Origin of the sequence: Gayadomonas joobiniege G7, assembly GCF_000300815.1 — a bacterium.
GTDB classification, from domain to species: domain Bacteria; phylum Pseudomonadota; class Gammaproteobacteria; order Enterobacterales; family Alteromonadaceae; genus Catenovulum; species Catenovulum joobiniege.
Genome location: NZ_AMRX01000003.1, coordinates 519,041 through 576,711, shown reverse-complemented (window position 1 = coordinate 576,711; position 57,671 = coordinate 519,041). Strand labels below are relative to the sequence as shown.

Here is a 57,671-nt window from a genome sequence, read left to right as displayed (position 1 = left end):
TAAGACTCGCTTTCGCTACGGCTTCCCTATTCGGTTAACCTCGCTACAAAATATAAGTCGCTGACCCATTATACAAAAGGTACGCAGTCACTCCGAAGAGCTCCCACTGCTTGTACGTACACGGTTTCAGGTTCTATTTCACTCCCCTCACAGGGGTTCTTTTCGCCTTTCCCTCACGGTACTGGTTCACTATCGGTCAATTGGGAGTATTTAGCCTTGGAGGATGGTCCCCCCATCTTCAGTCAGGATATCACGTGTCCCGACCTACTTAATATGTAAGCTTAAGTCTTTCGCATACAGGGCTGTCACCTGCTATGGCCAAACTTTCCAGAATGTTCTGCTGGACTTAATCTTATCGGCTGCACCGATTTCGCTCGCCGCTACTTTCGGTATCTCGGTTGATTTCTTTTCCTCGGGGTACTTAGATGTTTCAGTTCTCCCGGTTCGCTTCTTAATGCTATATATTCACATTAAGATACCCTAAAAGGGTGGGTTGCCCCATTCGGAAATCTATAACTCATGCGTCTTTTATCGACTCGTCATAGCTTATCGCAGATTAACACGTCCTTCATCGCCTCCAATTGCCAAGGCATCCACCGTGCACGCTTAGTCACTTAACCATACAACCCGAATGTTTATCAGGTTATACAATAAGCACCATCGTTTATTGAATACTTGGTCTTGCTTGATCAAACTCGTTTCAGTTTTAAATTGAACAAATTTAATTCTCTATTAGAGATATTTACTACAATCCAGATTGTTAAAGAGCAGGTGATTGATATCACTGCAAAATGATTAACATTCACTTTGCGCTGATATCAATAGCTTTATATTTAGTAACCCATTATTTATCTGTGTGAACACTCAGCACTTTAAATAGCATCGTTAAGGAGGTGATCCAGCCCCAGGTTCCCCTAGGGCTACCTTGTTACGACTTCACCCCAGTCATGAACCACAAAGTGGTAAGCGCCCAATGTTAAGCTACCTACTTCTTTTGCAGCCCACTCCCATGGTGTGACGGGCGGTGTGTACAAGGCCCGGGAACGTATTCACCGCAGCATTCTGATCTGCGATTACTAGCGATTCCGACTTCATGGAGTCGAGTTGCAGACTCCAATCCGGACTACGAACAGCTTTAAGGGATCCGCTTACTCTCGCAAGTTCGCTTCCCTCTGTACTGTCCATTGTAGCACGTGTGTAGCCCATCCCGTAAGGGCCATGATGACTTGACGTCGTCCCCACCTTCCTCCGGTTTATCACCGGCAGTCTCCTTAGAGTCCCCAACTAAATGCTGGCAACTAAGGATAAGGGTTGCGCTCGTTGCGGGACTTAACCCAACATTTCACAACACGAGCTGACGACAGCCATGCAGCACCTGTCTCACAGTTCCCGAAGGCACAAGCATATCTCTACGCTCTCCTGTGGATGTCAAGGGATGGTAAGGTTCTTCGCGTTGCATCGAATTAAACCACATGCTCCACCGCTTGTGCGGGCCCCCGTCAATTCATTTGAGTTTTAACCTTGCGGCCGTACTCCCCAGGCGGTCTACTTATCGCGTTAGCTGCGCTACGCACGTCTTAAAGACACACACAGCAAGTAGACATCGTTTACGGCGTGGACTACCAGGGTATCTAATCCTGTTCGCTACCCACGCTTTCGCACCTCAGTGTCAGTAATGGGCCAGGGGGCCGCCTTCGCCACCGGTATTCCTTCAGATCTCTACGCATTTCACCGCTACACCTGAAATTCTACCCCCCTCTCCCTTACTCTAGACAGACAGTTCTGGATGCACGGCCGGAGTTGAGCTCCGGTTTTTCACAACCAGCTTATCTATCCACCTACGTGCGCTTTACGCCCAGTAATTCCGATTAACGCTCGCACCCTCCGTATTACCGCGGCTGCTGGCACGGAGTTAGCCGGTGCTTCTTCTGCAGTTAACGTCACAGATGATGGGTATTAACCAACACCCTTTCCTCACTGCTGAAAGTGCTTTACAACCCGAAGGCCTTCTTCACACACGCGGCATGGCTGCATCAGGCTTGCGCCCATTGTGCAATATTCCCCACTGCTGCCTCCCGTAGGAGTCTGGACCGTGTCTCAGTTCCAGTGTGGCTGATCATCCTCTCAAACCAGCTAGAGATCGTCGCCTTGGTGAGCCATTACCTCACCAACTAGCTAATCTCACTTGGGTTCATCTCGTCGCAAGAGCCTAAGCCCTCTTTAACCCGTAGGTATTATGCGGTATTAGCCATCGTTTCCAATGGTTATCCCCCACAACGAGGCAGATCCCCAAGCATTACTCACCCGTCCGCCGCTCGACGCCGAATAGCAAGCTATTCTCGTTTCCGCTCGACTTGCATGTGTTAGGCCTGCCGCCAGCGTTCAATCTGAGCCATGATCAAACTCTTCAAAAAAAGTTTTAATCTTTGCTTCAATCGTACTGAATTGACTGTTTAGTCACTCAATCAACTGAATAATTTTTTGTCTATTCAAATGATGCGAGTGCCCACACAGATAAATAAGGTTACCAAATTTTTAAAGAACATTTTGCTTGAGCGTTTGTTTTAAACTGCTCAAGTGAGGCGCGCATTTTACGCTTCTCAAGTTGCTTGTCAAGCCTTTATTTTCAATCGTTTAAAACTTTTTAGTTTGAGCCGATTGGGCTTAACTTGCGTCGCTTTGCTTCCCGGCGTTTGTTGCCGTGTCGCTGCGTTGTGGGGGCGCATTATAGAGAGATATTAAGTGCCGTCAATGCTTTTTATTCGATTATTTTAAATTTAGGTTTGTTTGCGCAAATAACAAACAATAAGCGCATAAATCACTCTATTATGTCCCCCTTTAGATAAACTTTACTGCTTTATGATTGGTAAAAAGGCTTAAGCTTTGTAAAATCCCATTATGTTTTTATATATAAGGTATAGATATGAGTAAAGGAAGTGGCATATCCCGTTTGTTATCTGCTTTGTGGTCTACAATTAATTTCACCCGCAAACTGTTTTTAAATATTCTTTTTTTTGGTTTATTGATTATTGTATTAATTGCAGTAACCAAAGATAAAGAAACTTTTGTCCTGACCGAACCGAGCGCTTTGGTATTAAATCTATCCGGTCAATTGGTCGAAGAAAAAACATTTATCAATCCGGTTGATGCCGTAATGCAAGAATCGCTTGGTGGCGACAACCAGCAAGCGGAAATTTCAATACATGATATAAATAAGGTGCTCGAAGCCGCGGCAGAAGATGATAACATCCAAATTGTTGTATTAGAGCTTCAAAACTTGATTGGCGGCGGCCTAAATAAATTGGACTCGATCGGCGAGCGGCTTAATGCCATTAAAGCAAATGGTAAAACCGTTATTGCCAGTGGTGACTATTATACCCGCAGCCAATATTACCTTGCCAGTTATGCCGATAAAGTTGTCATGAACCCTATGGGTTTTGTACAGCTGGATGGATTTAGTGCTTACAATACCTATTTCAAAGATGCGTTAGACAAATTAAAAGTCAGTACTTATATCTTCCGAGTGGGAACTTATAAATCATTTGTTGAGCCTTTTATGCGCAATGATATGAGCGATGAAGCAAAAACAGCTAATCGCGCTTGGTTAACAGATCTGTGGCGCTATTATAAAAACCAAGTCGCCGAACGTCGTAACATTCCTACTAGTAATTTTGATGAACAGCTGACAATCTTCATGGAGAAGTTTGCCGAAGCAAACTATGACCATGCCCAATATGCACTCAATAATCAGTGGGTTGATGAATTAGCCACCCGCGAACAAGTAAAAAAAATGGTTGCTGAAAAAGTAGGTTGGTCTGATTCTAAACGCAGCTATCGCCATGTTGAATTCAATCAATACTTAAATTTAGTGAATCAATCTCAGTTTAACTTAAATCAAGATCAAAAAGTTGCTGTTGTTGTTGCACGAGGCACTATTTATGACGGAGAGCGGCGAGCTGGAGAAATCGGTGGAGACAGCACAGCGAGGTTATTAGAGCGTGCTCGTTTGGATGATTCAGTAAAAGCGGTGGTTTTACGTATAGATAGCCCAGGTGGCAGTGCCTTTGCGAGTGAGGTCATTCGTCGCGAAATCGATTTATTAAAAGCTGCAAATAAACCTGTAGTCGCCTCTATGTCGTCGACAGCTGCTTCAGGTGGTTACTGGATTGCAGCCAGTGCTGATCAAATTTGGGCACATCCAACTAGCATCACAGGTTCAATTGGTGTGTTCGGACTCGCAATGACATTTGAAAACTCGTTTAAAGAGATTGGCATTAATGCTGATGGGGTAAAAACGACAGAATGGCCAGTGATGCACCCTGCGGTCCCGTTATCAGAGCAGACCCAAAAAATATTGCAGAAAAGTACCGAAGCGGTTTATCAAAAATTTGTTAGCTTAGTCGCCAACAATCGTAATATGGCGTTTCAAAAAGCCGAACAAGCGGCACAAGGGCGAGTTTGGAGTGGCGCACAAGCACAAAAATTGGGTTTAGTAGACGAGTTAGGTAGCTTTGATGATGCGGTTCATTCGGCCGCTCAATTAGCAGACATTCAAGATTATTCTGTGCATTTTGTACAGCATGAATTGAGTCAACAAGAAGTTTTTATTAAAAACTTATTGCAGTCGGCTGATGCCTATTTAGATTTTAACTTATTTAGTCAGCCTCAGCTGCCGACCGAACTTGTTAAATTGTACCAACAGATTAAACAAATTAACGCATGGAACGATCCTCAGGGTTTATATGCACTTTGCATAGAGTGTCCTTAGTTTTGTAAGGCCCTATTGATGACTCACTTAAAAACAAAAAACCCTATCCAAGGATAGGGTTTTTTATTGCTGTGAATGCCCAAGTTACAGCAAGGGATCTTGATCTGCCCCTTCTTTTTCTACCACGGTTGGGATCATGTCTTCTCTACTTACACCCAATTTAAGTGCAGCAACACTGGCGACAAAAATCGATGAGTAAGTACCAATGACAACCCCCATTAACAACGCAGTTGCAAACGCATGAATCAATGCACCACCTTTAAAAAATAAAGCCAGCAACACCAAAATAGTGGTTACTGAGGTAATTGTCGTTCGACTTAAGGTTTGTGTTAGAGAGATATTAATAATCTCTGCCACATCATCAATTCTCAACTTGCGGAAGTTTTCACGAATACGGTCAAATACAACAATCGTATCGTTCAGTGAATAACCTATAACAGCTAAAATAGCCGCTAATACGGTTAGGTCAAACTCTAAACCCAAGATTGAAAACAAACCTAAGGTGATAACAACGTCATGCGTCAACGCAAGCACTGAGCCTACGGCAAAACGCCATTCAAAACGAAATGCAACATAGATCAAGATACAGATTAAAGTGATTAACATAGCTAAACCACCCTGCTCTTTTAATTCTTCACCTACGCTTGGACCAACAAATTCGATTCGACGCATCGTTGCTTCACCAGCACTCGTAGTAGAAACAACAGATAGCACCTGATTGCTCAAGGTTTCTGCTTTTACTGTGTCTCGCGGTGCTAATCGGATTAATACATCTGAGCTAGTACCAAAATGCTGTACCACAGCATCTTCAAAGCCACCCTCTTCTAATTGTTTGCGAATATCTGGTAAGTCGGCTGCACTATCGTAACCCACTTCAATCAGGGTACCACCAGTAAAATCCAATCCAAATTGCAAACCATTAATGGCCAATGAGCCAATGGAGCCAAGAAACAAGAAGGCGGAAAATGCAATTGCCAACTTCGCCTGCGACATAAAGTTCACAGTGTTTTTAAATCTAAACCACATATATTGCTCCTTATATCGACAGTTTGCTGACTTTACGACCACCAACAGCGGCATTAACAATCGCACGCGTCACTAAAATCGCCGTAAACATAGAGGTTAAAATACCTATCGCTAAGGTTACCGCAAAACCTTTAATAGGACCTGTGCCTGCCGCAAATAAAATAACAGCTGCAATAAAGGTCGTAATATTAGCATCAGCAATGGTTGAAAAGGCGCTTTCATAACCTTTATGGATAGCCTGTTGGGGCCCTCGACCATCAAGAATTTCTTCTCGAATACGCTCAAATATAAGTACATTGGCATCAACCGCCATACCCACAGTTAATACAATACCGGCCATGCCTGGTAGTGTAAGGGTGGCCCCTGGGATCATCGACATCACACCAACAATGAGTACCAAATTAACTGCCAAAGCAACATTTGCAACAATACCAAAACCTCGGTAATACAGGATCATAAAGGCCAATACTAAACAAAAGCCCCAGAGAATCGCTGTCATACCTAAATCGATATTCTCTTGGCCTAAACTAGGACCAACGGTTCGCTCTTCAACAATTTGAATAGGCGCAATCAAAGCACCTGCTCGTAATAAAAGTGCCAGATTTTGCGCTTCGGCTGCACTATCAATACCTGTGATACGGAAACTGCGAGCTAATCTAGCTTGAATTGTTGCTACGTTAATCACTTCTTTGATGGCTTCAAATTCAATGCTACCATCTGGTTTTTTACGGCCGGTCGGTTTGTACTCAACAAACAAGGTTGCCATAGGTTTACCAATATTATCTTTGGTAAAATGTGACATTTTAGTGCCACCCTGTGCATCTAAATCAATGTTAACTTGAGGACGTTGATACTCATCAAAGCTGGCGTTGGCCCCTGTAATATGGTTACCAGTTAAAATAACATCTTTTTTCAGCACTACTGGCTGGTTGTTGTTACGGTTGTAATAAACCTCAGAACCATAAGGTACTCGACCATTTGCCGCGCTGGCTGGATCAGCATCCTGATCAACTCTTCGGAATTCTAATGTGGCGGTGGCTCCTAAAATTTCTTTTGCCCGTGCCGTATCTTGAATACCAGGCAACTCAACCACGATACGCTCAGCCCCTTGGCGCATGACTAAAGGTTCAGCGACACCCAGTTGATTAACCCGGTTACGAATAATGGTAATATTCTGCTGCAATGCGTACTCTTTAACCTCTTGCACTCGCGCATCCGATAAAGTGGCAGTAATGGTATTTGAATCTTCATTACTTTGCGCAATGGTTAATTCACGAAAGTTCTTACTTAAATAATCTTCCGCTTTTTGAGTTTCTTCAGCATTTCGGAAACTGACTTTAACACCGTTACCAAAGGGCAAGAGATTCCGGTAGCGCAATCCTTCTTCACGCAAAGAGGTTTTAAAATCGGCTTGGATTTCTTCCTGCTTTTTTTGCATAGCGACACTCATGTCCACTTCCATTAAAAAGTGCACACCGCCTCGTAAATCTAAGCCTAACTTCATTGGGCTGCCGCCCAAATCCTCCAACCACTGAGGCTGAGCAGGCATTAAATTTAGCGCTACGATAAAGTCACTGCCCAGCGCTTGCATCGCAATGTCTCGCGCTTCTAACTGACTCTCTGTATCTTTAAAACGCGCTTGAATTTGATTGTTTTCAATCGCTAACGATTGATATTCAATGCCATTTTGCTGCAGAGCCTGCTTAACTTGCTCTAACTGGGCAACATCAACATCACCGCCTCTAGTCGCGGAAATTTGAACGGCCGGATCTTCTCCATACAAATTTGGTAGCGCATACAAAAAACCTGCTGCTACTATAAATAGTAGCAACAGGTATTTCCATACTGGATATTTGTTTAACACAATAGCATCCTATTAGATTGATTTAATGGTGCCTTTTGGCAATACTGCCGAAACCGAAGCTTTTTGAACGGCAACGTCAAACCCTTCGGCTAAAGTAACCATAATAAAGTCTTTATCTTCACTGACTTTAGCAACCTTGCCAACTAAACCACCCTGAGTCAGGATTTCGTCACCTTTACTGATTGAAGCAATCAGTGATTTATGCTCTTTAACACGTTTAGCTTGTGGGCGGTACAACATAAAATAAAAAATTAAACCAAATACCACCAACATAATGATCATTTGCAAACCACCACCTTGAGGTTGAGCGGCGCCCTCTGCGGCATGAGCACTAGAAATTAAAAAATCCATCATTTTTCCCCTTACTTTTTATTAGCTATTAATTTTTAATATTTAAAGGCGGCACAGGTAAATTTCTGGCCGCATAAAATTCTTCAACAAAGGTATCCAGTTTACCTAACGCAATGGCGTCACGTAAATCTTGCATTAATTTTTGGTAAAAACGTAAATTATGAATGGTATTTAAACGTGCTCCCAAAATCTCATTACACTTATCCAAATGATGTAAATAAGCCCGAGAATAGTTTTTACAAGTGTAACAGTCACAATTTTCATCTAAAGGCGAAGTATCAGTTTTATGGCGTGCGTTTCTTAGTTTAACCACCCCATCGCTAACAAAAATATGACCGTTGCGAGCATTCCGGGTTGGCATAACACAATCAAACATGTCTACGCCGCGGCGTACTGCTTCAACAATATCTTCTGGTTTGCCAACACCCATTAAATAGCGAGGTTTATCCGATGGCATTTTGTGGGCTAAATGATCCAGAATATTAATCATATCTTCTTTAGGTTCACCGACGGAAAGCCCACCAATTGCAAAACCATCAAAACCAATTTTTTCTAAACCCGATAAACTCTCGTCTCTTAAGTGTGGATACATGCCACCTTGCACTATACCAAATAGTGCTGATGGATTACCTTGATGAGCATCCTTAGAGCGTTTCGCCCAGCGCAATGATAACTCCATTGATGTTCTGGCTTCTTCTTCAGTGGCAGGATAAGGTGTACATTCATCAAAAATCATCACAATATCAGAACCAAGTTCTTTTTGGACTTTAATGGCTTTTTCGGGCGTTAACTCAATGCGTTCACCATTAATGGGTGAACGAAAAATAACCCCTTCTTCATTTATTTTACGCAGCTCACCTAGGCTAAAGACCTGAAAACCACCCGAATCCGTTAAAATAGGCTTTTGCCAATTCATAAAATCATGCAAATCACCATGTTGGCGAATGATTTCAGTCCCCGGCCTTAACATCAAATGAAAAGTATTGCCTAAACAGATATGAGCCCCCGTGTCCGCTAGCTCTTCTGGCGACATGCCTTTAACTGTGCCATAAGTACCAACTGGCATAAAAGCAGGTGTTTCCACAACGCCGCGGGCAAATGTAAGTCGGCCACGTCTGGCCTGACCATCTGTGGCGAGCTTTTCATACTTCATAAATTCGCTCATAAATAAACCTTAATCTAATTCTTTTTTGATCTGACGCGTTAAAAACATAGAGTCACCATAACTAAAAAAGCGATACTTGTTATCAATTGCCTCTTGGTAGGCTGCTAAAATATGACTTTTACCAGCAAATGCAGAAACCAACATAATAAGAGTCGACTCGGGCAAATGAAAATTGGTAAACATAGCGTCTACCACTTTAAATTGATAACCCGGGTAGATAAATATTTGTGTATCGCCTTGGTAAGACTTAATCAACTGGTCGCCAGCAAACTGAGCTGCACTCTCTAAGCTACGCACTGAGGTTGTGCCAACCGCAATCACTCGCCCACCTCGAGCTTTGCAATCATAAATCGCTTGCACAACATGTTCTGGTACATCGATATATTCTGCATGCATTTTGTGCTCTGTTACATTTTCGACCCGCACAGATTGAAAAGTACCTGCGCCAACATGCAAAGTAACAAATTCGGTTTGCACCCCTTTCGCGGCCAGTTTTTCAAGCAGCACTTCATCAAAATGTAAACCAGCCGTCGGTGCAGCAACTGCCCCTGGGTTTTTCCCATAAACGGTTTGGTAACGGGTTTTATCGGCCGATTCATCGGCACGGTCGATGTAAGGAGGCAAAGGCATATGGCCAAACTTTTCTAGTTGGTCAAGAACGGGTTCAGGGCTTAAAAACTTAAGCACAAAAAGATCCGCTTTGCGCTCGATCATTTCAGCCTCTAATTGGCCTTCTAAAATGATTTGAGTACCAGGTTTTAATGCCTTGTTGGCTTTAACATGAGCAAGAACATGATTGTTATCTAACAACCGCTCGACTAAGACCTCAACTTTACCACCGGTTTTTTTTTGCCCCAATAGCCTCGCTGGAATGACCCGGGTATCGTTAAAAATCAAAAGATCTTTGTCTGATACTAGATCGAGCATTTCTGAAAAGATTTTATGCTCTGTTTGGCCTGTATTGCCATCCACCACCAGCAGCCTGGATTGGCTCCGTTCTTCGGTTGGATAGCGGGCGATCAGTTCGTCGGGTAGATGGAAATAAAAATCGGATACTCGCATTATAAAATCACTTAGTTATTGAGCGCGTTAGTCTATTGCGAGCGGCGCTTAATAGCAAGTTTTTGGCCAATAATCAGGTGAATTAACAAGCATTTTAAAGATCCCAAACCTGTAATTTAATTACAAAATAATGGATAAAACTATGTTAAATATTCAATAACAACCTGTTAAACAACTGGTTTAAGCTAATTTTTATAAAAAACCTGTTGTAAAATTACAGATTAGGGTTATACTAAACACATCTTTGAAAAACACGGTTCATTTGTTTTTCTAGACATCCCTTTGTTAGTGCTTGAGTGCCTTTTAGGCATTTTTTAACGCCCGGTCCCCCAACTGGGCGTTTTTTTTATCTATTGCTTAACTTACAGCACCTCAAATTTGCCTGTTTCATTAAACTCATGCATTATCCTAGTCACTATTTTTAGGAGACAACTATGGCAAAACAAATCGTTATTGTGGGTGGCGGAGCCGGCGGCCTTGAACTCGCAACAAAGCTTGGCAACAAGTTCAAAAATACGGCTTCAGTTGACGTTCTGCTGTTAGACAAATATCCCTATCATATTTGGAAACCTTTGTTTCACGAAGTAGCCGCTGGATCATTGGATGTCGATATGGATGGTGTTGACTTTAGAGCGCACGCAACCAACAACCATTTTGAATTTCAAAAAGGTGAGGTGTATCAGCTTGACCGTGAAAACCAAGAAATTTTAATAAAAGCAATTTGTGACGAGCACGGCGAGCAATTGGTACCGCCCCGTCGAGTCAGATACGATACCCTCGTGTTTGCAATTGGTTCAATCACTAATGACTTCAATACAGCCGGTGTTAAAACGCATTGTTTGACATTAGATACCACAAAACAGGCTGAGCAATTCCATAGCAAGATTTTAAACGAGTTTTTAAAACTAAAAGCCAACGACAGTCAGACCTCATTAAAAATTAATATCATTGGTGCCGGTGCAACCGGTGTTGAACTGGCGGCAGAACTATATAAATTAACTGATTTAGTTTCTGTTTATGGCTTTGATAAAATCACACGCAACTCAGTCGAAATTACATTAATAGAAGCAGCCCCAAGAATTTTATCTGCTTTGCCTGAACGCATCTCAGACTCTGCTCTAAAAGTATTAAAAGAGCTTGGTGTTATAGTACGCACTGGTACTATGGTGAAAGAGGCACATGAAAAAGGCGTTGAAACGACAACAGGCGAACTCATCAACTCGAATATAAATGTCTGGTGTGCAGGGGTCAAAGTACCTGAGTTCATGAATAATATTGGTGGCCTCGCAACCAATAAAATCAATCAATTGGTCATCACCGAGACCTTGCAATCCGAGTCAGATGAAAATATTTTTGCAATTGGCGATTGTGCGAGTCTGCAGCAAAAAGATGGTAGCTACGTGCCGCCAAGAGCTCAATCGGCGCATCAAATGGCCGATCAGTGTTATAAAAATATTTGTGCGCAGCTTGATGGGCACGCTTTGTCCGCATTTGAATATAAAGACAAAGGCTCGTTAATATCCTTTGCCGAATATACGTCAGTTGGTTTTTTGTCCAGCGTAACCAATAAAAAGGTTTTTATAGAAGGCAGTATCGCCCGTAAGCTCTATGTCTCTTTATATCGCTTACACCAAGCCGCTTTGCATGGATATGGAAAAATGCTGTTGTTAATGTTAGTTGGCCGTATCAACCGAAGATTACGGCCAAAGCTAAAATTACACTGATTCAGGAATCGCAAGCGCCAATTGCTGCTGAGCCAAAGCACGATTAACTCCACTTAAGAGTGCTTTCACGGCAGCTTGGCTGATACTGGTATCCTGCCCTACACCAAAACAATAATGTTGTTTATCGATTTTTAATTCAACATAACAAACGGCTTCCGTCTGAGAACCTTCACCAATTGAGTGCTCATGATAGCCAGTAACTTCTAACGCTTGGGTGGTTAATGCTGCTAACGCATCAACAGTTGCATCAATTGGTCCATTACCCCCACCTGACAAATTAACCCTCTGCTCGCCAATGACCAATTGAAGCCGCATCACATGTTGATCGCTTTCTTCATGCAATTGATAAGCAGTCAATTGAATATTTTTTTCTGCATCAAAGTAAGTCTGTTTAAACAGTTCCAGGATCTCAGCAGCTTTCATTTCTATGCCTTTAGTATCGTTGACTGCTTGTACAACTTTGCTAAATTCCATTTGCAATTTGCGAGGCAGCTCGTAACCACCATGCTGTTCAAGCAAGAAACTCACCCCCCCTTTTCCCGATTGGCTATTCACCCGAACCACTGCATCATAACTACGATTTAGGTCAGCGGGATCGATCGGCAAATAAGGGACCCGCCAATATTGATCGGTTTTTTGTAATGCCATACCTTTTTTAATCGCATCTTGGTGTGAACCCGAAAATGCGGTAAATACTAATTCACCTGCATAGGGGTGACGCGGATGAACTGGCAATTTATTGCATTCTTCAACAAGTGCAATCACTTGATCCATATCAGAAAAATCTAATTCAGGTGACACTCCTTGCGAATAAAGGTTTAGCGCTAACGTCACTAGGTCTACGTTGCCTGTGCGTTCACCATTGCCAAACAGACACCCCTCTACGCGGTCAGCACCAGCCATCACCGCCAACTCTGCCGCAGCGACCGCTGTCCCGCGGTCATTATGTGGATGAACACTGATGATAATGGCATCACGTTGGTTGATATTTTTATGCATCCATTCAATTTGATCGGCATACACATTGGGTGTGCTCATCTCTACGGTTGCCGGTAAATTCAAAATCATTTTATTTGCCGGTGTCGGCTGCCAAATAGCTGACACTGCGTCGCAGACTTCTTTTGCATAATCCAGCTCAGTGCTAGAAAAAGCTTCAGGTGAGTATTGATATACCCAGTTGACCTCTGGTGCTGTCGCAGTGAGTTCTTTAACCCAACGGGTACCTTGTTCCGCAATTTGTTTAATGCCCGCTTTATCTTTGCGATAAACAATTTCTCTAAAATCCGGTGCTAATGGGTTATACATATGCAAAATAACTTGCTTGGCACCTCGAACACTTTCAACCGTTCGTTCAATTAATTCATATCTGGCCTGTACTAAAACTTCGATAGTCACATCGTCAGGGATATGATTTTTTTCTATTAACAAACGCACAAAATCAAAGTCGATCTGTGACGCCGACGGAAAGCCCACTTCAATTTCTTTAAAACCCATTTTTACCAAAGCTTTAAAAAATTTAAGTTTAGTTTCAATTGACATAGGGTCGATCAAAGCTTGGTTACCGTCTCGTAAATCTGTACTCATCCAGATTGGGGCTTTTTTAATTTGTTTATTTGGCCATTCACGATTTGGCAAATCAACTGGCTTAAACGAACGATATTTTTGTGCGGGGTTTGCTAACATAATATGGCTCCTAAAAAATTATGCTAACTATTATACCGATAAAAATACGAATTTAGATTGCGTATATATGGAGTCAAACCTAAAATAATGAAAATAAATTTCAAAAATTATTTAATTTTAGCAATTTAATTTCAGATAGAGAATTCAATGTGAAACTAGATAACTACGATAAGGCAATCCTTAAAATACTTCAAAGCGAAGGCCGGATCTCTAATCAAGAGTTAGCCGAACGGATTAATTTGTCACCAGCCCCCTGTTTACGACGCGTCAGGCAGTTAGAATCTGTAGGTTTAGTTGAGGCTTATGTGGCATTATTAGATGCTCGTAAGCTCGGCTTAACACTCTTATCTTTTATTCAAATTAGCATGGATAAACATACGCCAGAACGGTTTGCCGAATTTGAGCGTGAGATTGCAAGTTGCCCACAAGTACTAGAATGCCATCTAGTCACGGGTCAGGCTGCGGATTATCTATTAAAAGTGATTGTTAAGGACATGGATGACTTCCAGCAATTTCTGCTCAATCGGTTAACTAGGATAGCAGGTGTCAGTGGTGTACAGTCGTCTTTTGTTTTAAAGTCACCAGTAAAAAGCACCGCCCTCCCTTTGATCGATCATTAAATAAAGCAAAAAAGGTTAACATCCGTTAACCTTTTTTATCAAGCGCGCTTTACAACCACTCAGCTTAAGCTTGTGGTCGCATGTGAGGGAATAATATGACATCTTTAATGGTTGCACAGTCGGCAAATAACATCACCAACCGATCTATACCTATCCCTTCTCCGGCAGTTGGCGGCAGGCCATATTCTAGCGCCGTGATATAGTCAGCATCATAATGCATGGCTTCTTCATCCCCAGCATCTTTTTCTGCCACTTGTTTCATAAAACGTTCAGCCTGATCTTCAGCATCATTTAATTCCGAAAATCCATTCGCTAATTCACGACCACCGACAAAAAACTCAAATCTATCAGTCACAAATGAATTATTATCACTACGTCTGGCTAATGGTGATACTTCCCACGGATATTCAGTAATAAAGGTTGGCTGAATCAGTTTATGCTCAGCCACTGCCTCAAATATCTCTGTCAGATATTTACCAGCGCCCCAGATACCTTCTTGCTCTGGTTCTTTAATACCAAGCGATTTAGCAATATTTTGCAAACCGGCTAAATTGTTCTCTGCATCACGGATAACTTCAGCGTCTAGTTCTGGTGCATGGCGTAATATCGCTTCGGCCATAGTTAAACGTTCAAACGCTTGACCAAAGTCGTAACTGATACTTTCTATCACTTCACCTTCTTCGTTGCGTTTAGTATTTACAACTTCGGTAGTGCCCAGCACGTCTAACGCTAATGTACGCAACATCTGCTCAGTTAAGTCCATTAAATCGTTATAATCAGCATAAGCCTGATAAAACTCTATCATGGTAAACTCTGGATTGTGCCTTGTACTTAACCCTTCGTTGCGGAAGTTACGGTTTATTTCAAATACACGCTCAAAACCACCTACAACCAGACGTTTAAGATATAATTCAGGTGCAATACGCAAATACATATCTATGTCTAACGCATTATGGTGAGTAACAAAAGGTTTAGCCGATGCGCCACCAGGGATCACTTGCAGCATAGGGGTTTCAACTTCCATAAAACGACGCTCGCTTAAAAAGTTGCGAATACCGCTAATCACTTTTGAACGGATTGAAAATACATCACGAGTTTGTTGATTGATCATAAGATCAACATAGCGCTGACGATATTTGGTTTCTTGATCAGATAAACCATGGTATTTTTCTGGCAGCGGACGCAATGATTTGGTTAACAGAACATAGTTTTTCATGTGAACGTATAAGTCGCCTTTGCCAGACTTGTGCACAGGGCCGCTCACACCAATAATGTCACCAATATCCAACGCGCCATATTTTTCTTTTAAATCTTTCTGGACTTGTTTGTCAGCATAGGCCTGAATTCGGCCAGACATATCCTGCAGCGCTAAAAATGGCCCACGTTTTGCCATAATGCGACCAGCAACCGCAACCTGATTGTCTTCATCTTCCAAACCCGCTTTATCTTTTTCACCATGCTCTGCTTGCAAATCAGCAGCATAGTGAGTGCGGTTAAAATCATTTGGATGGCCATTGGCAGCACAGGCTTCACGAATGGCCGCAAGCTTGGCTTTACGCTCAGCAATCAGTTTGTTTTCTTCCTGCGTTTGTATATTTGTATCAGACATTCTTTTTTCCACTCGTGAGGTTAGATACCGGCTTTTAATGCCGCTTCAATAAATGGGTCTAACGCACCATCTAATACCGCTTGGGTATTGCGGTTTTCAACATTGGTGCGCAAATCTTTAATACGGGCGTCATCTAATACGTACGAACGTATTTGACTGCCCCAGCCAATGTCAGATTTACCATCTTCCATTACCTGTTTTTCGGCATTTTGTTTTTGCAGTTCCAACTCGTATAGTTTGGCTTTTAACTGCTTCATTGCCTGGTCTTTATTTTTGTGTTGAGAACGGTCGTTTTGACACTGAACCACTGTGTTGGTTGGCAGGTGGGTGATACGTACCGCAGAGTCTGTTCGGTTTACGTGCTGACCACCGGCACCTGATGCCCGGTAAGTATCAATGCGTAAATCGGCCGGATTGATTTCGATCTCGATATCATCATCCACTTCAGGATAAACAAACGCCGACGCAAACGAGGTATGGCGACGATTACCTGAATCAAACGGTGATTTACGCACTAAACGATGCACACCCGTTTCAGTTCGTAACCACCCAAATGCATATTCGCCACTAATCCGAATAGTTGCTGATTTAATGCCAGCAACATCTCCATCAGATACTTCAATCAGCTCTGTCTTAAATTCGTGTGATTCGGCCCAACGCAGATACATACGTAATAGCATGCTGCACCAATCTTGCGCTTCGGTGCCACCAGAACCTGATTGTAAATCTATATAACAATCCGAGCTATCGTGTGGCCCAGCAAACATACGGCGAAATTCTAAACCAATAATTTTGTCTTCAAGCTCAGCTAGCTCTTGCTGGGCTTCATTAAAGGTTTCTTCATCTTCTGCTTCAACGGCTAATTCAAGCAAACCTTCGACGTCTTCTAAACCTTGCTCGAGTTCATCAATGGTTTTAACCACTAACTCTAAGCTTGCTCTTTCTTTACCAAGTGATTGCGCCCGCTCTGGTTCGTTCCAGACTTCTGGAGATTCCAGTTCTCGGCTGACTTCCTCTAGCTGTTCCGCTTTGGCATCATAGTCAAAGATACCCCCTAAGCATCTGAGTGCGCTCTGCAATATCTTTTATTTTGTTCTGGACTGGATTAACTTCGAACATAGTCTCTCAACGATTAAAAATTCAGGCGCGGATTGTACCTTAAATAACGCGCCTTTGGGTAGTTCCGTCAGTCGTCTTCGTCGAAAATTTGTTCACTTGGCGTTATAAACCCTTCGCAAACTAACGCACTAAACAAATTCAAGTTCGCCGGCTGTTGACAATATGTTTTTAATTCGGCTGCGGTGAACTGTTTATTATCGGCCAACCATTGCGCAAACTGATACTGCTGTGCCGACAAAGATAAAGCCTCACCGTGCACAAATAAGCTGTCATGCAAAAACAAAAAACGCACACCTAAGGTTCGTTGCCAACCATCCAGTTGCTCAATCAATTCGACTAGGTATTCGCTGTCGGCAGCCTCTTCAAAGGTTGGCAGCTCATGTTCGTATTTAGGCTGAGTTAAAAATTGTCCTAGCCATTGATATGTTGCTGCTTTGTTACTTAAAGTTTGCTGTAATAATTTGATTAATTGATCCGCTTTGTCTGTGCTTATCTGGCCTGGTGTTTGGGTTTTTGAAAGTCCTGGATCTGTATATCTCTCAGTAAAACAACTTTCTTGCAATGCAAAATCTGCAAACGCAGATAACAACTCTGTTTGGTTATTGGCTCTAAACCCAACTGAATAATTGAGTGCAGGGGTTTGTGCATACCCCTCATGAGGGCATCCTGGCGGAATATACAAAACATCACCCGGCGCTAAAACTGCATCGATGCATGGCTCAAAACCAGTCACTTGTAATAAATCAGGATGCGGTAATGTTTGTGTCAGAGTTTGTCGCTCGCCCACTTTCCAATGCCGTGAGCCCTGGCCTTGAATAATAAACACATCGTACTGATCAACATGCGCCCCCACACCACCACCCGGTGTAGAAAAACTGACCATAAGATCATCAATGCGCCAGTCCGGTATAAAACGAAAACAATCCGTAAGCTCAGCCGCCTCTGGTACAAAATGATCTACGGCTTGCACTAACAAAGTCCAGTCTGTTCCACCAAAAGCCTGATAGTCAGTTAGTGGTCCATGAGTCACTTGCCATTGCTCTTTTGAACGATAGACAACTCTGCTCTCCACCTCGTTTTCCATGGCCAAACCAGCCAATTCGTCTGCCGACAGAGGATCATTAAAATCGGCAAACATACCACGAATTAAACACGGCTTTTTTTGCCAATAGTCTTGTAAAAATGCGTCTATATCAAATTTATTAAATTTATACATGGTGTTTTTTTTCCAGCAGGGCTTTAATCTGAGCCAGTTCAGCTTTTAAATCAGACAAAGTCGGTTCAGTTTCACCGCGTTCAGCCAGTTTATCAGCTCGTGCTTTCTGGTGCTCCTGCTCCATTACGTTAACCACTATACCTATAACCATGTTCAAAAACGCAAACGCAGACAAAAAGATAAAAGTTAAATAATATAACCAACTCAATGGATAAACCTCCATGGTCTCGTACATCACATCAGTCCAATCCTCAAAAGTCATTACCCTGAACAAGGTTAATAACGCAATCGTAATGTCTCCCCATAAGGTTTCATTAATACTGCTAAACAAGGTGCTACCGACTGCAGCGTAGATATAGAATATTATAAACATCAATAACATAACATAACCCAATTGAGGCAATGCTTTGACTAACGAAGTTAATAAAATTCTTAACTCTGGGATTATAGAAACCATACGTAAAACTCGAAAGACACGAATTAAACGGCCAATGACTGCCATTTCTGAATTATCAATCGGCACTAAACTAACGAGTACAATCAAACTGTCAAAACAGTTCCAAAAGGAATGAAAAAATCGTTTTTTATTGGGATCGGCAATAAAACGTATGCTGATTTCTGCTAAAAAGAAAACAGTAATAAAATAATCCATAATCAAAGTAGCTTGCTGAACTGAGGGGGCTAATGGATAAGTTTTTGCGCCAATAAGCAACGCTGAAATAACAATAATACTTATCACAAACAACTCAAAAGCTTTATTTGATTTTATTTTTTCAAACTTATATTGGATTTTTGCAAAACCAGAATCTGGCGTTTGATTCACAAATGACCTCGATATCATTAAGACAGTAAATTTGCGCGTTATTTTACGTGTTCCCGACACTAACTAGAAGCGAAATCATTTTGCCTATGGTAAAATTTGCGCCCTTAATTTTGCCTTGACTGTATAAACCTACTATGTTGTCGACTTCAGTTTTAACCTTTTTGGATTTTTTTGGCACCGCCGTTTTTGCTATTTCTGGCGCATTAACCGCAGGGCGCAAACAATTTGATATTTTTGGTGTGTTAGTTGTCGCTTTGATCACTGCGATAGGTGGTGGCACATTAAGGGACTTGGTTTTAAACGCCCACCCAATTGCGTGGGTCGAAAATACTGCCTACCTTTATGTGGGCATGGGCGCAGCCTTATCTGCGTTTTTAGTCATGCGCTTTTACCCCATTCCACAAAAAGCGTTAGATACTTGCGATGCAGTGGGACTTGCGTTTTTTGCGATGGCCGGCATTCAAAAAGCTCAAGCGCTTGGTCATGGCACCGAAATTTGTTTAATTATGGGCATAATGACAGGTGTCGCCGGTGGCGTCTTACGCGATATTATTTGCAACGACATCCCTTTGGTCATGCATAAAGAAGTCTACGCAGTGGCAGCACTCGCGGGCGGGGGGTTATACCTATTATTAGTCTACCTTGGTTTAAACGATGGTAGCGCTATGATTATTGGCATGTTAGCGATCTTAGTGTTACGTTTGATAGGCATTTATAAAGGCCTGTCTATTCCTGTGTTGTCGGTTCGAGATTAGTCGCCAACGACTGGTTTTAGCGCGTTTGCGATACTGACCGCAGGCGTACTTAACACTGTAATACCGGGTGATAATTTAAATTGTGCATCTAACCCAATGTCCACCTCGGTCTGAATTAAAAACGCTTTTAACGATCCTTTTTTAAGCATTGCATTCGTCAACCGAGTCGCCGCTTCGCATAGTGGCTCTTTCGGTTTTTGAACCCGTACTAATACAGGGGTATTTTGATAGGGTTCGGCTAAAATAGCGTCTATGCCTTTATTGCGAGTAACCGCATGATATGCAACCCCTTGCAATAAATTAAGCGCCTGCTGATCTGCTTTTGGAAACGCACCACGCCCTTGTTTAAGCACTTTAGATTCACTTTTAATTGGCTGATCTAGGCGGCCACGGGCCAAAGAAACTGCAGCCACTGATTCATCAATGCCAATGTAACGACGCCCGTTAAGGTGTGCTGCGACACAAGTCGTGCCACTACCGCAGAATGGGTCTAATACGAGATCGCCTTCGTCTGTTGATAATTCAATAATCCGCTCTAATAATGACAGAGGCTTTTGCGTGGGATAGCCAACTCTTTCTTTTGCTTTTGGATTCAATGTTGGTATGTCCCAAACATCACTAAGGGGCACACCTTTTTTGGCTTTACCCAGTTCAGATAAACCCTCATCATTTCGGCAATAAACGGATTTATTAAATTTATCCCGTGTGCGTTTGTATAACAGTTGATCAATATTCGTGGTTTCAGAATACCCCGTGTACAAGGTATTAAATTTATACTGATCACTTTTTGAGTAAAAATAAATATTTTGATGGCTCGCCAATAATCCGGTTTGAGCGTTTGACCAACGTTTATAGTGCCAAATGATTTCAGCACGAAATTGCTCACGTCCAAACAAGTTATCTAAAATTGAACGAAGGATATGCTGAGCATTTTTATCACAATGCACAAAGATAGAGCCGGTTTTTTTCAATAGAGGTTTCATCAGAGCCAACCTGGCTTGCATAAAATCGGCATAACCTTGCACACAGCCCCACCTATCATTAAAACTAAAACATTGGGCCTGCTCACGACTTTTTAAGGTATATTTTTTGTCGCTAAAAAAAGGGGGATCTAAATAGATTAAATCGACCGAAGTCTCCTCTATTTTTCTCAGCTGTTGTATGCAGTCGCCCTGCACAATGCTATTTATCACTTGATTTTACTTCTATATAAATTCTTGCTAATCATTAAACTCTGATTGCTGTAGGTAAAAATTCAACGGCTGTGGCCGACCATGGTAAAAACCTTGTTGAACTTGATAACCCAAATCACTTAAACGCTGCGCTTGCTCGTTTGTTTCTATCCCTTCGATCAAAACTTGCATACCCAAAGATTGAACCAACCTAAAAATGCATTCAAAAGTCACTTGGTTGTTATTGAGATCGTTTAAAAAGCATCGATCGACTTTCACTACAGAAGCTGGAAACCTATGTAAATGCGCTAACGACGAATAACCGGTACCAAAATCATCAATACTTAATCTGATCCCGGCTGCAATCAACTTATCAATAGCCCGATCATCTTGCATATTATTAAGGTCTTCCATTAAAACACTTTCGGTTAACTCTATCGTTAAATCTTTGGGTGTTAACCCCTGGGACTTAAGCTCCGTTAACATACGCGTTAATAATCCAGGATCAGTTAAATGCAGACCAGAAATATTGACTGCCATAGTGGTTTTGGCGCCAAACAAGCGCTTTAATTTAACAAGTGCGCTCATTGCTTGGGCAAGAACCCAATTTTCTATGTCGTGGATCAAACCAGTATTTTCGGCAATTTTTATTGTTTCTTCTGGGTCTATAACGCCAAACTGAGGGTTACGCCAACGTAATAATGCCTCAAATCCCAAAATTGTATTAATTTGCAAATTTTTTATTGGTTGGTAATAAACTTCTAATTCGTCATTTTTAATCGCAAATGACAATTTTTGCGCCAACATACTGCGATATTTTAACGTATTTTCCATGCCATGCTGATACCTCTGCCAACATTTTTTTCCTAATGTTTTAGCCCGATACATGGCCGCGTCACCACAGCCGATGAGTCCTTTTACATCATTCGCATCGTACGGAAAAACAGCAACACCTATGCTGGCGGACAGCGACAACCTGTGCTCATTAACGAGCTCATAACTCACAGATACAGACTCAATAATACGTTCAGATAAGGCTGCATAATCAGCTTCGCTTGTCGTTTGCTCGACTAACAATATAAATTCGTCCCCACCAAACCGAGATAAAGTATCACCGGCTCGACAGAATTGTTTTAGGCGTGCACTCACTTCAATCAACACTTCGTCACCAACCTGATGCCCAAGTGAATCATTGATCATCTTAAAGCCGTCTAAGTCTATGTATAAAAGTGCAAATGGATGTTTTTTGCCAACAATACGGTTTTCTAAAGCAGCGGCGATCCCTCTGCGGTTTACCAAACCGGTTAATGGATCAGAGATAGCTTGCTCACGTAAACTTTGCTCAGTTAATTTACGTTCGTGGATGTCAAATTGATGAAGCAAAATGCTACTTTGTCCCTCGTCTGCTGTCGACAAGCTTGCATTTACCCTGAACCAACGCTGGCCATTGACTGTGTATAACAAAATATCTTCTTCGAATGAACCTTTTAGTGTCACTTCGCTCATCAATTGCTGATAAATCCTTGGGTGGCAGAATAAATCACTCAATTGACAAACGTCTGCAGAAAAACTCTCAACAAACAGCTTATTCCCACTGATAAAAGCCCCATTTAATGCAAAGTTTGACAAAATAGCCGAACTTGTGAGAATTTGATTTGACTGCATTTTTACACTACTAGTGGCTTCAACCAACATAGCTAAACGGCCGTCATCTAAATAAATGCCAGAATATTGGCAAAAAGCTTCAATGGGTTTACCACGGGGATAAAAAGTCCAATTTAAATGAATATCGCCCCCACGGCTCAGTGTTTCTTTGTATTGCAAAAGCGTTTTTTTTAACGCCGATGACTGTTCAGAAATCAGATCGCGACTACTAAGCTCATCAAAAGACGGACTATCCCAAAGCTTAAGGGCCGAATCGTTTGCCCAAAGTATACGCCCATGTTCAAAGTCGTATACCCAAACGGCAGTATTTAATTGTTGTAAAGATACCTGCATCTCACTATTCCCTTATCTTCTGCCTTTTGCAGTATATAACAGGAATATCCTAGTGACCACAAAGCTCACCGCAGCGAGCTCGGGATCTAACACAGATTCTTGTGGACAGCATCATACCAATATTTCCCGTGTGACGCGCGAACACCAGATAAAAGACAACTGTCAACATTACACTCGTGTCAATTGATTGCTGAATTAACAATATTAATAAAACGTAAAATAAAATGGAGTCTGCATGAAAATAATAAAATTGGCGTCTACAATCGCAGCAAGCTTGTTTATGCTTGCTTGTAGCCAATCTACTTCAAATAATTACAGTGAATCGAACGCAAATCAAACTTTACCAGAGCTCAATGAAGTTAAACAAAAACCGAATATTCTTTGGATTATTACCGATGATCAAAGAGCTGATAGTATTGCCGCTTTTAACCTAAGCCAAACTGGCAGCAAAAATAGTCCATTAGGTTATGTTGAGTCGCCAAATATAGATGCTTTGGCGGCTGAAGGTACCATGTTCACTCATGCGTATAATCAATCACCGGGTTGTGCACCATCGCGTAGCTCCATGATCACAGGGTTATATCCCCATAAGAGTGGCCGATACGGGTTTGAGCGCACCCATGATCAAACCGATTTGTTTACCCCTCCCGTCCCTGTCGAGCTGCGCAAGCAGGGGTATCAAACCGCTTTGTTTGGGAAAAGTGGTGTCCGTATTTACGAATACAAAAACGGCACAACTTGGAATGATTTAGGTTTTTATGATCAATGGGTTGATTTTAAAAAAGACCTGGCTCATAACAATTTAACCGACTGGGTTAAAATAGAACACTATGACAAAAATTGGAAAAACTTAGGTAAATCAGAGCGCTTCGTTTTTCCAAACGGTCGTGTTGAAGAATACCGAGTAGACAGAGACTTTAATCCAGCAAATAAGCCGCTTGAACAAGAACTAGAGATCTTGCGGGCCCATACCCGAGCTTCAAATACGCTAATTATCGGTGGCCAAAGCCCACAACCGGCCGGCGAAACATTAGACGGCCATATAGTTAAATCATTTAAAAATTTTTTAAATAACCCTGACCGCCCTTATCGAACTCAATTTAATAAAACTTATCAGGGTGTTAAAACAAATCAACCTTTGATGACCAGTTTAAATTTTCATTTCCCACATACCCCAGTACTGCCCCCTAAATCTTTCCGTGATCGTTTTAAAAACAAAGGGTATCAGGTCCCTGAATTTTCTAAAGCAGAAGTTGAAAAACTACCGCCACAATTACAACGATTATATAAAGTCATGAAGATTGATGGTTTAAGTGCGGCAGAAAAACAACAAGCCATTGCTGATTATTATGCGTTTTGTGCATATGGTGATCATTTAATTGGTGAAGCGGTAAACGCCTTTAAAGAATACAGTCGCCAAAATAATCAAGAATACATCATAATGATGACGGTGGGCGATCATGGCTGGCAATTAGGCGAACAAGGCATAGAAGCTAAATTTGGTCCCTATAACACGTCTAACCAAGGTATTATCATTGCAGTTGACTCGCAGCAAAAACGCTTTCCTGCAGGTAAAGTTGTCAATGACTTTGTTGAATACGTTGATCTAGCGCCCAGCATACTCGCCGCCGCAGGCATGGATGTAGCCAAAGAAGCCCCGCATCTAAGTGGGTTTGATTTAGCTAAAGTCATCCGCTCAAAACAATACCACAGAGACTATGTTTTGGCTGAAGTTAACTTTGTCATGGGCCCACGAGCCTATCTACGCAGTGAAACTTTTGCTTTTTCAATGCGAACTCGACCAACTAATGGCCAGCCTGGCAAGAGTTTTGCGCCTGGCGATAGAGTTAAATGGGCGTTAAATGCATCAGATAAAGCCGTAGAAATGGCGCTGTTTGATTTACGCTGCGATCCAGCCGAGCGGAATAACCTTGCTTATCATCCTGCCTATCAAGAAGTTGCCAGCACACTAAGAGACAAGCTCGCACGAATTGTATTAGGCGATGGGCGAGTTGAAGTTGATTGGGAAAAACCTAATAGCTATCACATCAGTAATTTTGCCAAAGGTGCGCATGACCGCAAACTCACTGCGCTAAAAAATTTGCAGTTACCAAACTGTCAAGCAGCCAACTTTTAAGTTAATGAGGTCGGTAGCGAGCTATTGTTTGGCCTGGTGTTTCGCCAAATAGGCGCTTATAGTCTTGGCCAAACTGACCTAGATGAAAATATCCATGTTCAAATGCAAGCTCAGAGATATTTTTACTTTCATCAGGATCAAGAAAGCGCCGTCGGATCTGGTTCAACCTTAACAGGCTAATATATTGTTTTGGACTTAAACCTAAACAGGATTGCATACAATACTGTAAGGTTCGACGGCTTACAAAAGCCACCTCTATTAACGCACCAACCGTCACAGGTTTTTTTAACTTCTCATCATTTAAATACTCATTAACCCGCTTAACCACTCGATAACGCTGCGATGAGTTCAAACCTTCTTGGTTTTCTATTTGATCGGCTTGCAAAATATCCGCAATTGAGTCCAATAAAAGATCGTCACAAGAAGCAGGTAGAAAATTACCTGACATTAAATGTTCAACATAATACTTTACCTGAGCCACTGTAGTGGGTGCGGCCTTGGCCAGTTGTAGGCTGTGGAGATCAGTTTGCTGCGTTTGCAGTAATGACTCAACCACCTGCGTTGGCATCACTAGGCTATAGATACTAAAGTGTTCTGGTGTGACTAATTCAAAATCAGCTAAACCAGAACAATAATACATCTGGTCGCGTTTTCCTGTGCGCCCGTTTATCTTAAAGTCTGCACTGTCACTGAACCCTAACCATAACCCAGCTTCACCTGCTGAACATTGCTGTTTTAACGCACGACTACTTTGCTCAGCAAAAAGTTTTATTTTAGGCAGTGACAAATGTTTAATAGAGCCATAAAAAGCCCCCTCACTGATCTGATCATATTTCTGCTGCCACTCGCCCATGTTGTTTGCTTGAATATTTGCATCAAAATGATCCTGAATATCTAGTTCTGGTGCATTCATTTGTTTATTCATTTTTTTTACCCAAACTTAAAAAACATAACCGATTGATTTAATTAACCTTTAAAACTTGCCATTTTTTGATAAAGGCATGGAATAGAGTTCGCTTCCGTTAAAACCAAGTGGATTCAAACACTAAGCAAAATCCAGCCCAACCTAAATAAACTAGGAGCTTTTATGTATTCAGAGAAATTTATTAAAGAATTGCAGTTGGCATTGGCCCACATTGCGGCCAACTGGCACCTGGCCGAAGTAAAAAACGTAGAATTGTTAACGGTATCGGAAAACGCAACCTTTAAAGTAACCTACCAAGACAATAATCAATTGGCATTTAGGATCAGTCGAGAAGGTTATAATAGCCAAAATGCCCTCCTCTCAGAGCTAGATTGGATTCGAGCACTTATATCTGAAAATACCCTTTACACAGCCGCGCCTATCGCAGATAAAAATGGCCAATTGATTGGTACGCTGACATTAACCAACAAAAGTCTCACTGTAATCGCTTTTAAATTTTTAGCTGGCGCTGAACCAACAATAAACGACGACATTGAGCCTTGGTTTGAGCGGCTAGGTGGGTTAACAGCCAAATTGCACCAGCATAGTCAAAGTTGGCAGCCACCAAAGTATTTTGAGCGTAAGATTTGGAACTATGACACCATGATTGGTCCACAAGGCCATTGGGGAGATTGGCAGGCGGATAAGTCTCTAAAAAACAATGAATTAAAGATTATTAAACAAGCGCTATCGGTCGCCAAAACGATGCTTAACTGTTATACCAATAAGCAAAATTATGGTCTTATTCATGCTGATTTACGCCTCTCTAATTTACTTGTGCTGGATGATCAAATTGCAGTGATCGATTTTGATGACTGCGGTTATTGTTGGTATATGTACGATTTTGCAGCAACGATTAGCTTTTACGAACTAGAGAATAATGTTGAGCAACTTAAGCAGGCTTGGTTGAAAGGATACCAGAATATCCGCCCCTTAAACCAAGCTGATATCAAGGCGATAGACACCTTTATATTTTTGCGCCGAGTATTGTTAACCGCTTGGCTAGCTGGCCATCCAGAAACGCCGACTGCGAGCGAATTTAGTCAAGGTTTTGCAAGTGGCACTGCCCTGCTAGCAGAGAGATATTTAAATCAACATAAAACTTTAGGACTGGAGCACAATTATGTTGCCTAACAATACCGTCAAAAACTTCTCTATATTAGAGCAGAACGCTTTTTCTGATCAGAAAATTTTAACTGATCCCTACCTTAAAAAACTAATCACTGAGCGCCAGCAAAGCACGGGCCCTATGTCTGTTTTATTTTATCAACAGCCATTAAACTTAGTCCGTGGTGAAGGCGTTTGGTTGTTTGATCACCAAGGTAAAAAATATCTAGACGTATACAATAATGTGCAATCTGTTGGTCACGCTAATACCAAGGTCGCTGATGCGATTCATCAGCAATTTTTACAAATTAACTGCCATAGTCGTTATTTAAATAAAGGGCTCCATGAATATTCGAACCGTTTGTTAGCCACCTTACCCGGCACAATTGACCGTTTAGTAATGACTTGCACAGGGAGTGAAGCAAACGACTTAGCACTCCGTTTAGCAAAAGATTTTACGGGTCATCAGGGTATCATTGTTACTAAGTGCGCATACCATGGCAATACCCAAGCCGTTTCGGCTGTTTCACCCTCATCTATGCGATCAAGCCACCTCGATGAATCAGTACAGACTATCAATATCGCACAAATTGCAGCGGCCTCTGATCCTGCTGACGCATTTTTACAACAAATAAAACAAGCTAAACAACGACTTCAAGCTTCTGGATATGGTTGTGCTGCTTTGTTAATTGATAGTATTTTTTCAAGTGATGGGGTGTATGCTGAGCCAGCGGGTTTTATAAAAGCCGGTATTGATTACCTGCAAAATGCGGGCACCCTTTTTATCGCTGATGAAGTACAGCCTGGGTTTGGCCGTGTTGGCCATTCAATGTGGGGATTTAATATGCATCAAGTGATCCCTGATATAGTGACTATGGGTAAACCCATGGGCAATGGATACCCAGTGGCTGCCCTTGCGACTCGTGAGGAGTTATTACAAGGCTACAACAATAAACAAGGTTACTTTAATACCTTTGGTGGCTCGAACGCTGCCGTTGCGGCCGCCACTGCTGTCCTTGATGAAATAATAAATCGAGATTTGATAAACAATGCTAAAACTTTAGGATTCAAGTTAAAACAAACTTTAATAGAACGCCTAGCTGGTTATGCTTTTGTGAAAGAAATTAGAGGGGCTGGTTTTTTCTTGGGCATCGAAATCTGCCAGCCCAACAATGAAAACATAGCAGCGCCATCACTGGCGACCAAGATAGTCAATTTATTAAAAGAGGAGCAAGTGTTAATCGGCACCGCCGGGGATAATGGTAGCTCGTTAAAACTCAGGCCACAGCTTTGTTTTTCACCGGATCATGTGACATTTTTAGTCGCTAAAATGGAAGCCGTATTTGCACAGATTGCGGGCGAGCTTAAATAAAAAAAAACCAGTCAGCTTTTCGCTGACTGGTTTTTTCCTTAGCGGAGCGCTTTTTAGTTTTTCGCTATTGTTTTATTTATCCATATGCACAACAGAGCGAATGCTTTTACCTTCATGCATCAGGTCAAAAGCTTCATTAATTTCAGCGAGGCCCATGGTATGCGTAATAAACTCTTGCAGGCCAAATTCACCCGCTAAATAACGCTCTACAATATCTGGTAATTCTGAACGACCTTTTACACCGCCAAAGGCAGTTCCGCGCCATACGCGACCTGTAACTAACTGGAATGGACGCGTTGAAATCTCTTGACCAGCCCCTGCTACCCCAATAATGACGGATTCGCCCCACCCTTTGTGGCAGCATTCTAATGCTTGACGCATCACATTAACATTACCGATACACTCAAACGAAAAATCAACACCACCATCCGTCATTTCCACAATAACTTCTTGAATCGGTTTATCAAAATTCTGAGGATTAATAACATCCGTTGCCCCAAGTTGCTTGGCCAGATCGAATTTACTTTCGTTGATGTCGATCCCTATGATACGGCTGGCTCCGGCCATACGTGCACCAATAATAGCTGACAGCCCAATACCACCTAAACCAAAAATGGCTACTGTATCGCCTTTTTGCACTTTGGCGGTATTTAATACAGCGCCCATGCCAGTGGTGACACCACAACCCAATAAACAGACCTCTTCTAATGGGGCCGATTTATTGACTTTGGCTAATGAGATTTCAGGCAATACAGTATATTCAGAAAAAGTTGAACAGCCCATATAATGATAAATAGGTTCACCATTTAACGAAAAACGTGACGTACCATCTGGCATCACCCCTTGTCCCTGAGTCGCACGAACCGCCTGACACAAGTTCGTTTTGCCGGAAGTACAAAACTTACATTTTCCACATTCAGCTGTGTATAAAGGAATAACATGATCCCCTACTTCGACACTGGTGACACCTTCGCCAACCATCTCAACAATACCACCACCTTCATGGCCTAAAATAGAGGGGAAAATACCTTCTGGATCTTCACCAGATAAAGTAAAGGCATCAGTGTGGCAAACCCCAGTGGCAACGATACGAACAAGTACTTCGCCTTTTTTAGGCAGTTCAACATCCACTTCTTCCATCTTTAATGGTTCGCCAGCTGCCCAGGCAACCGCTGCTTTTGATTTAATATGAGTTTGACCTGGTTTAATCTCTAATGTCATTTAAACACCTCTTTAAATAAATACACGCCTCTGCGCGAAAATGTATTAATAACAGTATAACGCCTTCTTTATTGAAGATAATCTGCATATCTTGCAATTCATTTTTACATATATGTAATAATACCCCTTTGAAGACATAAATAGGGTGCAAGATGACAAACTGGGAAGGGATTAGTGAATTTGTTGCGGTTGCTGAAAGCGGCAGTTTCACCGCTGCTGCCAAAAAGTTATCCACCTCGGTTGCTCAGGTCAGCAGGCGAGTCAGCCGGCTCGAAGAACGACTCGCAGTAAAATTAATTAACCGAACCACCCGCAAGGTCACTCTTAGTGAAGCAGGACAGGTTTATTTTCAACAATGTCGACATTTGGTTGAGGGGTTAGCCCAAGCTGATATTGCCGTTAGTCAAATGCAGAGTTCACCAAAAGGCTTGTTAAAAGTAACGGCACCCGTCACTTATGGTGAGCAGAACTTAGCCCCCTTGTTAAACCAGTTTTTGTTGCGTTACCCAGATGTTGACCTAGAGCTAGATTTAACCAACCAAAAATTGGATTTAATTGATAGTGGTATTGATGTTGCCATTCGGCTAGGACGCTTGGAAGATTCAAGTTTAATTGCCAGACGTTTGTCGAGCCGTCAGCTGTTTGTCTGCGCCAGCCAAAGTTATTTAGACCGTTATGGTGAGCCCCACAGTTTAGCCGAACTGAACCAGCACCAATGTTTGCGAGGCTCGACGGCAGCGTGGCGCTTTAGGTCGCAAGGCAAAGAGGTATCTCAGCGTATTTCTGGACGAATTACATGCAACAGCGGCATTGCCCTTCGTGACGCGGCTAAACGAGGTTTAGGTTTAGTGCAATTGCCTGATTATTATGTCAAAGAAGATCTTGCGAATGGACACTTAATTGAAGTGCTGCGCCAATATAGAGATGAAAGCAACGGCATTTGGGCGCTTTACCCCAAAAACCGTCACTTATCTCCAAAAGTTAGACTACTCGTTGATTTTTTAGCGGCCAAACTTCCTTAATCTGCCCAGTATTCAAATAGCTTTTGCAATGAAAAATAAGCGGCTTTTTTATTGCGTTGTTCATCAACAACGCCCCATGCTCGAAAACCAGATTCAGGGGTACCCTTATAGTCGCTGCGGTAATCATTGTACGACCACAGCGAAAAACCCACCACATACGGATATGATTTTAATTGGCGTAAATCTGAAAGCAAAGCCTCATCCAGATCCGCACTCTCGCCTGCACCTATTTGTTTAGTGCCCACTTCAGATACAAAGATGGGTTTGCCAGGAAAATTTTTATGGGTGCTGGCTACTTTTTTTAATAAATTTCCATACGAATTAATTGAAATAAAATCCAATTTATCAAATGGCTCATTTGTTTTATTTGCCAATGAACTAAATGCGGTTAACGACACATAGGTTTTTAAGCGGTTCGGGTCTAATGTATCCAGATGCTCAAGCATAGATTCAACATAAGCAAACTGATCATCTGTTAAGGTTTTTTTACCCCAAGGCGGTGCCGGATCTCTAAGTTCGTTGCCAACACTCCAACCGATCACAGACGGGTGGTTAAAATCACGTTTTATCATTTCATCCAACCAACCTTTAGTCACAGGGTTGTTTGCAAAGGTTTGAGGATCATCATCACCCCAAACTGGAATTTCCTGAACCAACAAATAACCGTTGCGATCGCACCACTGTAAGATATTTTTTGCCAGCGGTGCATGCATCAGCCGCGAAAACCGAGCGCCCAAAGTTTTGAGATCTTGCATATCAGCCGCAACCAAGTCTGCAGGCTCTGTATTACCGTACACTGGGTGATCATGAACTCGGTTCAACCCGTTAAGTCGGATCTCTCGATTGTTTAATAAAATTTTCTCACCGACGACCGCAATTTTTCGGATTCCAAACTCATCCACTTTTTGATCAATAAGCTGATTATTTAGCGTTAGCCGACTGCTCGCTGTGTATAAATATGGTGAGTTTAAATCCCATAAGTTAACTTGTGAAAGCGGTAGGCTAAATTGATGACTGACAGCTTGTTGTTTATTTTTAAGTAACACAGATTTTCTATAATTTTGCCCGGCCAGTTGGCTTTCAATCGCTAACTCGAGCGGCTGGTCGCTATAATTTTGTAATTGATAAAGAATTTCAAAATCAACTTTTTGTTGCTCAAAGTCGGGCACAGCGTTAATGTGTTGATAGACAATTCTCGCCACATCGTCGGCAAATAAAGTCACGTCTCGACTAATGCCACCCCAAGGCCACCAAGCCCCTCTGTGATAACTATTATCAGCCATCACCAACAAAGAATTAGCCCCTTTTTTATCAACATAATCGCTGATGGTAAATTCAAATGGGGTATAACCGCCATTGTGGCTGCCTAGATAGTGCCCATTTAACCAAACTTTGGCTGTTTGATAAACCGCATCAAACTTTAACCTGAGGTTTTTGCCAGCCCATCCCGTTGGAAGCATAAATGATTTTTGATAATACGCTTTGCCTCGATAATTGGCATATTTTTCAGTCGTATCCCAATTTCCCGGCACTGCCAGCCTATCCCATTGACGAAAGTCAGCTTTAATCGCTTGCTGTTCGTTGGCAAAACGGTCAGGTGTAAAATGCCAAGAGCCATTTAAACTAAATAACAACTCGTTAGCTTTAGCGACTTGTGCCGCTGAAGATAACAACATCAGAGTTAATATCAGCAGAGTGCTAATAAAATCAAATCTAGGTTTCATGCAACCTCTCAAATAAATCTAATATAGCAACAATTTTAATTAAATCGAGCAATTTGTAAACAGTTTGATATCTGTATTTTTATCATTTCTAATATTTCTTTTGCTAAAGGTAACAATTTTGTATAAATTAAACTCATTGTAAACAAAAAACTAACGACAATTTAAATGCAAATACTATCATTTATCTTATTCCTTTTACTGACACAGGTCAGTCACGCTGCAGGCGCAACAAAAACACCCAATGTGATAGTGATCTTAAGCGATGATCAAGGCTATGCTGACTTTTCAGTCCATGGTAGCCCTGCAGCGCAAACACCAAATTTAGATAAACTGGCAAAAGATGGTATCCGTTTAACAGACTTTCATGTTGATCCGACTTGCTCACCGACCCGAGCAGCGTTAATGACAGGCCGTTATGCAACCCGCGCCGGCGTTTGGTTGACTTTTGCGGGGCGTAATCATCTTCACAAAGAAGAAACCACCATGGCCGATATCTTCAAACATAATGGCTACCGCACTGCGATTTTTGGTAAATGGCATCTGGGGGATAATTATCCATTTAGACCACAAGACAGAGGATTTGATAAATCTTTTATTCATGGTGGTGGGGTAATGGGTGAAGTACCCGACTATTGGGCAAATGATTATTTTGATGATGTGTATTCTGATAATGGTGTCAATAAACTCGTTGAAGGGTATTCAGGACATGTTTGGTTCGAACAAACTAAAAAATTTATTGACCAAAATTCCTCAGACCCCTTTTTTATTTATCTTGCTGTAAATACGCCGCACGGCCCTTTCAATGTGCCAGCTGACCGAATCAAACCCTATTTAGATAAAGGCTTGCCTGAGACCCAAGCGCGTTTTTTTGCAATGATAGAAACAATAGATGAAGGTGTTGGTGATTTAAGAAGTTATCTCAAACAACGAGGTTTAGATGAAAATACACTGATTTTATATTTAACAGATAATGGCACCACCCAAGGGTACTTAGGCGACGCCAATGGGCATCCGAATGGCTCTGGCTACAACGCCAATATGCGTGGGCGAAAAACCTCAGCGTACGAAGGTGGTCATAGAGCAGCCAGTTTCTGGTATTGGCCCCAAGGGGGAATAGTTGGCAATAAAACCAGCAATACTCTATCAGCCCATATTGATGTACTGCCAACCTTTGTCGATTTATTTAACTTAACATTACCCAAACAAATTAAATTTGACGGCCAAAGTTTAAAAACTGTTCTCGCAGGACACGCCACTCCGGAGCTTAAACAAAGAACATTAGTGGTGCACAACCAAGCCCGATTTGGAAAACCACTGGGTGACGGCGGATTAATAAAATACAAAGATTACGCTGTTATGCAGTCTAACTGGCGTTTAGTAGGCAATGAGTTATATGACTTAAACGCAGATCCAGCGCAACGTCAAAACATTGCGTCTGAGTACCCAGACAGAGTAAAAAAGATGCTGGCTTTTTATGAAAACTGGTGGCAAGAGGTTAGCCAAGGTGAACGTTTGGCCCCGACAATTATCAACCCGTTAGAACAATTTGAGGTTAAATTAACCTCGCAAGCGTGGCGCTCTGATCGCGCCATTTACGACCAGTCTCATGTGATCGCAGGCATTCAACAGCGAGGCCTATGGCATATCGAGGTTGCCAAAGCTGGCCACTATCAAATTGAGTTCAGCCGCTGGCCAAAAGAAGCCGTATTAGGTTTTAACCAAGGCTACTGCAGAGATATGACAAACCCAAGTTTAGACCCCAATTTTAACCTATACAATTTTAAACCTCGCACGCTAAAAGTTAACAAGGTGAGCTTGTTACTGAATGGTCAAAACCAAAGCGAGCAAACCATCAAGTCTGATTTGCAGCAAACAGTCCGCTTTGAGACCTATCTGACAGCAGGTGTTCATACCATTGAGGGTCTGATGCATGAAGCCGATGGCAGCCAATCAAGTGCGTATTTCCTATATATAAAACCTAGACTTTAATAACTAACAAGTGGAGAAAACCATGTTTTTACTAAAAAGCCTATTGAAAGCCAACATTTACTGCGTTTGTTTTGTCGCTTTTATCAGCGGCTGTGCGTCAACATCTGAGCCAACTAAGCCCAACAATCCAATCACAGTTCACGCGACGAGTTTTACTGATACAAATAAAGCAAAAATTGAAAAGCAGCAAAAAAGCGTAGGTTATATTAAAGACGGTACTTATTTAACCTTTGAACAAGTTCAGCTAGGAGAAGAAAAAAATTCAATCGAAATAGCAGCGGCTACCCCAACTCAAGGCGGCACAGTTGAGGTACGTCTTGGTGATAGTCAAGGCGAAATCATTGCTAATTTAAAGATAAATAAAACCGGTAAATGGTATAACTGGCAAACATTTTCTGGCCGCTTAAATAAGCCAATTAAGGGGCAGCAAAAAATAACCTTAGTTTTCACCAGCGGCAAAAACTGGTTATTTAATATTCAATCAATCACCTTTAAAAATAGCCCAGGTAACTAATCTTTTTGTTTTTCATACTGGCGCCGATAACGGCGCCGATTTTTATGCAAATCTACAATGAGTCGCCCAATACTGCCAATTAACATCAAAAAAGCGCCGCTGATAAATAACCAGGTTGCAAAGGTTTTGTAAGGTTCAAAGCGAGGCAAAAATAAAATACTACCAATTAAAAATAATATATTACCAATTAAACCAATAGATAAATGAATCCAACCAAAATCTCTAACGACAACTGCAAATGGTCTACCCAATTTATTCCTCCTTTCAACTTGCCAACTTACGTTTTAATGTACGTAGTCAACATCTATCAGGTTTAACCAAAAGGATAATCAAATGACAACTTTTAAAGTTTCTTTTGCTCCATTAATCATATACAATTAATTAACTTCAAATACAAATTAAAGAAGATTAGAGGCACTATGAATTTTACAACAAAGTTAAAACCTGCAGTGTTAAGCGGTTTAGTAGCGGCACTCGCTCTAGCCTGTACCAGCCAATCAAATGATGTTATTGCCAAAGATTCTGCGTCTGAAAAACCAAATATTGTAATCTTTTATGTTGATGATCTAGGCTATGGCGACTTAAGCAGCTACGGCGCTGTTGGAGTTAAAACCCCTAACGTTGATAAATTAGCGGCTAACGGTATCAAGTTTACCGACGCACACAGCTCAGCAGCGACTTGCACCCCCTCTAGGTACTCTTTATTAACCGGTGAATATGCATTTCGTAAAAAAGCCCATGTTTTAAAAGGGGATGCGGCTTTATTAATAGGTACAGAACAACCTACAATGGCGAGCATGTTAAAAAAAGCAGGTTATACCAGTGCTGTGGTGGGTAAATGGCATTTAGGCTTGGGTGATGGCAAGCAACCAATCGACTGGAATGGTGAAATAAAACCCGGCCCATTAGAAATAGGGTTTGATTACAGCTTTTTATTACCAGCAACAGGTGATCGGGTGCCAGCCGTATATATGGAAAATCACCGAGTGATCAATTTATCAAAAGACGATCCACTATCAGTGGACTATACTAAAAAAATTGGCGACCGACCAACCGGTTACGAAAACCCAGACCTGCGCCGCCAGGTAGCAGATGACCAACACAATAAAACCATTGTCAATGGCATTAGTCGTATCGGCTGGATGAAAGGCGGCAAATCAGCCGAGTGGAAAGACGAAGACTTCTACACTGTCTTTACCGACAAAGCGAATCAGTTTATTGATCAAAACAAAAACAATCCGTTTTTTTTATTTTTCTCATTTCATGACATCCATGTCCCTCGCTTGCCACACCCAAGATTCCAGGGCCAAAGTGACATGGGTCCACGAGGGGATGCCATCGTTCAGATGGACTATATCACTGGCCAAGTCATTAAGCAGTTAGAAAAGTCAGGCGTGTTAGACAATACAATTGTTATTTTTACCAGTGACAACGGACCTGTTTTAAACGATGGTTATGAAGACCAAGCCGTTGAAAAACTGGGTGAGCACTCCCCTGCTGGTGTCTACCGAGGTGGTAAATATAGCGCCTTTGAAGCAGGCACTCGCGTACCCACTATTTTGCACTACCCTGCTAAAGTTAAAGCCGGCGTGAGTGACGCTTTAATGAGCCAAGTTGATATATATGCCTCAGTTGCCAGCCTATTAGATATTTCGTTAGCCAGCGATGAAGCAATCGATAGCCAAGACCAATCGGCAGCTTGGTTAAATGCAAATGCAAACGGTCGCCAGGAGCTTATTGAAGAAGCTTTTACCTTATCTTTGCGCGACGGTCAGTGGAAATATATCAGCCCCACTGATAATAACGATGGCTGGATCAGAGGTAAAGGCATTGAGAGCGGCATGAAAAAAGTCCCTCAATTATATAACTTAGCCGAAGATCCCTCTGAGCGCCGTAATGTTGCAGCCCACTACCCGCAACGAGTGGAACAAATGCAAGCCCGCATTGAACAAATAAAACAACGTACTAGACGACCTTAACGCTCACTCACCTCAGATCTTGGGCGGCCTTTGAGCTGCCCTATTTTTATGTGCATTATCTGATATCATTTTTATTTTCCTACGCCCCCTTGCCAACACCTTTTTAACCATAAAATTGTGATTTTGACCGGTGAAAAACTTTACATTTGCAAAACCGATGAATATACTAATGCGACTTATTATCATTTACAGTTGTATTTTCATAATCTAACGCAATGGATATTCACATGCATAAAACACACAAAAACATTTTTAATAAAAACCAACTTGCCGTTACCGTCGCTTTTTGTATTCCTTTTATGGCTTCCGCTGAAGTCGCTGAACTTGCTGTCACCGAAGCCAAAGCGGTTAACGAAGAAGAAAGCTATAAAATTGAGCGTAGTGCTAACATTAAATTGACACAACCGGTTGCGAATACACCAAGAACTGTCAATGTGCTGTCTTCACAAATTTTAGAAGACCAGGGTGTTACTAGTTTAAATGACGCGTTACGCAACGTTGCAGGTGTGTCTACCTTTGGCGGTGGTGAAGGTGGCGGTGGTGTTGTTTCTGCCAGTGATAAAGTATCAATTCGAGGTTTTGATGCCGCATCTAATATTTACATTGATGGCATGCGCGATATTGCAGGGTATAGCCGGGATTTATTCAACTACGAGCAAGTAGAAGTTATAAAAGGCAGCAGCAGTAGCTTAGACGGGCGCTCTACTGGCGGTGGTAGTCTAAATTTAAGTACCAAACGTGCCCGTTTGGATGACTTTGCATCTGTTTCAGGTCAAGCGGATTCATTTGGCACTTTGCGCGCAACCGCCGATGTAAACCATCAACTAACCGAGTCGACTGCCGCGCGTATTAATTTATTAGCAACCGACGGCGGCGATACTTTTGACAATGGCGAAGAAAACTACCAGACCTTAGGTTTAGGTTTTTCTGCATTGCACCAAGTCAACCAGCAAACTGATATCACCCTAGACGTTTTTTTAATGGAGCAAGACAATACGCCGGTTATGGGTTTACCCTTTTTAACCGAAGCCGCAGCAAATGCCACCGGCGAATCTGAAGGGCCAATTAATTCAAGCTATTGGGATCAGTATTTTAGTGTGAAAGGGCGTGACTTTGAAGAAGTCAGCACGCAAATGGTCACTTTCACTATCAACCATCAAATAAATGACACCGTTAGCTTACGAAGCCAAACTCGTTATGGTAGCAATGATAAACAGTCAGTGCTAGGCCGACCTTGGTGGGGATCTGAAGTCTATGATGATAATGATGTTTTAATTCGAGATGAATCGGGTTTGTTAAATGCGACACGCCTGCAGGCACTTGACCAAAAAACGGATCTTTTTGTTACTCAACTTGATGCTCTATTTAGTTTTGAAAACAACAACATCAGCCATGATTTAGTCGTGGGTGTTGAATATGCTAATGAAGAAAAAACCAGCTTTGGTGTTGATGCCAACTATAGCTATTTTGATTCAAACGGCAATGAGTTAGATAACCCAACGTTAGATCCCTTTAACTTAAATAACCAAATATCTGTGCGCGGTGGTTTAAGCCGCAATGGAGCAGACACAATAGGAGATGCGACAACTTTTGGTATTTATGCCTTTGACACCATAAAAATAGGTCAGCAATGGCAAATTGATGTCAATGCACGTTATGACGACTACGAGATCACTGGGGATAGTTATGGTCGCCGTACCGGCTTAGTGACCGGTCTGAAAGCAGACGACGGTTATTTTAGCTATGGTGCAGCAGTCAGTTACTTAATCAACGACAATGGCAATATTTATTTAAGTTACAGTGATGCCCAGCAACCTCCGGGAACCAGCTTAGCCCTGTCGACTACCGCTGAAGAAAACGCAATTGAGCCAGAGAATGCAACCACAATTGAGCTAGGAACTAAATGGGAGTTAATGGATCAGCGCTTGTTATTAACCGCGGCTATTTTTAGTACCACCAAAGATGTTACCGACTCATACGACATTGAAGTTTCAGAAGGCACCACACAGACCATTTATGGTACCAGTGGTGAGCAAAAAGCCAGTGGTTTTGAGCTAGGCGCTATCGGTCAGCTCACTGATAGCTTATCTATCTCCGCTAACTACGTGAATTTAGACACAGAAATATCTCAATCTTCAGATCCTGACGATATCGGCGACGGCTTGCAAGCAGCACCAGAAGACACGGCCAGCTTATGGCTCTCTTATACCGGCCTGCAAGACAAACTCAATGTCGGTGGTGGTTTAAACTATAATTCAGGTGAAACCTATTGGCGTCAAAATTATGCTTATTTCACTGTTGATTCATATACCACGGCATTTTTAATGGCCTCTTACCAAGTGAATGAGCAATTAAAGGTGCAAGTGAACATAGATAATTTAACCGATGAAGAGTATGTCACTGACTACAGTGCCAAAGGTCACTTTCGTCCTGGAGATCCACAAAACTTCTCGATCTTTGCTAAATACGACTTTTAAAAACAAACTCGCTTAAGTTAAGCTAAAAAGCCGGGTGTTAACCCCGGCTTTTTTAGTCGCCAACCGGATCGCTCGACATGTTAATTAAGATTGAAAAATTTATCAGCAAAGCCGAAGTCGCAGAATTTCGCCGTTTATTGCAACAAGCCGAATGGATAGATGGTGCACAAACCGCTGGACATATTGCTAAATCAGCTAAAAATAATCTCCAGCTAGCAGAAGACTCTCAGTTAGCGCGTCAGCTCGGTGATTTTATTTTGGCACGTCTGAGCCAAAATCAAGAAATAGTTGCGGCCGCCCTACCCAATAAAATATTTCCGCCGATGTTTAACTGTTACCAAGGCGGTGGGGAGTTTGGTTTTCACATCGACAACGCGGTGCGGCGGGTTACTGGCGCTGCGGTAAAAATACGAACCGATGTGTCTATGACCCTGTTTTTATCTGAACCAGACGAATATCAAGGTGGAGAACTTATTATTCAAGACACTTTTGGCGAGCAAAAAATCAAATTTGCCGCAGGTGATATGGTGCTCTACCCAGGCAGTAGCCTCCATAAAGTCACCCCTGTCACAAAAGGTCAAAGACTGGCGTCATTTTTCTGGCTTCAAAGCCTGGTGCGCAGCGATGAACAAAGACGGATTTTATATGACTTAGATAAAAGTATTCAGGCATTAACCACCCAAAACAATCAACAACCTGAACTTGCCCGTTTATCTGGGGTTTATCACAACTTATTAAGGCAGTGGTCAGACACTTGATCCCTGCCGGTTTCATTTATTTTGCCACAAACAATCGTCATCTATGTGATCAAGATTTTCACACCCACACAAAGCCATTGTCAACTCTAGCTCATCCCTTAATAAACGAATCACGTGGGCAACACCCAGAGGACCCGCTGTCGCCAATGCAAACATGATAGGCCGTCCAATCATAACTGCAGACGCACCCAGCGCAAGGGCTTTAAACACATCGGTGCCACGGCGAATGCCACTATCAACAATGAGCGGAATTCGACCTCTTGTATTACGATAGATTTCAGGCAACACATCTACTGGCGTTGGTAAGGTATCTAAGGTGCGTCCACCATGATTAGATATTACTAACCCGTCGGCACCTGCATCCTGTGCTAAATTCGCATCAATTGGATTAATAATGCCTTTAATGATAACAGGCAATCTGGTGCTATCTTTTAACCATTGAATATCCTGCCAGCTAGGGGCCTGAGCCATAAAGCCCTGAAACACCATACTGTCGCCTTGCCCGATATTTGGGGTTTTTAAAGCGTCGGGACAATTCACCGCACTGACATCAGCTGGCAATTGAAACTGGCAGCGCTGTTCACGGTTGCGCAACCCATTAATCGGTGAATCAACGGTCACCATAATGGCGCTATAGCCGTTTGCTTCGGCACGTTGAACGAGTTCTAATGTTTGTGCTCTGTCTTTTTGAAAATAAAGCTGAAACCATCGCGGCCCTGAGGTTTTTTCAGCCACCTCTTCAAGCCGAATACTGGCCAAGGTACTTAATACAAACATGCCGTCTTGCGCTTGAGCGGCCATTGCCGTTGCCAGTTCACCATCGGGATGGGCTAATTTTTGATAGGCAATCGGGGCGGTAATGATAGGATGAGCGAGTCGGCTGCCAAACAACTCAATGGCTGTATTCCCTTGCCGGACATCACTTAACACACGATTTAATAATTTTATTTTTTGATAAGCCGTGGCATTGTCTCGTAGCGTTACTTCGTCGGCAGAGGCACCAGCAATATAGGCCCAAGCCTGCTCTGATAAGTTTTTTTTAGCATATTTTTTATAGTCATCCAGTGACGCTATGTCAGCGGGTATTTGACTTAAATAAGAAGCGCTCATGGTTTAAATATCCCGTCAATACAGTTACCTATAGTAATATACCAATGTATACAGCTCGGCAGTTTTTGCAACCAATAATGACTATAAAAAATTAACATTTTATTAGCTAAGCCCAAAATCCTCTATTGCAAACAAAAGACAAACAACTAAACTTGGGATACAATTCACACATAAATAAAACGAATCAAGTTTAAAATGAGTGAAATACATGAAAATTTATCTAGCCGTTGCCGCTTGCTTTAGCTTGCTGTCCGCTTGCTCAATCACAGCAAACTCTGACAGCACTACGACTAACAATCAATACCAACAAAAAGATTGGGAAGCCCCCGAAATAATCTCACGTAATCGTTTACCAACCAGGGCCGTGCCATACTCGTATCCGAGTATTTCAGCAGCTTTGTCGTTAGACAGAGATACAAGTTGGCTACAAAGTCTGAACGGTCAATGGAAGTTTAGTTATCAGTTAGACGATGAAAAAATAGATCAATCTTTTGCGCAGCGTCAGTTTGACGCCAGCAATTGGGAGAGTATTCAAGTGCCGTCGAACATAGAACTTAAAGGCTACGGTATCCCCTATTACACCAATACCCAACTGCCTTTTTATTCTGGCAATGCGACCGATCCTTTACCAGATACCAGCCCTAAAATAACCAAAAAAAACCCAGTTAGTCGTTATATCCGCGAGTTTGAAATCCCCAAAAACTGGGCGGATAAACAGATTATATTGCATTTTGGTGGCGTTTCTTCGGCATTTTATCTGTGGGTGAACGGGCATAAAATCGGCTATAGTCAGGGCAGCCGTTTACCTGCTGAGTTTGACATAACCGAATATATTCAAAGCGGCAAAAATAAACTCGCACTTCAGGTAATGCGATGGAGCGATGGCAGTTATTTAGAAGGCCAAGATATGTGGAAAATGAGCGGCATTCACCGTGAAGTTCTATTACTTGCGCAGCCTAAAGTAGCGATACAAGATTATTTTGCCCGTCCTAAGTTATCAGCCGACTATAAAACCGCTGAACTTCAAATTAGGCCCTTTTTAACTGTTTCTGACAATAAAAAATTAGCGGGTTATACCGTTAAAAGTCAGCTTTATTATCAAAGCCAAACGGTGGCCGAAAAAACCATCGCGGCTGATCAAGTTATGCAAGCATATCCGCAGCGCGAAAATATTCAGTTCGACTTAATCAACCTAAAAATAAATCACCCAAAACTTTGGTCGGCTGAGCAACCCAATTTATATACTTTAGTAATGTCTTTACACGATGCACAAGGCAGACTGATTGAAGCTAAAAGCAACAGAGTGGGCTTTAGAGATGTGCAGATTAATGAAACCACCGGCGAGCTATTAATCAATGGTCAAAGTATTAAGATCATTGGGGCTAATCGCCACGACCATAATGCCATCCGCGGCAAAGCAGTCAGCCGCGAAGATATGGAAAACGATGTGCGTTTAATGAAGCAATTCAACTTTAACGCAGTACGCACAGCACACTATCCTAATGACCCCTATTTTTTAGACTTATGTGATCAATATGGTTTATATGTCATGGATGAAGCCAATGTAGAAAGCCATATGTTTGGGGGCCAATTTAGCAATGACCCACGCTGGGTTCCGGCGATTATGGATCGTATTATGCGCATGGTGGAACGAGATAAAAACCACCCCTCTATTATTTCGTGGTCATTAGGTAATGAATCAGGCATGGGGCCCGCGCATGCAGCGGCCTCAGGCTGGATTAAAGATTATGACCCCAGCCGATTTGTCCATTATGAAGGCGCACAGGGGCAGCCTAACCATCCCGCTTTTATTCAACCACCAAGAGGCTGGTATTGGGTACCTGAAACCATGGAAAAACTGGGCCGTTTAACCCCAATGGCCAATCCAACAGATCCCCCCTATGTTGATGTGATCAGTCGCATGTACCCAAGTATAGAGTACCTCAAAGGGCTTTCGGACAGCCCTTATATTAAAAGACCTATTTTAATGTGCGAATATGAACACGCCATGGGTAATTCACTGGGTAATCTGGATGAGTTTTGGTCACTGATCTGGCAACGTAAAAACCTGATTGGCGGATATATCTGGGATTGGATGGATCAAGGTCTAGAAACCACGACAAAAGACGGTCAAACTTATCTAGCTTATGGCGGCGATTTTGGCGATACACCGAATTCACAAGCCTTCAACCAAAACGGTATTATTGACTCATACGGCAATCCAAGCCCTGAACTACATCATGCCAAATATGTATTCCAGCCGATAGAATTCACCGCAGCTGATATTAAGCAGGGTAAAATAAACATCACCAACCGCCTATTTCATACCGACTTAAGCCGCTACCAAATTAGCTGGCAATTAAAAGCCGACGGTGAAGTGATTCAATCAGGTCAACTGCCACCTCTGATGTTAGCCGCGCAGCAAACAGCAGAGCTTGAGTTACCAATGCAAATGCCCGATATGCATGCGGGTAAACGCTACTGGTTAAACCTGTCGGCAACTTTGCGTCATTCAGAAATTTGGGCAGACGCAGGTCACCAAGTGGCTTACGAACAATTTGAATTACCTGGTTATACCGCCGAACAGCCAAAACAAAGTCGTCAGGCAGCTCGGCTTTTAGTGACGGAAGATACAGAAACCTTAACAGTAAAAGGTAAAAACTTTAATCTTAAGTTTGACAAAAAAGCGGGCGCCTTAAGTCAATTTAATAAAGCAGGCCAGCCGCTTGTTGTCGCTCCGCTCAGAGCCAACTTCTGGCGTGCGCAAACTGATAATGATAAAGGTGCATGGAAGTCTCATAATATCCTGGCTTTTTGGAAAACAGCTGCCGATAAATTAGCAGTCAGCCATTTTGACTACCAAAAAAACGCACAAGGTGTGACAGTTAACATTGAGCAGACGCTCACGCAAAAAGTACAACTAAACCACAGCTATTTTATAAACGATAGTGGCAAAATTCAGGTGACAGTTAAATTAAACGCTGATCCAAGCCTGCCGCCAATGAAACGTTTTGGGATGCAAACAGGCATTGCGCAACCGCTCGATCAAGTGACTTATTACGGTCGTGGGCCGTTTGAAAATTATAGCGACCGTAACAGCTCGGCCAAAATAGACGTTTACCGTCAGCCTGCAAAAGACATGAATTACGCGTATATAGTGCCCCAAGAAAATGGCAACCGTACTCATATTTATTGGTGGCAAATGGCAGCAGATAAGGGGCAGCCGAGTTTCAAGATCTCGGCAGCTAAGCCGCTTAGTATGTCCGTTTGGCCTTGGTCGCAAAAGAACCTTGATCAAGCATTACATACTTACGATTTAAAAGAGCAAGGTTTTTGGACACTAAATATTGATATGTTGCAATCTGGGGTCGGTGGCACTGATTCATGGACTTCGCTCGGTGCGCCTTTAGATAAATACAAGGTAAAACCCGGTCACTATCAATACCAATTCACTATTCAATAAAAAGCAGACGGAGCCAAATGGCTCCGTTTTTATCCTTGTTATCCACCGCCCGAACCTGTTGCCATATTCCATAAATACAAACAGGCAAATGCAAGATAAAATATCCCTGCAATCGTCATACAAACAGTGATGAATAACCCTGGTCGTAGCGCTTTTGGCAAACGTGTGCGATTAACATAAAGCGCAGTTAGCGCGATAAAAGGCGTATGCAAAGCAGCAATAATGCCTGAAGCAGACATTACAGCAACCGGATCGCTAAAGATTAAAATGATAGCTATCGGCAATATGCCAGTCACCAAAACAACATAAAAACGTTTTAAATGACGCCGTTCAAACATGGCTAAACCTGTCACTTTTTTAAACCATGCCATGCTATTCACAATAGGACCAGATTGATTGTTTTCCCGTTTATCCCGGGTCAGAATCAATGTCATATCAGCAAAACTACGTCCCCAGCCATCTTGATTAGCAAGTACACTGCCCCCTAACGCAATAATAATGGCAGCTAATAATAGATATTCGCCAGCACTACCCCAGATATCCGAAAATAACTGGGTTAAGTCAGTTGCTACATCACTGCCTTTTGGCATCATATCTTTGGGGGCTAATAATTCTGAGCCCAACACCATAAACGAAAAAATAACTAAGAGACCCGCAACGACCCCTAGCGTCGCAGTGCCTGTCATCACACTTATCCAATCTTTTATCTTCTGATCGCGCTCAGATTCACTGCAATCTTTAGTTTCTTTGGCAGGTTCTTTGGTATCAGCTTCAGATTCATCATCGCGTTCGCGGCTTTCAAGGCCACCACCAAACCCACGCGTAGCAGTCCAATAACCGAACCACACAATCCCCATTGAACCGGCCAAAATAGTGCCTACCCAAGGCAATATAATGTATAAATCAGGTTCTTGTGGCCAACTTGGCATTAATCCTTGGGCAATCGCTGGCACATTAGGCGAGACAACCACTGCTGCAACCACGGTCGCTGCCATTAATACAATCGCCATGTAGCGACTATACTTTTCCAGCATTTTATAGCGCCCTGCAGCAACAAACAGAGTACACAAAACCACTAATAAGACTGCATATAAACTGCCATTGCCGGGTAAAAACTCTTTCAACGCGCTACCAACAATGGCGGATAAACCTGCAATTCCCACTGCTGCAGCCAGGAGTTGAGGTACTAAAATAAACCAAACAGCCCACCCTTTAGGGCCACTTAGACTAAATAATCCTTCTAACATGGTTTGACCAGAAACAATCGAAAACCTTGCCATTTCTCGGATCATAACCCACATAAAAAACACGACAAGCATTAATAACCAAGCTAATTGGTACTCATACTCAGCAGCGACTCTAGGGGTAAATAAAATAGAGCCCGTGCCAACAGCCGATAACATCCACAATAAACCAGGCCCATACCATTTGAGTTTGCTCCGGCCTTGTGGTGCAGCTTGCACCTTATTTCTCACCATAAATTGCGTCACAATACCTCCCTTTTGGCCTTAGTGTTAAAAAACCGAAGAGGACTACACTTCGGCTTCACTTACGTACGACAAAAGGTTGGGTAAAGTTTAACCGCAATAAAAAGGGGCTTTGTTAGTTTTCAGTGTTGCTTGCCTGCTGTGCGGCGGTATGGGCGACCGCAAATGCCGTGCTTTCATCACCATCATATTCTTGCATAGCGTTATTAAAAGCTTTTAAAAAAGCGCGTTTTTGGTGAGCAGTATATTGATTAACTTGCGATTGGGGTAAGTCATCTATTTTATTGTACGGCATACAAAACCTCCATTTGATACATTCGTTTACTTGCTTTATTAGCTAACGAAGTAATTCAATAAGGGTTCATTTTTTCGCGATTATTTTTTATTCTTCTCAATGGCCACTATTCAATTAAAATAGTGGCCGATGAACTTTTACATTATTTATTTGGCAACAAGGCTGTATAAATTCCGGAGGACTCGGCTGCACACCAGACGCGATTTTTTTCTCCATTGTCAAAAGAAATATCACCAACCATCATACTGCCACGACCATCATTAAAGAGCGTCCAATTTTTACCACCATCTAAACTATAAAAAGTACCGGCATTTTGTTTTTCAATCTGACTTGACTCTCTTGTCACTGCCAGCAAATAATTTTTATCAAAAGGACTCGTGCGTATTGCAGAAACAAATGGGTGGGCAAATACTTTTTTCCAGTCAGACGTTTTGTAATCACCATCCGCTTGATAAGTCGCCGACCAAATACCTCCTTCGCCCCACTCAGCTTTTGCACCTTCGCCACCCGCCGCAAGGTAAATTTGCTCAGCTTGACCATTTGAATCAGTCGCAATCCAAACATCCCATACTGACTTTATGCCGGTTGGAATTTCTGCTTTGGCCCAGCTTTGCGCAGCATTTTTGCTAATATACAAACCGCCATCGATCCAGCCCGATTGTCCTTCTGGTGCTCGATAGCGCATTACAGATGCATATAAAATATTCTCGTTATCTGGCGCTAAAATGAGCGATTTAACGGCAGTGCTGTTTTTACCTTTGGTCTGATTAGATTTATCTCGCCCACCCGCCATTTTTGGTAAATTATGATTTACGTTGCGCCAGCTCAAACCTTTATCTGTTGATTTATAAACCCCTTTGCGAGACGCTGGATTAAATATTTTAACTTGTCCCATCGGACGGTTTTCATAATCTATTGTCTCGGCCACTGCATACATGGTTTGGCCATCAGCTGTGATCCTTAAGTCGCTCCAATACACCACTTTCATTTTTGGAACAATGATGGTTTCTGGCACTTCAATTGGTTCAGAAATATATTCCAGTTTGTGGCCATTTTGGGACACTTTCATCAGCTTGCCGGTACGCTGTGACAGCGCGTAAACAACAGAAGGATCCGTTGGATCACTGGCCACAGTGGTTGGTGTTAAAAATGGCTGACCTGGCGCCCAAGTAGGTCCTTCATCAATCAACGCTGGCACAGGTCGCACGCCGACAATACCAGGGTAGTCTGGATGCGTTTGCCCAGTCGCTCGCCACAATGAATATTCATATGCTAATAAAAACATCTCACCAGGGCGGTGCGGATCAGGGATCACGGCAAACGCACCTGTGTCGGCATTGCCGTGTCCAAAATAAAGATCATCTCCCACTTGGGTATTGTCCAAACTAATCCAAAAGTCTTTGTCAGCTTGATATTTTACTGTGTAATAACCCTTTTCAGCACTGGCATATAAAGTGCCATCAGCTGCCATTGCCATACTGCGAACGCCGCGGCGACCATATCGAACAAATTCTGGGTATTTACGCGCATGAACCTGTAATTGTAAGTTGCGGTTTATTTGATTTTTTTGCCGCTTAGCCCAGTAAGTATCTTTGCTAAAACCATTACCGACTCTAAGCGCTGCATACCAACTTTTACCGCCATTAGTCGTTGCCCAAATACTGCCCGCCATAGGTTTATTAATTTTGCCACCCCACACTGATAGATACACCTGATCTGGATTATTGGGGGCAACTAAAATATCCACATAATCTTGAAAAAAAGCCGTTGGCATTTGCAGTGATTTTTCTTCGCCATTTTTTAAACCAAACCATTGTTTAGCCATGCTATGCAGTAAATTTTTACTAATAGAGAGCTGGCTTAAATCTATATATAAATTAGCGGTTATATTTTTCCAGTCGGATTCTGTTTTAATTTGCGCTATGTTTTGGCTTTTAAACACTCCCCCTTGCGAACTCACTTGGCTATCATTTATTTGATATTCCGCTTGTTTTAATAAATATACGGTGAGCGTTTCCCCATCCCATTGGTGTGCCGCTTTAACAGCCCCAGAAAATATTTTCTGCCATGGCTGATTAGGTCCAGATTTACGGTAAAAGCCCGTTGATGTAGCTGCCAGTAACATTTCTGGATAAGTGTTTAAATCAGGGTGAATGAAAATATCAAATACCGAGGTTTCTGCATCCATGCCGATATTAGATATTGCACTAATTCGGCGACTCTGTTGCTCAATATTAGTGATCTTCCAGACTTTAGGTTGGTTTATATCAATGCCGTTCAGAGGATTAGGATTGACTGCACTTCGACTGTCTTTTGTATCAACCCCATTCGCCAGATACCAAGTACCCTGCTCCGTTGGGTGCGCAACCCCTGTATACCAAGTGGAATTCGGTAACTGACCAGACGCAAACTGGCGCATCGGTGAAAAATTGATGCCTCCATCCATACTCAAATGAATCTGGCGCCCTTTTAAACCCAATACAATCTGATTATTTTTTGGGTCACTGACCACAAGACGGTCACTTAATGCGTTGCGTTCTGACCAGACCCCATTAACGGGTACTGTCGTTTGCCAATGTTTGCCACCGTCAGTGGTTAGATAGTCATTACCCATATCTGGGGCAACCCAAACTTTATTGGCATCAATACTATCTGTATATATGCCTCTATTACTGCCAGCCATACCGGGCGCAACCTGCCGCCAGAGACCTTCTACCGATTCGTTGGCGCCTGTAATAAAACTGCTTAAAGTTAAACTCACTGCCGTTAAACAACCAAATAGAGTATGTTGAGCCTTGTGAATTAATTTCATAACTAAACCTTTTATAAGTTCAAATGAACCCTGTTGATAAAACAATCGTCTGTTTAGATTATCCGAAAAATAGATTTTTAAATCATTTTGTAACTTTAATAGTAACATTGTTGTAAATATATACTTTCCAAAGTAATATTGTAAATAGTTTATTTTCATTCTTTAACAATGAGTTTTGAGAAATGAATATGTGAGATTTTGATTAAGTTTAAATTGCTTTGGTGACTTTCATGAATTCATACCACCTAGTTAAAACAATAAAACCGGAAACAAGATTTATTTTTGTAAACGCGTGTCTGCGCATAAAAGTTTGTTGCTATATATGAGTCAAAAGGAAATTAAAAGATGCTAAAAAAAACCTTACAGTCCCTGACATCTGCGTTGATAGGTTTTAGCCTATTTATTTTTAACCACTGTGCGCTGGCCGCAGCGACTCATGCTAAAGATAAACCCTATAATATTGTTTTTATAGTAACGGACGACGAAAGTTGGTTTGAGCGCAGTGCTTATGGTTTTACTAAGTTAAAAACACCGAATTTTCAAGCGATTGCCGATCAAGGCGTGTTATTTGAAAATGCTCATGCATCAGCCCCATCTTGTGCGCCATCACGTGCTAGTACCTTAACAGGCCGTCATTTTTGGCAATTAGAGCAAGGCGCTATTATTCAGGCTTGGTTACCGAAAAAGTTTCCAACCTTTGTCAGCACTTTAAAAGATAACGGCTATTTTGTTGGTCGGACTGGTAAAGGCTGGGGACCGGGAATTTTTCCGCCACAAGCACACAAACCCGATTTAGCAGGTGAAATCTATCAAGAAGTCACGTTTCCATTGCCAGCTAAAGGCATGACAGCAATCGACTATGTTGGCAATTTTGAATTTATGCTCAATAGCCGAAAAGAAAAACAGCCGTTTTTTGCATGGATAGGAATAGAAGAGCCACATGGACCTTTTAATGAAAATAACTATCAAAAACTGGCCGACGAATATGGCGTGACACCGCAGGATCTCATGGTACCGGGCAATATGCCAGACACACCTGAATATCGGAAAAAGCGTGCAAACTTTTTGTATGAAGTCATGTATGCCGATAAACAAATAGGCCGTATTCTTAATTTATTAGAACAAAAAAACGAGTTAAATAATACGCTTTTAATAGTCACCTCGGATAACGGTACAACCCCTCCTGCATCTGATTTTGCAAAAACCAGCCCATACGAAGCGGGTACTCGTGTTCCTATGGCTATAATGTTACCGGGCGCCATTCCTGCAAAACGTGTGGTTACAGACTATACCACCACAGCCGATATAGGTCCGACGATTTTAGAAGCGGCAAATGTGCCAATTCCAACCAGCATGACTGGAAAAAGTTTATGGTCAATTTTAACATCTAATAAATCGGGCCGAGTTGATCCATCACGTAATTTTGCGGTGACGGGTCTTGAATGGCATGGAGAATTTGACCCTAAAAGTTTAGCTTTTAGAGCCTATCGCAATGACAATTACGCCATTATTTTGCGCTATAACAATGTGGATAAAAATGGCAAAACCCTGAGCAATAGCGCTTTGACTGAACCAGCTAAAATTGAATTATACGACTTAAAAAAAGATATTTGGCAATTAACCGATCTGGCCCAAAATAGCCAATATCAGGGTATTAAAAACAAGCTTCTGCACGCAATAAGGGAATATGGTGTTAAGCAGCATGATCCTAGGTTTACTGGCGATATGGATATTTTTAAACAAACCCGCAAGTTTGTGATTGACCGAAAGCTGGCAGGCTATGTTGCAAATCCTTATTAAAGGTTAGTCATAAATCCGGAAAGATAGCTGACAAAAAAAATTAATAAAAAATAAACACTCACTAAATCCCTTCCAAAATATCAACTAACCCTCTGATTATTATAGATTAAATCAGAGGGTAATCGTTACCAATTTGTTATACAAAAAACATTAACCCAACAATAAAGTTTAATTATTGTGAATTTTATGTTTGTAATGTTTATTTTTATCCCCTACCTTGAATGCCGAGATGTAATACAAACAATTCTCATTTGTTTGCACTCTCGTCATAAAATTCAAACACTAACAATCCGTTTATCAATCAAAAGATCATTAAGGAGTATTCGTTTGATTAAGTTAAATTCACTCTCATTGGTTTGCGCCATCGCTTTAGTTAACTCAGTGCAAGCGGCAGAAATCAACGTTCAAAGCGCCGAAGATTGGGGCAACGGCCATTCGAGTTACCCAGCTTCAAATGTGTTAGACAATAGCTTGGATTGGTCATCTAGATGGGCAGCCTCTGGTTCACCAGTTAACTTACAACTAAATATAGGCTCGATAAAATCCGTGTCTAAAGTGGGGATCTCTTGGGGTAAAGGTGGCGAGCAAACCCATGAATTTGAAATCTGGGCACGGGCCGCAACCAGTGGCAGTTGGACCAAGGTCTACGATGGTTACAGCAGTGGTGACTCGGCTAGCATAGAGGTGTACGACATTACCGATATTGATGCTCAACAAGTCAGGGTAAAAACCTTTGGCAATAGTGCAGGCAGTGACTGGACCAACATAAAAGAAGTTAAACTTTATGATGAATCAGGGGATGGCGGGCTCGCCATTAATACAGCATTTGATGATGGCAGTGGTCACGGCAGTTATCCAGCAACCAATGTGATAGATAATAATACCAATTGGTCCTCTCGCTGGGCAGGTTCTGGCTCGCCAGTGAATTTAACTATTGAACTCAACCAAACGAGCTCAGTGACAGATCTTGGCATTGCTTGGGGACAAGGCGATAGCCGTGCTTATACATTTGAGGTATATGCCAGACCAGGAACAAGCGGCAGTTGGACCAAAGTATTCGACGATGTCAGCAGCGGCACCACGGCCGACATTGAAACATTCGACATCACCGACATTGACGCACAGCAGATCCGTATAAAAACCTTTTCGAATACTGCGGGCTCTAGCTGGACTAATATCACTGAAGTAAAAGTATATGGAAATAAAGACCCGTCCAATGATGATCCTATTGATGGTTTAGATCCAAACAAAGCGCCTTCAGAAAACTTTAATTTAAGTCAATGGTACTTAAGCGTGCCGTCAGATGATGACAACAGCGGCACCGCAGATAGTATTAAAGAAGATGCTCTGAACGCTGGATACGAAAATAGTGATTATTTTTACACCGGCTCAGATGGCGGTATGGTATTTGTTTGCCCGATCGGCGGGTACAAAACATCTACAAATACAAGCTATACTCGAACTGAATTACGCGAAATGTTACGTGCTGGCGATACCTCTATTAGCACTAAAGGGGTCAATGGCAACAACTGGGTGTTTAGCTCTGCACCAAGCTCAGCCCAAAATAGTGCCGGTGGCGTCGATGGCACACTTAAAGCCACTTTAGCCGTTAATCATGTGACTACCACAGGCGATAGTAGCCAGGTTGGCCGAGTGATTATTGGTCAAATTCATGCCGAAAATAATGAGCCTATTCGCCTCTACTATCGTAAACTTCCAGGCAACAGTAAGGGCTCAATTTATTTTGCTCACGAAGAAGCCGATAGTGATGAACTTTGGTACGAAATGATAGGTTCACGCTCGAGCTCAGCCTCGAACCCGTCTGACGGCATTGCGCTCAATGAAGTCTTTAGCTACGAAATTAACGTTACTGGTAACTTATTAACCGTTAAAATCATGCGAGATGGCAAAAGCACTATTACCGAAACGCACGATATGAGTAACAGTGGTTATGACGATGCAAGCGATTGGATGTACTTTAAAGCTGGGGTTTATAACCAAAATAATACCGGCAACAATAGTGATTATGTGCAAGCTACTTTTTATAAGTTAGAACAAAGCCATAACTAATTTGTTTTTTCGATAAAAATAATCGGCTGCGCTATGCGCGTGGCCGATTCATTATCATGGTTAAACTAGGCCTCAAGGTCATGCGGCTAATTTAAGCCCCAGAATGCCGACAAGGATTGCACCCAAACTGGCTAACTTGAGCATAGAAATACTTTCGTTAAATAGATAAATGCCTGCAATCGCAGTCCCAACGGCACCAATCCCCACCCAAATGGCATAAGCAGTACCAACAGGTAAACTTCGAACGGCCCATCCCAATAGGGCAAAGCTTGTTAACAAGCAAATAATGGTCGCCACAGACGGCCATAACTTACTAAAACCATCAGTATATTTAAGCCCGACCGCCCAGCCAATTTCGAGCAGGCCAGCAATTAATAAAATAACCCAGTTCATATGCTACTTAATTAATTGGGTCGTCCCAGGTTAGAAAAAACCGAATAAGGTCGTCCTTATTAGGTTTAGCCTTTGCAATAAGTGTTACTTAATGCTTTGCGTGACTTAACTTATCACGAATCCATAGGATTTACATCTGAACTCATTAAAAATCAAAATTAACGCTTAAATTTAAACGACGCCCATCTAACACAACCCCATAAGTATCACTGGTCACCACGCGATCAGTGACTTTATATAGACCCGCGCCTAAAATTCAGTCTGACAAGACTGTGCTACATGGCGATGCAAATCAAACAAACTCTGCAAAAAGTTGTTGTTTTTGACTTGGGCGTATTAGACACATTACAAGCGTTAGATGTAAAAGTTACAGCCGTCGCTAAAGGCATTTTGCCTAGTTACCTCAGTCAGTAATAAATCTGAGAAAAAACGATTGCAGCAAGCTTATTCGAACCAGATTATAAGCAGCTAAAAACCCTGCAACCCGACTTGATTATATTGGCTTTTAGAACTCGGCGGCCAATACCTGACGTGCAAAACAAAGATACATCACAAGACCGTGGCTTGATTCTAGTTACGGTTAAAAACAAATTTTCCCCATTCAACAGCTTGGAAAACTCAACAAGTATATTACCTAGCACCAACACCTTGGTACCTTGTAACCGGCGGTTATAACAGTGTGCTTAATACCTTAAAATCATTGAAAAAACAGTGGTAACTATCTTAATAAATTGAAAAATTTATGCATGCAAACAATGCTGGATCAAACCGGTTAAGCTGATCCAGTATTTTTATTTAACTGCCTAAACGCCACTTTATTGTGGTTTTTTTGCATATTTTTCGCACAAATATATTGCACTGTATGAAAACACAGTATACTGTATATACATACAAGTTAATGAGGTGCGGGTATGAAAGTAATTATTTCGGGTTATCAAAATAAAATTTCTATGTGTGCAGTGCAGAATCAATCGGTTGACTATCATCTTAAATTTTGGGCAAACGTGGCAAAACAGCAGGTGAAAAATAAATGGCTATGTGTAGTCGCGCCATTTAATATGCCATCTAAAGAACAGTTAACTCAGATTGGGGTGGATATAGATCGTTTATTAATGATCCATCAAAAATCGTCTGAGGCGTTGCAAACTGCAAAAAAAGCAGCCGCTGCTGGCAAATGTAGCTGTGTGGTTGCTTGGGTAAATCAGTTACCCAAGCAACACGAACTGCTTAGCGATAGCCATCAATGCTCGTTAGTCGTTATTAAAGATGATCAAGCTATTGCAGCTAATAAACGCCTAACTCAATCAGGCGCTGCTTAAGGTAAGCACCGGCAGTATATCGGTCAGATAACACAACATCAGGACGGGCGTGTAAAAACAATGGCATAGATAAGCGTGAGCCATTATCCGATAATGCCGGATTAACCACTCTGTGGGTCGTTGATGGAAAATAACCTGAAGAGGCTTCTTGTAACATATCACCTGTATTTATCACCAAATACCCAAATGCCAAAGGTATTTCAAACCATTCTCCATTATTAAGTTTTACCTCAAGCCCTTTTGCACTGGCTGCGGGTAACAAAGTAATTAAATTAATATCTTCATGCGCAGCGGCCCTAATCGCATTAGGTGTTTCATTCCCTTTTAACGGTGGATAATGCAAAATCCTTAATAAGGTATTTTGGCTGTTTTGAATCATTTCACTAAGTGGTGACTTAAAGCTTTTTTTAACGCTCGTTGGGCTAGCTTCTTCAATCCAAGACAATAGTTCAATGGCCAACTCGTTTGCCGCTTGGTAATACGCTTGAGTATTGGCTTTGAGCTCCTTTGGGCACTGCCCCCAAGGGTAATAATGAAAATATTCTTTTAAATCGCGCTGTGACGCCCCTTTAGCCGTTTCGGCCATATCCTCGCCAAAGTAGCCGTCTTGAGCGGCACTATTAATCGCATAATCAGCTTTGCTCGGCTGCTTAAAAAAGCCAGCCCATTGCTGATATAGCTGGTTCACTTGCGCCTGTTCGAGCGGATGGTTTTTAAGTACCGCAAAGCCGGTATCACGCAGCGATTGCACTAAAGCTTTCGCGGCCGATGGCCCTTGATAGTCAATTGCCTGTAACATAGCGCTGTCCAGTTAATACAAACTATAAATATAAGTATGAGTTAAATACAGGGTGATCCAAGCCATAACTCCAGCTAACAGATCATCTGCCATGATACCTACACCACCAGAAACACGGCGATCGAGCCAGTTAATGGGCCAAGGTTTGATGATGTCAAAAATTCTAAAATAAATAAAACCAATGACCACGGTTTTCCATGTGACCGGAAAAAAGGCTAGCGCGATCAGCATACCGACCACCTCATCCCAAACAATCCCAGGATGGTCATGAGTTTTTAATGCTTGTGCCGTAAAGCCGCATAAATAAAAACCAACAATGGCAAATACTAGCGTCACAGCTAAATAAACCGAAAGAGAAAGGTAAGTGGCCATCAGCCAATATACAGGGATTGCGGCAAGACTGCCAAAAGTACCTGGGGCAATTGGTATTAAACCCGAACCAAAACCAAGTGATAAAAAATGTCTTGGATCTAACCAGTTAATCAATTTTAGCTCTGGTTTTATTTTAAATAAAATGTTGGTATCCATAACTTTGAGTCTCGTAAGGTGCACCCTGATGCATTAATTTTAGTGCTTTTTCAGATGTAATGCGGCCTATCGCCGTCACTGGCACTTGGCACTGCTCGGCAAGCTCTTGTACTTTATCCCAAGCTGATTCTGCAATGGTAAAACAGAGCTCGTAATCATCGCCGCCCCCGAGCGCCAACTCAACGGCCTTTTTCTGGGAAAAACTCTCAGTTAACCAAGGTGACAGCGGCAGCTTTTCTATATTGATTTGGGCACCGTAACGTGACGCTGCTAATATGTGTTTTAGGTCGGCTAACAAACCATCTGAGATATCAATTGCACATGAGCTGTACTTAGCTAAACCTTGCGCAAAATGGTAGCGGGCTTGCGGATAATGAAAGCGTTTCAATAACGCTTGTTCGGCGGCAGCATCCGCTAATTTGATTTGTTTAAGTAAGATTTTTAGCGCGCCTGCTGCATCACCTACAGTGCCTGTAACGCAGATTAAATCGTTCTCTTTGGCTTGACTGCGTAACATAGCTCGTTGCTCTGTAACCTTGCCCATCGCTGTAATTGTTATAGACAGCGGACCGGATGTTGTATCACCACCGATTAAATAAATGCCAGATTCATTGGATAAATCACGTAAACCTTGACTAAAACCGGCCAGCCAAGCTTCGTTATTAGCCAGCTCTTTTGGCAAACTAACAGCTAGATTAAACCATTCGGGTTTAGCGCCCATGGCGGCTAAATCACTTAAATTGGTGGCAAGCGCGCGATAAGCCAAAGCGTGTGGATCTATGTCTGGTAAAAAATGAGTACCACTATTGAGGGTATCTGTGGTGATGGCAATCAGCTCTTTGCTATCTTGAGCAACTTTTATTAGCGCACAGTCATCGCCCTTATCCAGAACAACCGACGCGGGTTGCCCGGGTAAGGAAAAATAACGTGAAATAATATCAAACTCAGCCACGCAGGGCCCTATTTACCATAAGGGCGAAGGTTTTTTACAGCTTTATCTAACACACCATTTACAAATTTGTGGCTATCATCAGCTGCAAATATTTTAGCCACCTCAATGGCTTCGTTAATAACGACTCGGTAAGGAACATCCGGGCAGAATTTTAACTCGTAAGCAGCAACCCTTAGTACGGCCAGTTCAACCATATCGACTTCGTCAGCCGGGCGCGCTAAATACTCAGCAAAGTCCTGATCTAATGCTTTAGCGTTTTTAACTGTGCCATCAACCAAACGACGATAATAACTAACATCAAACGCGTTGTTATCCACTTCTTCTAAGGTTGCTTCAATAATTTTTGATGCAGTATTTTCACTGGCTTGCCAGGCATATACCGACTGAGTTGCCAGTTCACGAGAACGGCGTCTATGTGAAGGTT

The 57,671-nt window shown here is 42.1% G+C and carries 43 protein-coding genes and 2 rRNA genes (2 of these 45 running past the window's edge); 18 read left to right on the top strand and 27 right to left on the bottom strand.

The window, feature by feature from the left end; all coding sequences use genetic code 11:
• A 23S ribosomal RNA gene (locus C727_RS0106765) occupies nt 1-620 on the bottom strand (it extends 2,254 nt beyond the left edge of the window).
• 266 nt (nt 621-886) lie between these two features.
• Nucleotides 887-2,414: ribosomal RNA gene (locus C727_RS0106760) — 16S ribosomal RNA — on the bottom strand.
• Together the 16S and 23S rRNA genes form the textbook arrangement of a ribosomal RNA operon.
• Before the next feature lie 509 nt (nt 2,415-2,923).
• On the opposite strand from C727_RS0106760, the gene sppA reads away from it, so the two are divergent.
• Nucleotides 2,924-4,768 (top strand): signal peptide peptidase SppA, encoded by a 1,845-nt coding sequence (gene sppA / locus C727_RS0106755; RefSeq protein ID WP_017444871.1) that lies wholly within the window; start codon nt 2,924-2,926, stop codon nt 4,766-4,768.
• 84 nt (nt 4,769-4,852) lie between these two features.
• Here the strand turns inward: sppA and secF are convergent, their stop codons facing one another.
• The 5 genes from secF to queA are packed head-to-tail and all read right to left on the bottom strand — an operon-like array spanning nt 4,853 to nt 10,236.
• Entirely contained in the window at nt 4,853-5,794 is a 942-nt protein-coding gene (secF, locus tag C727_RS0106750) for a protein translocase subunit SecF (protein WP_017444870.1), read from the bottom strand.
• A gap of 10 nt (nt 5,795-5,804) precedes the next feature.
• On the bottom strand, nt 5,805-7,658 hold the full coding sequence (gene secD, locus C727_RS0106745) for a protein translocase subunit SecD (protein WP_017444869.1): 1,854 nt from the start codon (nt 7,656-7,658) through the stop codon (nt 5,805-5,807).
• Nucleotides 7,659-7,670: 12 nt separating this feature from the next.
• Nucleotides 7,671-8,009 (bottom strand): preprotein translocase subunit YajC, encoded by a 339-nt coding sequence (gene yajC / locus C727_RS0106740; protein WP_017444868.1) that lies wholly within the window; start codon nt 8,007-8,009, stop codon nt 7,671-7,673.
• Between the two features lie 28 nt (nt 8,010-8,037).
• Nucleotides 8,038-9,162, bottom strand: a complete 1,125-nt coding sequence (gene tgt, locus C727_RS0106735; protein WP_026052599.1) for a tRNA guanosine(34) transglycosylase Tgt — start codon at nt 9,160-9,162, stop codon at nt 8,038-8,040.
• A gap of 21 nt (nt 9,163-9,183) precedes the next feature.
• On the bottom strand, nt 9,184-10,236 hold the full coding sequence (queA, locus tag C727_RS0106730; protein ID WP_017444866.1) for a tRNA preQ1(34) S-adenosylmethionine ribosyltransferase-isomerase QueA: 1,053 nt from the start codon (nt 10,234-10,236) through the stop codon (nt 9,184-9,186).
• Nucleotides 10,237-10,670: 434 nt separating this feature from the next.
• On the opposite strand from queA, the gene C727_RS0106725 reads away from it, so the two are divergent.
• On the top strand, nt 10,671-11,960 hold the full coding sequence (locus C727_RS0106725; RefSeq protein WP_017444865.1) for an NAD(P)/FAD-dependent oxidoreductase: 1,290 nt from the start codon (nt 10,671-10,673) through the stop codon (nt 11,958-11,960).
• On the opposite strand, the gene leuA is transcribed toward C727_RS0106725, so the two are convergent.
• Nucleotides 11,952-13,643: a 2-isopropylmalate synthase gene (gene leuA, locus C727_RS0106720; RefSeq protein ID WP_017444864.1), complete on the bottom strand. Its 1,692-nt coding sequence runs from the start codon at nt 13,641-13,643 to the stop codon at nt 11,952-11,954. The two genes, C727_RS0106725 and leuA, sit on opposite strands and share 9 nt — an antisense overlap.
• Before the next feature lie 149 nt (nt 13,644-13,792).
• On the opposite strand from leuA, the gene C727_RS0106715 reads away from it, so the two are divergent.
• A complete protein-coding gene (locus tag C727_RS0106715; protein WP_017444863.1) occupies nt 13,793-14,263 on the top strand; it encodes an Lrp/AsnC family transcriptional regulator in 471 nt (156 codons plus the stop codon).
• Nucleotides 14,264-14,327: 64 nt separating this feature from the next.
• Here the strand turns inward: C727_RS0106715 and lysS are convergent, their stop codons facing one another.
• The 4 genes from lysS to C727_RS0106695 all read right to left on the bottom strand — a co-directional run bounded on the left by lysS (nt 14,328) and on the right by C727_RS0106695 (nt 19,048).
• The gene (lysS, locus tag C727_RS0106710) at nt 14,328-15,872 is read right to left on the bottom strand and encodes a lysine--tRNA ligase (protein WP_017444862.1); all 1,545 of its coding nucleotides are present in this window, start codon (nt 15,870-15,872) and stop codon (nt 14,328-14,330) included.
• A gap of 20 nt (nt 15,873-15,892) precedes the next feature.
• Nucleotides 15,893-16,991 (bottom strand): peptide chain release factor 2 gene (gene prfB / locus C727_RS0106705; protein ID WP_162131388.1). Its coding sequence is split into 2 segments (ribosomal slippage): nt 15,893-16,915 and nt 16,917-16,991, totalling 1,098 coding nucleotides; the frame shifts between segments, so codons are not numbered across the junction.
• 67 nt (nt 16,992-17,058) lie between these two features.
• The gene (locus C727_RS0106700) at nt 17,059-18,207 is read right to left on the bottom strand and encodes a cupin domain-containing protein (protein ID WP_017444860.1); all 1,149 of its coding nucleotides are present in this window, start codon (nt 18,205-18,207) and stop codon (nt 17,059-17,061) included.
• Nucleotides 18,200-19,048, bottom strand: coding sequence for an ion transporter (locus C727_RS0106695; RefSeq protein ID WP_051008725.1), 849 nt, complete (start codon nt 19,046-19,048; stop codon nt 18,200-18,202). Before C727_RS0106695 ends, C727_RS0106700 begins: the two co-directional genes overlap by 8 nt.
• Nucleotides 19,049-19,164: 116 nt before the next feature.
• Here C727_RS0106695 and C727_RS0106690 point away from each other — a divergent pair, with 116 nt between their 5' ends.
• On the top strand, nt 19,165-19,785 hold the full coding sequence (locus C727_RS0106690) for a trimeric intracellular cation channel family protein (RefSeq protein ID WP_017444858.1): 621 nt from the start codon (nt 19,165-19,167) through the stop codon (nt 19,783-19,785).
• Here the strand turns inward: C727_RS0106690 and C727_RS0106685 are convergent.
• Nucleotides 19,782-20,978, bottom strand: a complete 1,197-nt coding sequence (locus tag C727_RS0106685; RefSeq protein ID WP_017444857.1) for a DNA methyltransferase — start codon at nt 20,976-20,978, stop codon at nt 19,782-19,784. The two genes, C727_RS0106690 and C727_RS0106685, sit on opposite strands and share 4 nt — an antisense overlap.
• A 27-nt stretch (nt 20,979-21,005) precedes the next feature.
• Nucleotides 21,006-22,955 (bottom strand): putative bifunctional diguanylate cyclase/phosphodiesterase, encoded by a 1,950-nt coding sequence (locus tag C727_RS0106680; protein ID WP_017444856.1) that lies wholly within the window; start codon nt 22,953-22,955, stop codon nt 21,006-21,008.
• A gap of 235 nt (nt 22,956-23,190) precedes the next feature.
• Between C727_RS0106680 and C727_RS0106675 the strand changes: the two genes are divergently transcribed.
• A complete protein-coding gene (locus tag C727_RS0106675) occupies nt 23,191-25,092 on the top strand; it encodes a sulfatase-like hydrolase/transferase (protein ID WP_017444855.1) in 1,902 nt (633 codons plus the stop codon).
• Between the two features lies 1 nt (nt 25,093).
• Here C727_RS0106675 and C727_RS0106670 read toward each other — a convergent pair whose 3' ends face one another.
• A complete protein-coding gene (locus C727_RS0106670; protein ID WP_017444854.1) occupies nt 25,094-26,017 on the bottom strand; it encodes a helix-turn-helix domain-containing protein in 924 nt (307 codons plus the stop codon).
• Nucleotides 26,018-26,179: 162 nt separating this feature from the next.
• On the opposite strand from C727_RS0106670, the gene C727_RS0106665 reads away from it, so the two are divergent.
• Together C727_RS0106665 and C727_RS0106660 are read left to right on the top strand one after the other, a co-directional pair.
• On the top strand, nt 26,180-27,190 hold the full coding sequence (locus C727_RS0106665; RefSeq protein ID WP_017444853.1) for a phosphotransferase enzyme family protein: 1,011 nt from the start codon (nt 26,180-26,182) through the stop codon (nt 27,188-27,190).
• Entirely contained in the window at nt 27,180-28,535 is a 1,356-nt protein-coding gene (locus C727_RS0106660) for an aspartate aminotransferase family protein (protein ID WP_017444852.1), read from the top strand. Before C727_RS0106665 ends, C727_RS0106660 begins: the two co-directional genes overlap by 11 nt.
• A gap of 72 nt (nt 28,536-28,607) precedes the next feature.
• On the opposite strand, the gene C727_RS0106655 is transcribed toward C727_RS0106660, so the two are convergent.
• Nucleotides 28,608-29,756 (bottom strand): S-(hydroxymethyl)glutathione dehydrogenase/class III alcohol dehydrogenase, encoded by a 1,149-nt coding sequence (locus tag C727_RS0106655; protein ID WP_017444851.1) that lies wholly within the window; start codon nt 29,754-29,756, stop codon nt 28,608-28,610.
• 152 nt (nt 29,757-29,908) lie between these two features.
• Here C727_RS0106655 and C727_RS0106650 point away from each other — a divergent pair, with 152 nt between their 5' ends.
• Complete coding sequence (locus C727_RS0106650; RefSeq protein WP_017444850.1) at nt 29,909-30,778, top strand: LysR family transcriptional regulator; 870 nt, start codon at nt 29,909-29,911, stop codon at nt 30,776-30,778.
• On the opposite strand, the gene C727_RS0106645 is transcribed toward C727_RS0106650, so the two are convergent.
• A complete protein-coding gene (locus C727_RS0106645) occupies nt 30,775-32,502 on the bottom strand; it encodes a glycoside hydrolase family 2 protein (protein WP_017444849.1) in 1,728 nt (575 codons plus the stop codon). The genes C727_RS0106650 and C727_RS0106645 overlap by 4 nt on opposite strands.
• A 165-nt stretch (nt 32,503-32,667) precedes the next feature.
• On the opposite strand from C727_RS0106645, the gene C727_RS0106640 reads away from it, so the two are divergent.
• Both C727_RS0106640 and C727_RS0106635 read left to right on the top strand, forming a co-directional pair.
• Nucleotides 32,668-34,491 (top strand): arylsulfatase, encoded by a 1,824-nt coding sequence (locus tag C727_RS0106640; RefSeq protein WP_081579189.1) that lies wholly within the window; start codon nt 32,668-32,670, stop codon nt 34,489-34,491.
• 22 nt (nt 34,492-34,513) lie between these two features.
• Nucleotides 34,514-35,005: a carbohydrate-binding protein gene (locus tag C727_RS0106635; RefSeq protein ID WP_017444847.1), complete on the top strand. Its 492-nt coding sequence runs from the start codon at nt 34,514-34,516 to the stop codon at nt 35,003-35,005.
• On the opposite strand, the gene C727_RS0106630 is transcribed toward C727_RS0106635, so the two are convergent.
• Nucleotides 35,002-35,256: a YrhK family protein gene (locus C727_RS0106630; RefSeq protein ID WP_017444846.1), complete on the bottom strand. Its 255-nt coding sequence runs from the start codon at nt 35,254-35,256 to the stop codon at nt 35,002-35,004. The genes C727_RS0106635 and C727_RS0106630 overlap by 4 nt on opposite strands.
• Before the next feature lie 168 nt (nt 35,257-35,424).
• Between C727_RS0106630 and C727_RS0106625 the strand changes: the two genes are divergently transcribed.
• The 3 genes from C727_RS0106625 (at nt 35,425) to C727_RS0106615 (ending at nt 40,219) form a co-directional block, all read left to right on the top strand.
• A complete protein-coding gene (locus C727_RS0106625; protein ID WP_017444845.1) occupies nt 35,425-36,984 on the top strand; it encodes a sulfatase family protein in 1,560 nt (519 codons plus the stop codon).
• A gap of 227 nt (nt 36,985-37,211) precedes the next feature.
• Nucleotides 37,212-39,461: a TonB-dependent receptor gene (locus C727_RS0106620; protein ID WP_017444844.1), complete on the top strand. Its 2,250-nt coding sequence runs from the start codon at nt 37,212-37,214 to the stop codon at nt 39,459-39,461.
• A 77-nt stretch (nt 39,462-39,538) separates the two neighbouring features.
• On the top strand, nt 39,539-40,219 hold the full coding sequence (locus C727_RS0106615; RefSeq protein ID WP_017444843.1) for a Fe2+-dependent dioxygenase: 681 nt from the start codon (nt 39,539-39,541) through the stop codon (nt 40,217-40,219).
• A gap of 12 nt (nt 40,220-40,231) precedes the next feature.
• On the opposite strand, the gene C727_RS0106610 is transcribed toward C727_RS0106615, so the two are convergent.
• Nucleotides 40,232-41,329, bottom strand: a complete 1,098-nt coding sequence (locus C727_RS0106610) for an alpha-hydroxy acid oxidase (RefSeq protein ID WP_017444842.1) — start codon at nt 41,327-41,329, stop codon at nt 40,232-40,234.
• A 208-nt stretch (nt 41,330-41,537) separates the two neighbouring features.
• On the opposite strand from C727_RS0106610, the gene C727_RS0106605 reads away from it, so the two are divergent.
• Nucleotides 41,538-44,792 carry a glycoside hydrolase family 2 TIM barrel-domain containing protein gene (locus C727_RS0106605; RefSeq protein ID WP_017444841.1) on the top strand — a complete coding sequence of 1,085 codons (3,255 nt, stop codon included), beginning with the start codon at nt 41,538-41,540 and terminating at the stop codon, nt 44,790-44,792.
• Between the two features lie 38 nt (nt 44,793-44,830).
• Here C727_RS0106605 and C727_RS0106600 read toward each other — a convergent pair whose 3' ends face one another.
• From C727_RS0106600 to C727_RS0106590, 3 genes are all read right to left on the bottom strand, one after another.
• Complete coding sequence (locus tag C727_RS0106600; RefSeq protein ID WP_017444840.1) at nt 44,831-46,282, bottom strand: Nramp family divalent metal transporter; 1,452 nt, start codon at nt 46,280-46,282, stop codon at nt 44,831-44,833.
• A gap of 112 nt (nt 46,283-46,394) precedes the next feature.
• Nucleotides 46,395-46,574, bottom strand: coding sequence for a hypothetical protein (locus tag C727_RS0106595; RefSeq protein WP_017444839.1), 180 nt, complete (start codon nt 46,572-46,574; stop codon nt 46,395-46,397).
• 142 nt (nt 46,575-46,716) lie between these two features.
• Nucleotides 46,717-49,386, bottom strand: coding sequence for a sialidase family protein (locus C727_RS0106590; protein WP_155949179.1), 2,670 nt, complete (start codon nt 49,384-49,386; stop codon nt 46,717-46,719).
• Nucleotides 49,387-49,731: 345 nt separating this feature from the next.
• On the opposite strand from C727_RS0106590, the gene C727_RS0106585 reads away from it, so the two are divergent.
• Nucleotides 49,732-51,186 (top strand): sulfatase family protein, encoded by a 1,455-nt coding sequence (locus tag C727_RS0106585; RefSeq protein WP_017444837.1) that lies wholly within the window; start codon nt 49,732-49,734, stop codon nt 51,184-51,186.
• A 327-nt stretch (nt 51,187-51,513) separates the two neighbouring features.
• Nucleotides 51,514-53,256 carry a polysaccharide lyase family 7 protein gene (locus tag C727_RS0106580; RefSeq protein WP_017444836.1) on the top strand — a complete coding sequence of 581 codons (1,743 nt, stop codon included), beginning with the start codon at nt 51,514-51,516 and terminating at the stop codon, nt 53,254-53,256.
• A gap of 78 nt (nt 53,257-53,334) precedes the next feature.
• Here C727_RS0106580 and sugE read toward each other — a convergent pair whose 3' ends face one another.
• Nucleotides 53,335-53,649, bottom strand: coding sequence for a quaternary ammonium compound efflux SMR transporter SugE (gene sugE, locus C727_RS0106575; protein ID WP_017444835.1), 315 nt, complete (start codon nt 53,647-53,649; stop codon nt 53,335-53,337).
• Nucleotides 53,650-53,928: 279 nt separating this feature from the next.
• Between sugE and C727_RS19885 the strand changes: the two genes are divergently transcribed.
• On the top strand, nt 53,929-54,063 hold the full coding sequence (locus C727_RS19885) for a hypothetical protein (protein WP_017444834.1): 135 nt from the start codon (nt 53,929-53,931) through the stop codon (nt 54,061-54,063).
• A gap of 497 nt (nt 54,064-54,560) precedes the next feature.
• The gene (locus C727_RS0106565; RefSeq protein WP_017444833.1) at nt 54,561-54,968 is read left to right on the top strand and encodes a hypothetical protein; all 408 of its coding nucleotides are present in this window, start codon (nt 54,561-54,563) and stop codon (nt 54,966-54,968) included.
• On the opposite strand, the gene C727_RS0106560 is transcribed toward C727_RS0106565, so the two are convergent.
• The 4 genes in view from C727_RS0106560 to nusB are tightly spaced (at most 12 nt apart) and all read right to left on the bottom strand, a layout consistent with a single transcriptional unit that may run on beyond the window.
• Nucleotides 54,934-55,767 carry an isopenicillin N synthase family dioxygenase gene (locus C727_RS0106560; protein ID WP_017444832.1) on the bottom strand — a complete coding sequence of 278 codons (834 nt, stop codon included), beginning with the start codon at nt 55,765-55,767 and terminating at the stop codon, nt 54,934-54,936. The two genes, C727_RS0106565 and C727_RS0106560, sit on opposite strands and share 35 nt — an antisense overlap.
• A gap of 12 nt (nt 55,768-55,779) precedes the next feature.
• Nucleotides 55,780-56,295: a phosphatidylglycerophosphatase A family protein gene (locus C727_RS0106555; protein ID WP_017444831.1), complete on the bottom strand. Its 516-nt coding sequence runs from the start codon at nt 56,293-56,295 to the stop codon at nt 55,780-55,782.
• Nucleotides 56,273-57,247 carry a thiamine-phosphate kinase gene (gene thiL / locus C727_RS0106550; protein WP_017444830.1) on the bottom strand — a complete coding sequence of 325 codons (975 nt, stop codon included), beginning with the start codon at nt 57,245-57,247 and terminating at the stop codon, nt 56,273-56,275. Before thiL ends, C727_RS0106555 begins: the two co-directional genes overlap by 23 nt.
• 8 nt (nt 57,248-57,255) lie before the next feature.
• On the bottom strand, nt 57,256-57,671 hold the 3' portion of the coding sequence (nusB, locus tag C727_RS0106545; protein WP_017444829.1) for a transcription antitermination factor NusB. It continues 4 nt past the right edge of the window; 416 of the gene's 420 nt are visible here — the last part of the coding sequence; its start codon lies off the right edge, out of view; the stop codon is at nt 57,256-57,258.

Excerpts from the sequence above, each read along its gene's own strand:
- C727_RS0106675 (WP_017444855.1), top strand. The coding sequence starts at position 23,191 with ATGAAAATAATAAAATTGGCGTCTACAATCGCAGCAAGCTTGTTTATG.
- sppA (WP_017444871.1), top strand. The coding sequence starts at position 2,924 with ATGAGTAAAGGAAGTGGCATATCCCGTTTGTTATCTGCTTTGTGGTCT.
- queA (WP_017444866.1), bottom strand. The coding sequence starts at position 10,236 with ATGCGAGTATCCGATTTTTATTTCCATCTACCCGACGAACTGATCGCC.
- C727_RS0106595 (WP_017444839.1), bottom strand. The coding sequence starts at position 46,574 with ATGCCGTACAATAAAATAGATGACTTACCCCAATCGCAAGTTAATCAA.
- C727_RS0106655 (WP_017444851.1), bottom strand. The coding sequence starts at position 29,756 with ATGACATTAGAGATTAAACCAGGTCAAACTCATATTAAATCAAAAGCA.
- C727_RS0106645 (WP_017444849.1), bottom strand. The coding sequence starts at position 32,502 with ATGAAACCTAGATTTGATTTTATTAGCACTCTGCTGATATTAACTCTG.
- tgt (WP_026052599.1), bottom strand. The coding sequence starts at position 9,162 with ATGAAGTATGAAAAGCTCGCCACAGATGGTCAGGCCAGACGTGGCCGA.
- C727_RS0106615 (WP_017444843.1), top strand. The coding sequence starts at position 39,539 with ATGTTAATTAAGATTGAAAAATTTATCAGCAAAGCCGAAGTCGCAGAA.
- C727_RS0106625 (WP_017444845.1), top strand. The coding sequence starts at position 35,425 with ATGAATTTTACAACAAAGTTAAAACCTGCAGTGTTAAGCGGTTTAGTA.
- leuA (WP_017444864.1), bottom strand. The coding sequence starts at position 13,643 with ATGTTAGCAAACCCCGCACAAAAATATCGTTCGTTTAAGCCAGTTGAT.
- C727_RS0106605 (WP_017444841.1), top strand. The coding sequence starts at position 41,538 with ATGAAAATTTATCTAGCCGTTGCCGCTTGCTTTAGCTTGCTGTCCGCT.
- lysS (WP_017444862.1), bottom strand. The coding sequence starts at position 15,872 with ATGTCTGATACAAATATACAAACGCAGGAAGAAAACAAACTGATTGCT.
- C727_RS0106725 (WP_017444865.1), top strand. The coding sequence starts at position 10,671 with ATGGCAAAACAAATCGTTATTGTGGGTGGCGGAGCCGGCGGCCTTGAA.
- C727_RS0106650 (WP_017444850.1), top strand. The coding sequence starts at position 29,909 with ATGACAAACTGGGAAGGGATTAGTGAATTTGTTGCGGTTGCTGAAAGC.
- C727_RS0106640 (WP_081579189.1), top strand. The coding sequence starts at position 32,668 with ATGCAAATACTATCATTTATCTTATTCCTTTTACTGACACAGGTCAGT.
- C727_RS0106585 (WP_017444837.1), top strand. The coding sequence starts at position 49,732 with ATGCTAAAAAAAACCTTACAGTCCCTGACATCTGCGTTGATAGGTTTT.
- C727_RS0106635 (WP_017444847.1), top strand. The coding sequence starts at position 34,514 with ATGTTTTTACTAAAAAGCCTATTGAAAGCCAACATTTACTGCGTTTGT.
- C727_RS0106695 (WP_051008725.1), bottom strand. The coding sequence starts at position 19,048 with ATGATATCGAGGTCATTTGTGAATCAAACGCCAGATTCTGGTTTTGCA.
- C727_RS0106620 (WP_017444844.1), top strand. The coding sequence starts at position 37,212 with ATGCATAAAACACACAAAAACATTTTTAATAAAAACCAACTTGCCGTT.
- C727_RS0106610 (WP_017444842.1), bottom strand. The coding sequence starts at position 41,329 with ATGAGCGCTTCTTATTTAAGTCAAATACCCGCTGACATAGCGTCACTG.
- secF (WP_017444870.1), bottom strand. The coding sequence starts at position 5,794 with ATGTGGTTTAGATTTAAAAACACTGTGAACTTTATGTCGCAGGCGAAG.
- C727_RS0106560 (WP_017444832.1), bottom strand. The coding sequence starts at position 55,767 with ATGTTACAGGCAATTGACTATCAAGGGCCATCGGCCGCGAAAGCTTTA.
- sugE (WP_017444835.1), bottom strand. The coding sequence starts at position 53,649 with ATGAACTGGGTTATTTTATTAATTGCTGGCCTGCTCGAAATTGGCTGG.
- C727_RS0106700 (WP_017444860.1), bottom strand. The coding sequence starts at position 18,207 with ATGTATAAATTTAATAAATTTGATATAGACGCATTTTTACAAGACTAT.
- yajC (WP_017444868.1), bottom strand. The coding sequence starts at position 8,009 with ATGGATTTTTTAATTTCTAGTGCTCATGCCGCAGAGGGCGCCGCTCAA.
- C727_RS0106665 (WP_017444853.1), top strand. The coding sequence starts at position 26,180 with ATGTATTCAGAGAAATTTATTAAAGAATTGCAGTTGGCATTGGCCCAC.
- C727_RS0106660 (WP_017444852.1), top strand. The coding sequence starts at position 27,180 with ATGTTGCCTAACAATACCGTCAAAAACTTCTCTATATTAGAGCAGAAC.
- C727_RS0106590 (WP_155949179.1), bottom strand. The coding sequence starts at position 49,386 with ATGAAATTAATTCACAAGGCTCAACATACTCTATTTGGTTGTTTAACG.
- C727_RS0106670 (WP_017444854.1), bottom strand. The coding sequence starts at position 26,017 with ATGAATAAACAAATGAATGCACCAGAACTAGATATTCAGGATCATTTT.
- C727_RS0106555 (WP_017444831.1), bottom strand. The coding sequence starts at position 56,295 with ATGGATACCAACATTTTATTTAAAATAAAACCAGAGCTAAAATTGATT.
- C727_RS0106690 (WP_017444858.1), top strand. The coding sequence starts at position 19,165 with ATGTTGTCGACTTCAGTTTTAACCTTTTTGGATTTTTTTGGCACCGCC.
- C727_RS0106680 (WP_017444856.1), bottom strand. The coding sequence starts at position 22,955 with ATGCAGGTATCTTTACAACAATTAAATACTGCCGTTTGGGTATACGAC.
- C727_RS19885 (WP_017444834.1), top strand. The coding sequence starts at position 53,929 with ATGGCGATGCAAATCAAACAAACTCTGCAAAAAGTTGTTGTTTTTGAC.
- C727_RS0106565 (WP_017444833.1), top strand. The coding sequence starts at position 54,561 with ATGAAAGTAATTATTTCGGGTTATCAAAATAAAATTTCTATGTGTGCA.